The organism is Paenibacillus sp. FSL R7-277, from assembly GCF_000517965.1.
In the GTDB taxonomy this organism is placed as follows: domain Bacteria; phylum Bacillota; class Bacilli; order Paenibacillales; family Paenibacillaceae; genus Paenibacillus_AQ; species Paenibacillus_AQ silagei.
Window position 1 is genome coordinate 1 of sequence record NZ_ASPX01000035.1, and the last position, 45,750, is coordinate 45,750.

General features: G+C 53.7%; 39 protein-coding genes, 2 tRNA genes and 1 riboswitch. Of the genes, 6 read left to right on the top strand and 35 right to left on the bottom strand.

Annotated elements, in window-relative coordinates:
• Nucleotides 1-95: 95 nt before the first annotated feature.
• The 3 genes from C173_RS13395 to nrdR form a co-directional block, all read right to left on the bottom strand.
• Nucleotides 96-168 (bottom strand) — tRNA-Lys (locus C173_RS13395).
• A gap of 9 nt (nt 169-177) precedes the next feature.
• Nucleotides 178-253: transfer RNA gene (locus C173_RS13400), tRNA-Ala, on the bottom strand.
• 251 nt (nt 254-504) lie between these two features.
• Nucleotides 505-978, bottom strand: coding sequence for a transcriptional regulator NrdR (gene nrdR, locus C173_RS13405; RefSeq protein ID WP_036725557.1), 474 nt, complete (start codon nt 976-978; stop codon nt 505-507).
• Between the two features lie 165 nt (nt 979-1,143).
• Here nrdR and C173_RS13410 point away from each other — a divergent pair, with 165 nt between their 5' ends.
• Nucleotides 1,144-1,362, top strand: a complete 219-nt coding sequence (locus C173_RS13410; RefSeq protein WP_036695868.1) for an alpha/beta-type small acid-soluble spore protein — start codon at nt 1,144-1,146, stop codon at nt 1,360-1,362.
• A gap of 99 nt (nt 1,363-1,461) precedes the next feature.
• Here the strand turns inward: C173_RS13410 and C173_RS13415 are convergent, their stop codons facing one another.
• The 11 genes from C173_RS13415 to C173_RS13465 form a co-directional block, all read right to left on the bottom strand.
• Nucleotides 1,462-2,025, bottom strand: a complete 564-nt coding sequence (locus tag C173_RS13415) for a lytic transglycosylase domain-containing protein (protein WP_036725612.1) — start codon at nt 2,023-2,025, stop codon at nt 1,462-1,464.
• A complete protein-coding gene (gene coaE, locus C173_RS13420; RefSeq protein ID WP_036725559.1) occupies nt 2,025-2,621 on the bottom strand; it encodes a dephospho-CoA kinase in 597 nt (198 codons plus the stop codon). Before coaE ends, C173_RS13415 begins: the two co-directional genes overlap by 1 nt.
• 9 nt (nt 2,622-2,630) lie before the next feature.
• Entirely contained in the window at nt 2,631-3,380 is a 750-nt protein-coding gene (ytaF, locus tag C173_RS13425; protein ID WP_051478039.1) for a sporulation membrane protein YtaF, read from the bottom strand.
• A gap of 130 nt (nt 3,381-3,510) precedes the next feature.
• On the bottom strand, nt 3,511-4,353 hold the full coding sequence (gene mutM, locus C173_RS13430; protein WP_036725615.1) for a DNA-formamidopyrimidine glycosylase: 843 nt from the start codon (nt 4,351-4,353) through the stop codon (nt 3,511-3,513).
• A gap of 51 nt (nt 4,354-4,404) precedes the next feature.
• On the bottom strand, nt 4,405-7,077 hold the full coding sequence (gene polA, locus C173_RS13435) for a DNA polymerase I (RefSeq protein WP_036725562.1): 2,673 nt from the start codon (nt 7,075-7,077) through the stop codon (nt 4,405-4,407).
• A gap of 149 nt (nt 7,078-7,226) precedes the next feature.
• Nucleotides 7,227-7,886, bottom strand: a complete 660-nt coding sequence (gene phoU / locus C173_RS13440; RefSeq protein ID WP_036725564.1) for a phosphate signaling complex protein PhoU — start codon at nt 7,884-7,886, stop codon at nt 7,227-7,229.
• A 79-nt stretch (nt 7,887-7,965) separates the two neighbouring features.
• Complete coding sequence (gene pstB / locus C173_RS13445) at nt 7,966-8,721, bottom strand: phosphate ABC transporter ATP-binding protein PstB (protein ID WP_036725565.1); 756 nt, start codon at nt 8,719-8,721, stop codon at nt 7,966-7,968.
• Between the two features lie 160 nt (nt 8,722-8,881).
• Nucleotides 8,882-9,610, bottom strand: a complete 729-nt coding sequence (locus C173_RS13450) for a response regulator transcription factor (protein WP_036725566.1) — start codon at nt 9,608-9,610, stop codon at nt 8,882-8,884.
• A gap of 128 nt (nt 9,611-9,738) precedes the next feature.
• Complete coding sequence (gene pnpS, locus C173_RS13455; RefSeq protein ID WP_036725568.1) at nt 9,739-11,532, bottom strand: two-component system histidine kinase PnpS; 1,794 nt, start codon at nt 11,530-11,532, stop codon at nt 9,739-9,741.
• 786 nt (nt 11,533-12,318) lie between these two features.
• Nucleotides 12,319-16,089: a carbohydrate binding domain-containing protein gene (locus C173_RS13460; RefSeq protein WP_036725570.1), complete on the bottom strand. Its 3,771-nt coding sequence runs from the start codon at nt 16,087-16,089 to the stop codon at nt 12,319-12,321.
• An 82-nt stretch (nt 16,090-16,171) separates the two neighbouring features.
• Complete coding sequence (locus C173_RS13465) at nt 16,172-19,171, bottom strand: carbohydrate binding domain-containing protein (protein ID WP_036725572.1); 3,000 nt, start codon at nt 19,169-19,171, stop codon at nt 16,172-16,174.
• A gap of 321 nt (nt 19,172-19,492) precedes the next feature.
• Between C173_RS13465 and C173_RS13470 the strand changes: the two genes are divergently transcribed.
• A complete protein-coding gene (locus C173_RS13470; RefSeq protein WP_036725573.1) occupies nt 19,493-20,443 on the top strand; it encodes a hypothetical protein in 951 nt (316 codons plus the stop codon).
• Between the two features lie 66 nt (nt 20,444-20,509).
• On the opposite strand, the gene C173_RS13475 is transcribed toward C173_RS13470, so the two are convergent.
• Entirely contained in the window at nt 20,510-22,213 is a 1,704-nt protein-coding gene (locus C173_RS13475; RefSeq protein ID WP_036725617.1) for a fumarate hydratase, read from the bottom strand.
• A 104-nt stretch (nt 22,214-22,317) separates the two neighbouring features.
• Here C173_RS13475 and yfbR point away from each other — a divergent pair, with 104 nt between their 5' ends.
• Nucleotides 22,318-22,962 (top strand): 5'-deoxynucleotidase, encoded by a 645-nt coding sequence (yfbR, locus tag C173_RS13480; RefSeq protein ID WP_155991445.1) that lies wholly within the window; start codon nt 22,318-22,320, stop codon nt 22,960-22,962.
• Nucleotides 22,963-23,291: 329 nt separating this feature from the next.
• On the opposite strand, the gene thiH is transcribed toward yfbR, so the two are convergent.
• The 6 genes from thiH to C173_RS13510 form a co-directional block, all read right to left on the bottom strand.
• A complete protein-coding gene (thiH, locus tag C173_RS13485; protein ID WP_081751165.1) occupies nt 23,292-24,464 on the bottom strand; it encodes a 2-iminoacetate synthase ThiH in 1,173 nt (390 codons plus the stop codon).
• 28 nt (nt 24,465-24,492) lie between these two features.
• The gene (locus C173_RS13490; RefSeq protein WP_036725576.1) at nt 24,493-25,257 is read right to left on the bottom strand and encodes a thiazole synthase; all 765 of its coding nucleotides are present in this window, start codon (nt 25,255-25,257) and stop codon (nt 24,493-24,495) included.
• A 30-nt stretch (nt 25,258-25,287) separates the two neighbouring features.
• The gene (gene thiS, locus C173_RS13495) at nt 25,288-25,491 is read right to left on the bottom strand and encodes a sulfur carrier protein ThiS (protein WP_036725578.1); all 204 of its coding nucleotides are present in this window, start codon (nt 25,489-25,491) and stop codon (nt 25,288-25,290) included.
• The gene (locus C173_RS13500) at nt 25,488-26,153 is read right to left on the bottom strand and encodes a thiamine phosphate synthase (protein WP_063830911.1); all 666 of its coding nucleotides are present in this window, start codon (nt 26,151-26,153) and stop codon (nt 25,488-25,490) included. The genes thiS and C173_RS13500 overlap by 4 nt, the downstream gene beginning before the upstream one ends.
• Nucleotides 26,154-26,282: 129 nt before the next feature.
• A riboswitch (TPP riboswitch) is annotated at nt 26,283-26,385 on the bottom strand.
• Between the two features lie 55 nt (nt 26,386-26,440).
• On the bottom strand, nt 26,441-26,977 hold the full coding sequence (locus C173_RS34220; protein WP_155991448.1) for a hypothetical protein: 537 nt from the start codon (nt 26,975-26,977) through the stop codon (nt 26,441-26,443).
• A gap of 170 nt (nt 26,978-27,147) precedes the next feature.
• Nucleotides 27,148-28,020 carry an SDR family oxidoreductase gene (locus C173_RS13510; protein WP_036725582.1) on the bottom strand — a complete coding sequence of 291 codons (873 nt, stop codon included), beginning with the start codon at nt 28,018-28,020 and terminating at the stop codon, nt 27,148-27,150.
• 302 nt (nt 28,021-28,322) lie between these two features.
• Between C173_RS13510 and C173_RS13515 the strand changes: the two genes are divergently transcribed.
• A complete protein-coding gene (locus C173_RS13515) occupies nt 28,323-28,850 on the top strand; it encodes a GNAT family N-acetyltransferase (protein WP_036725584.1) in 528 nt (175 codons plus the stop codon).
• 592 nt (nt 28,851-29,442) lie between these two features.
• On the opposite strand, the gene C173_RS13520 is transcribed toward C173_RS13515, so the two are convergent.
• The 5 genes from C173_RS13520 to citZ form a co-directional block, all read right to left on the bottom strand.
• Nucleotides 29,443-30,693 (bottom strand): S-layer homology domain-containing protein, encoded by a 1,251-nt coding sequence (locus C173_RS13520; protein WP_036725586.1) that lies wholly within the window; start codon nt 30,691-30,693, stop codon nt 29,443-29,445.
• Nucleotides 30,694-30,874: 181 nt separating this feature from the next.
• Nucleotides 30,875-31,300: a hypothetical protein gene (locus C173_RS13525; RefSeq protein WP_036695834.1), complete on the bottom strand. Its 426-nt coding sequence runs from the start codon at nt 31,298-31,300 to the stop codon at nt 30,875-30,877.
• Between the two features lie 49 nt (nt 31,301-31,349).
• Complete coding sequence (gene mdh, locus C173_RS13530) at nt 31,350-32,291, bottom strand: malate dehydrogenase (protein ID WP_036725589.1); 942 nt, start codon at nt 32,289-32,291, stop codon at nt 31,350-31,352.
• Between the two features lie 100 nt (nt 32,292-32,391).
• Complete coding sequence (gene icd / locus C173_RS13535; protein WP_036725590.1) at nt 32,392-33,687, bottom strand: NADP-dependent isocitrate dehydrogenase; 1,296 nt, start codon at nt 33,685-33,687, stop codon at nt 32,392-32,394.
• Nucleotides 33,688-33,789: 102 nt separating this feature from the next.
• Nucleotides 33,790-34,902: a citrate synthase gene (citZ, locus tag C173_RS13540; RefSeq protein ID WP_036725592.1), complete on the bottom strand. Its 1,113-nt coding sequence runs from the start codon at nt 34,900-34,902 to the stop codon at nt 33,790-33,792.
• Nucleotides 34,903-35,293: 391 nt separating this feature from the next.
• Here citZ and ytvI point away from each other — a divergent pair, with 391 nt between their 5' ends.
• Nucleotides 35,294-36,409, top strand: coding sequence for a sporulation integral membrane protein YtvI (ytvI, locus tag C173_RS13545; protein WP_036725593.1), 1,116 nt, complete (start codon nt 35,294-35,296; stop codon nt 36,407-36,409).
• 107 nt (nt 36,410-36,516) lie between these two features.
• Here ytvI and C173_RS13550 read toward each other — a convergent pair whose 3' ends face one another.
• The 3 genes from C173_RS13550 to C173_RS13560 are packed head-to-tail and all read right to left on the bottom strand — an operon-like array spanning nt 36,517 to nt 38,655.
• Nucleotides 36,517-36,915 (bottom strand): FxsA family protein, encoded by a 399-nt coding sequence (locus C173_RS13550; RefSeq protein ID WP_036695825.1) that lies wholly within the window; start codon nt 36,913-36,915, stop codon nt 36,517-36,519.
• A 29-nt stretch (nt 36,916-36,944) separates the two neighbouring features.
• Nucleotides 36,945-37,424, bottom strand: coding sequence for an acyl-CoA thioesterase (locus C173_RS13555; protein WP_036725595.1), 480 nt, complete (start codon nt 37,422-37,424; stop codon nt 36,945-36,947).
• 49 nt (nt 37,425-37,473) lie between these two features.
• Nucleotides 37,474-38,655 (bottom strand): MFS transporter, encoded by a 1,182-nt coding sequence (locus C173_RS13560; RefSeq protein ID WP_036725624.1) that lies wholly within the window; start codon nt 38,653-38,655, stop codon nt 37,474-37,476.
• Nucleotides 38,656-38,757: 102 nt separating this feature from the next.
• Between C173_RS13560 and C173_RS13565 the strand changes: the two genes are divergently transcribed.
• Nucleotides 38,758-39,501 carry a G1 family glutamic endopeptidase gene (locus tag C173_RS13565; RefSeq protein WP_036725596.1) on the top strand — a complete coding sequence of 248 codons (744 nt, stop codon included), beginning with the start codon at nt 38,758-38,760 and terminating at the stop codon, nt 39,499-39,501.
• A gap of 141 nt (nt 39,502-39,642) precedes the next feature.
• Here C173_RS13565 and pyk read toward each other — a convergent pair whose 3' ends face one another.
• The 6 genes from pyk to C173_RS34665 form a co-directional block, all read right to left on the bottom strand.
• A complete protein-coding gene (pyk, locus tag C173_RS13570) occupies nt 39,643-41,067 on the bottom strand; it encodes a pyruvate kinase (RefSeq protein WP_036725599.1) in 1,425 nt (474 codons plus the stop codon).
• 374 nt (nt 41,068-41,441) lie between these two features.
• Nucleotides 41,442-42,443 (bottom strand): acetyl-CoA carboxylase carboxyltransferase subunit alpha, encoded by a 1,002-nt coding sequence (locus tag C173_RS13575; RefSeq protein WP_036725601.1) that lies wholly within the window; start codon nt 42,441-42,443, stop codon nt 41,442-41,444.
• 1 nt (nt 42,444) lies between these two features.
• On the bottom strand, nt 42,445-43,338 hold the full coding sequence (gene accD, locus C173_RS13580) for an acetyl-CoA carboxylase, carboxyltransferase subunit beta (RefSeq protein ID WP_036725603.1): 894 nt from the start codon (nt 43,336-43,338) through the stop codon (nt 42,445-42,447).
• 84 nt (nt 43,339-43,422) lie between these two features.
• Nucleotides 43,423-43,611 carry a hypothetical protein gene (locus tag C173_RS13585; RefSeq protein WP_036725605.1) on the bottom strand — a complete coding sequence of 63 codons (189 nt, stop codon included), beginning with the start codon at nt 43,609-43,611 and terminating at the stop codon, nt 43,423-43,425.
• A gap of 147 nt (nt 43,612-43,758) precedes the next feature.
• Nucleotides 43,759-44,259 (bottom strand): phosphatidylglycerophosphatase A family protein, encoded by a 501-nt coding sequence (locus C173_RS13590; protein WP_036725608.1) that lies wholly within the window; start codon nt 44,257-44,259, stop codon nt 43,759-43,761.
• Between the two features lie 1,127 nt (nt 44,260-45,386).
• Nucleotides 45,387-45,750, bottom strand: a 364-nt coding sequence (locus tag C173_RS34665) for a hypothetical protein (protein WP_036725609.1), incomplete at its 5' end; no start/stop codon positions are given.

Consider the following 45,750-nt stretch of genomic DNA (forward strand, 5'->3'; position numbering starts at 1 on the left):
CGGGAATGGACCTCAAGCCCTTGCTGTTCCCCTACTTAATCACCCATATTCCATGAAACAGCAAAAGAACGGCATCTCTGCCGTTCTTCATGTGATGGACTCTCAGGGGCTCGAACCCTGGACAAATAGATTAAGAGTCTACTGCTCTACCAACTGAGCTAAGAGTCCGTATGAAATTGGTGGAGCCAAGGGGGATCGAACCCCTGACCTCATCGCTGCCAGCGATGCGCTCTCCCAGCTGAGCTATGGCCCCATATTTTTACAATTTTGCCAATTTAGAATTACATTATGTATTCTAAAATCTGATCTGAGCGAGAAGCTCAAGTCGCTTATTCATCAATGTGTTTCGTAGGCGACTTCTATATAATACAGAAATCTGCTTTCAGTGTCAACACTTTTCCGAAATTAATTTTGATACAAGACGCTCCACCCGGGAACTGACCTCTCAACCTCAAGGCCAGCCCCACTACCCCAATCGAATCCTTCACTTCTAAACGGCGAAGCTTACAGCCCGTCCAGCTCCTCAGTCTTGGACAGCAGTCCCTTCAGTTCCTTCATGAACATGTTAATGTCCTTGAACTGGCGGTACACGGACGCGAAGCGGACGTAGGCTACCTCGTCGACAGGGTAGAGCTGCTCCATGACCAGCTCGCCGATCTGGCGGCTCTCGATCTCGGCGAGAGCGATGCCGCGTAGGCTTTTCTCCACCTCAGATACGATGACCTCCAGGCGCTCTACAGGGACCGGACGCTTCTCGCAGGCGCGGATCAGGCCGCGGAGGATTTTGTCACGGCTGAACTCTTCACGGCTGCCGCCTTTTTTGATCACAATCAGGGGGGTCTCTTCAATCATCTCGAAGGTGGTGAAACGGCGGCTGCACAGTTCGCATTCCCGCCTGCGGCGAATGGACTTATTCTCGTTGGCAGGGCGCGAGTCCAGGACCTTGGTATTGGTGTGGTCGCAGTAAGGACATTTCATAAGCTTCTTCACTTCCTCATCATTAGAATGGTTAGGCCCCGTCCCTTGATACACAAGGGCTATGCGGGCATCATTTAATTTCCAGAAAACACCGTTTATTTGTTGTTATGAATCTGACATGTCCGGCACATAATACAGTTACCAACCGATAGGAGGTGAACAGCAATGAGCCAAAATAACAACTCCAATAACCTGGTAGCTCCAAACTCACGCGGTGCCTTGGAACAACTGAAATATGAAGTTGCCCAGGAACTAGGTATCACCCTCTCCCCAGACGGATACCAAGGCAATAAAACTTCTTACGAAAACGGTTCGATCGGTGGTTACATCACTAAACGTCTTGTAACCCTGGCTGAACAGCAACTGGCAGGTCAGTACAAATAATACCTGCCCACACGACATAAGCTTGCCTAAGAAGTATCGAACGGCCTCCGGCCGTTTGATGCTTCTTTTTACATAACAGCAGCAGAAGTAATAAGCACTCTAGAACTCACTGTAGAGCTCGGTATATTGATCATAATAATAAATTACACGCTGTACGTAGTGACGGGTCTCACCGAACGGAATGTCCTTCACAGAGGCTTCTGTTCCGTCCCATTGCCCTTCATCCAACCAGCTCTGCACCTTACCAGGTCCGGCATTATAGGCGGCTATGACCGCTATACGGTTGCCGTCGAACTGCTTGGACAGCGTAGACAAATACCAGGTGCCCAGTTCAATGTTGGAGGAGGGCTCTTCCTTCAGCCGCTCCAGCGACACGTCGGGGAGCTTGGCCTTTTCGAGCGCCCACTTGGCGGTATCCGGCATGAGCTGCATGAGCCCCAGTGCGCCTTTTTTGGATTCGCGGCCGGTCTTATAATTGGTCTCCACACGGATGATGGACGCCACCAGGAATGGGTCCATCTCATACGTCTGGCTGTGCTGGCGGATCTCTGCTTTATAATAAATGGGATAAAACCATGACATCCAGTTGGAGCCGAGAAACAAGATCGCGGTGAAGCCGATGAACAACAGCAGCAGGACTCTTTTTTTGCGCAGCCACTTCATCATATCAGACCCAGCCTGTCCCACAGACGGGCAACCTGAAGCTCGGCAGACTCAGGATCACCGCTATTGTCGATCACAAATGTCGCTTTCCTGCGCTTCAGTTCAATATCCATCTGGGACCTCAGCCGGTCCTCAGCCTGTTCCAGCTTCATTCCGCTGCGCTCCATGAGGCGGGCTAGCTGCACCCTCCTCGGAACATAGACCACAATAATCTGATCGAACAAGGAATCCAGCTCTGATTCGTAGAGCAGCGGAATGTCCACAATGACGAGCCGCTGCGGATTCTCTTGTTCAAGCGCATACATTCTGTCCTTAATCTCCCTGCGGATTGCCGGATGGGTCAGGTTATTCAGTGTCTTGAGCGCCTCCGGGTCCCGGAAGACAATCTCGCCAAGACCTGCCCGGTCCAGCGAACCGTCAGGCAGCAGAATGCGGTCTCCAAAAGCCTCCACCGCCGCCGCCAGCACCGGGTGCCCGGGGAGCATCACCTCTCTGGCGATGACATCGGCATCCACCAGTGCAGCTCCCTTGCGGACAAACAGTGCAGACACGGTGCTTTTTCCCGAAGCGATGCCTCCGGTTAAGCCTATAATCATGTACTCACCTCATAATAACTTCATTATACCCATTACAATTAATAATATCGCGGGCAGCGCAGCGGCATGCTTCATCCAGTAGCTGCCTGATAATCTCAGTCCTGTCTTCATTCCCATCAGCAAAAAGGTCCCGCTGAATACAGCGATCATCAGCGAGGTGGACCACGGGCTGAATCCGAGTAGTGCCGCACCGAGACCGGCACCGAAGGCATCCAGCGACAACGCGATCCCCAGGATCATAGCTTCCATGGAGGAGATGCTCCCCGAGGCATCCATATCAGCGGAAGACGGCGTGCGGAGAATCTGTATAACCACGCCCAGATGGCGAAGCTCCAGCGAGAATACAGCCGGCTTCAGCTCTGCCTCAGCACTCTGTGCGGCAGCAGCCGTCTCCCTCCTGATCTCCTGCCCGGGCGCAGCCTCTTCCTGCTCCTTCTCCTTCTGTGTCAGCATCTGGAACAGGGACCAGCAGCCCATTAAGACGAGAATAACCGCTCCGACACTAGAAGCGGCATTCGGGGAGACTACCTTTGCCAGCAGCACGCCGACCTGCATAGAACCATAAATGACGACCCCTGAACAGAGCGAGATAATGATAATGGAGAGCAGGGGAATTTTCATTTTACGCAGTCCATATGTAATGCCTACACCAAATCCATCCAGACTAAGCGCAAACGCAAGCAACAGCAGTGACAACAATGGGCTAAGCACCCGCAATCCCTCCCGTGAAGAACCGGAGCCGGAGCTCCGTTTCGCCATAATCAGCAATCTTCACACATTATATGGGCGGGACGGGCAGGAAGTGCCTGCCTTTATACATAACGGTTATAACTCAGATGTAACTAGCCTGGAAACGGGCTGTAAATGCGGCGCTGACTCTAAATAAATATTACAGAATCAGTACAGGTACCGGCTGGCAGCTGGGACAATAATGCGTTCCCCGTCCGCCGACCACACTCTTCTCAATCAGCGTGCCGCAGGTGGCACACGGCTGATCCTTGCGTCCGTAGATCTTGTGCTGATCCTGGTAGCTCCCGCTCTCCCCCTGGCCGTTGACATATGACTTCACGGAGGAGCCTCCGGCATTCACTGCTTCCGTCAGTGTTGCGACAATAGCATGATGCAGTCTGGCCAGCTGATCCTCCGAGAGGGACTTCGCGGTCTCCTCCGGGTGGATGCCTGCACGGTGCAGGGACTCATCTACATAAATATTGCCGATACCTACTATATATTCCTGATTGAGCAGCAGCGGCTTGATCTTGGTGCTCCGCTTAACGACAATCTCCTTGAACCGTTCCAGCGTTAAATCGGCATCCAGCGGCTCCTGCCCCAGCTTGTTCAGCGGCTTCAGCTGCAGATCCTCTCCCGGCTGGAATAGATGCATCGTCCCGAATTGGCGCACATCCGTATAACGCAGCTCCGTCCCATCTGTGAAATGGAAAATAACATGCGTATGCTTGTCCAGCAGCTCGCCCTCACGGTACACCCCGTAACGGCCCTCCATCCGCAGATGGGAGACCATCACCAGCCCGTCAAATACGAAACGCAGGAACTTGCCTCTGCGCTCAACCGTTACCACTGTATGGCCTGCCAGCATATGGGCAAAGGCCTGAATATCATCCGGGCGCTGAATGATCCGCGGCAGCCGGACGGTGACATGCTCTATCTGCTTGCCTGTAATTAACTCATTAAGTGTTCTTCTGACTGTTTCGACTTCCGGCAATTCCGGCATCATGGCTCACCTCCACTCCATTATACCGGATATCTGCCATGTGCGGGGAGCCTATTTCGCTTCGTACCAGTTGCTGCCATAACTTACCTCTGCCTTCAGCGGAACAGACAGCTGCAGCGCTCCGGCCATCACCTCGGGCAGCAGCTGCTTCATTTGCTCCAGCTCCTCCTCCGGCACCTCGAATACTAACTCATCGTGTACCTGGAGCAGCATCCGGCTCTTCAGGCCGCGCTCATGCAGCGCCTTGTCCATATGAACCATGGCCAGCTTGATAATATCCGCAGCGGTTCCCTGAATCGGCGTATTCATCGCCGTACGTTCTGCGAAGGACCGAAGATTGAAGTTCTTCGCATTGATCTCCGGCAGATAACGGCGCCGCTCCAGCAGCGTAGTCACATACCCCTGCTTACGGGCCTCGACTACGATATCATCCATGTAACGGCGCACACCTTGGAACACCTCGAAATACTGCTCAATGAACCGGGCCGCTTCCTTACGCGGAATGTTCAGGTTCTGAGACAGCCCGTAATCGCTGATGCCGTACACAATCCCGAAGTTAACTGCTTTGGCGGAGCGGCGCATGTTACTGTCCACACTCTCCGCAGGGACGCCGAATACGTCCATCGCAGTCTTGGTATGAATATCCATATCCTCGACAAAAGCTTCCTTCATCCGCTCATCACCTGAGATATGCGCCAGCACACGCAGCTCGATCTGCGAGTAATCCGCCGCCAGAATCGACCAGCCCGGCTCGGAGGGCACGAACACCTTACGGATCTTGCGGCCCTCTTCGAGCCGGATTGGAATGTTCTGCAGGTTCGGGAACTGGCTGCTGAGCCGGCCCGTGGCCGCAATCGTCTGCCGGTAAAAGGTGTGTACCTTGCCGGTCTCCGGCGAGATTTCCTTCATCAGGCCTTCCACATACGTGGATTGCAGCTTGGCAATGGTACGGTATTGCAGAATCAGGCGCACAGCGTCATGATAAAGCGCAAGCTTTTCCAGCACCTCGGCATCCGTCGAATACCCGGTCTTCGTCTTCTTCACGACCGGCAGACCGAGCTTCACGAACAGAACCTCGCCCAGCTGCTTCGGAGAATTAAGATTGAATTCGGTTCCGCAAGCGGAGTAGATCTCAGTGACCAGCCGGGAGATCTGGGCTTCAAATTCCCTGCCGAGCTGGACGAGATCATCCTTGTTAACAGCAATGCCCTGCTTCTCCATATCGGCGAGAATCCGCGACAGCGGCATCTCCAGGTCCTGGAACAGGCGGGTCATGTCCGTCTTGTCCAGCTCCTCCTGCTGCTTCTGCACAATGCCAAGCACGGTTGCACTCTTGCGGGCGACATGCTCACCGAGAATCTTAAGCTCAGGAATTCTATATTTGGCCCCTTTGCCGAAGACATCCTCATCCGGCGACAAGCGGGGCAGGCCGTATTTCGTGGTCAGGTCATTCAGATTCTGGCTGGCTTCGGTCGGGTCCAGCAGGTAGGCGGCAAGCTGAACATCGTTAGCGGCTCCGGCAAAAGCAATCCCCTGCCAATGCAGCGCCAGATCGGCACGGTGCAGATCATACCCGCTCTTCGGCGCCTGCTCGTCACCGAGCCAGTCCCGCAGGGGTGCTGCCGCCTTACTCTTCAGCAGGGCAAAAGGCACAAAATAATGCTGCTCCGGCGAAGACAGCCCCAGACCGATCACTTCGGCACGGTGCGGGTTCTCCCCGTTAGATTCCACATGTAGGGCGGAGATGCCCGGCAGTGCCTGAACCAGCTCGCTTATTCCGTCTTCGTCAACAATTGTAATATTAAGCTCTGCGGCTTCCACCACGGGGGAACCCGTCAGGCTACCGTCCGCCGCATGTGAATAGGCGCTCAGCGACAGGCGCTCCAGCAGCGAGCGGAATTCCAGCTTGGCGAGCGCAGGCCCAGCCGTGTCCGTGTTAATCCCGCTGAAGACCATATCCTCCCACGTATGCTCAAGCGGAACCTCGCGGTAGATCGTCGCCAACTTTTTGCTCATGACGGCGCTGTCCGCGTGCTCTTCCAGCTTCTCTTTCATCTTGCCCTTCAGCTCACCGGTTCCGGCCAGCACGCCCTCCACCGATCCGAACTGCTGGAGCAGCTTAAGCGCTGTCTTCTCCCCGACTCCCGGCACCCCGGGAATATTGTCGCTGGCATCGCCCATCAGCCCCTTCAGATCAATGATCTGCTCTGGGGTGAGATCATATTTGTCACGGATCTGCTTAGGTCCGTAAAGTTCCACTTCCGTAACTCCCTTGCGCACCAGCGCTATGGTGGTATGCTCGGAAGCCAGCTGCAGCATATCCTTATCCCCGGACACAATCATCACCTGACGGCCGGCGGCATCCGCTTCCCTGGAGATGGTGCCGATAATATCGTCAGCCTCGTAGCCTGCAATCTCGAATTGCGGAACCCCCAGACCCTTCAGCAGCTCCTTGAGCAGCGGGAACTGCTCGGACAGCTCCGGCGGGGTCTTCTGGCGCCCGCCTTTATACTCCTCATAGCCTTCATGCCGGAAGGTAATCTTCCCCGCGTCGAAGGCCACAATCATATGTGTCGGTTTATGCTCCTCCAGCAGACGCAGTAGCATCGTCGTGAAACCGTATACCGCATTCGTCTGCTGTCCCGCTGTATTCGTCAGCGGCGGCATGGCGAAGAACGCCCGGTAAATGATATTATTTCCATCAATGAGTATCAGCTTGTCCACACTAGCACCTCGCCTTTTTCTTGCTTTCTCCTTACATAGTAACATATGCTCCGCACCAAGACGAAATGGCTCTGCCACGAATCGCCGCTTTATGCCAAAATAAAAAACAAGCCCCCGGAATGAAGGCTTGCCTCTGGCAGTCTATACTGTTATTGGTTCAAATCCGGACGTTTACCTGTAACCAGATACACTACACTCTCGCCAATATTCGTGGCATGATCGGCAATCCGCTCAATGTAACGGCCAACCAGTGTGAGCAGCATCGCCTGATTCACTGTCTCAGGCTTCTGAACCATATAAGTGTACAGTTCGTTAATCATCGCGCTGTACAGACCATCGACCTGATCGTCATCCTGCGCCATTTTGTAGGCCAGATCCGTATTCTCGTCCAGATAAGACTGAATAGCCTCCGTGGTCATGATCGTAACAAGCTCAGCCATGCGCGGAATATCCACAAGCGGCTTAATCAGCTGCTGTCCCTGGATGCGCATCGTTACCTTGGCTACATCCAGTGCCAGATCGCCCATACGCTCCAGATCGCTGGAGATTTTGAAGGCTACAATAATGCGGCGCAGGTCCTTCGCCACCGGCTGCTGGGTGATGATCAGCCGTGAGCCGATCTCCATAATCCGGTCTTCCATGGCGTTCAGCCGCAGGTCCGCTTTGACAATCTCCTGCGCCCGTACCGTATCAAGGGTCTGCAGGGCCAATATCGCACCATCCAGGGCATCCGTTACATGCTCGCCCATCTGCTGCAGCAGGGTGCGCAGTTCTTCCAGATCTTTATCGAATTCTTTTCTGCGAATCATATCGAAAGTGCTCCTCCTCAAAAACATATGGTCATATCGGGTGAACGGAGTGAACCTGAGACTTACGAGTCAGCTATCCTTAGCCGAAGCGGCCAGAAATATAGTCTTCTGTGCGGGAATCCTTAGGGTTTGAGAACAGCAGCTCCGTGTCCGCAGCCTCCACAATAACACCGTTCAGGAAAAATACAGTGCGTCCCGATACCCGGGCGGCCTGATGCATATTATGCGTGACCATTACAATCGTATACTTATCCCGCAGCTCCTGGACCAGCTCCTCAATCTTGAGTGTGGACACCGGGTCCAGCGCTGAAGTCGCCTCATCCATCAGCAGAATATCCGGCTGTACGGCAAGGGCTCTGGCAATACAGAGACGCTGCTGCTGGCCTCCGGACAGACTTAAGGCCGACTTTTTGAGGAAATCCTTCACTTCCTCCCAGAGTGCAGACTGGCGCAGACTTTGCTCTACCAGGACATCCAGCTCGGCTTTGCTCTTCACACCGTGCAGACGCGGGCCATAAGCCACGTTATCATAGATCGACTTGGGAAAAGGATTGGGCTGCTGGAACACCATCCCCACCTGCTTGCGCAGACTCTCCACTTCAATCTCGTCGCTGTAGATGTTTTTGCCGCCGATATTCACTTTACCTTCAATACGTGTTCCAGGAATCATGTCGTTCATACGGTTAAGGGTACGCAGCAGTGTGGATTTCCCGCAGCCGGAGGGTCCGATAAACGCAGTCACCTGCTTCTCCGGAATCTGCAAATCCACCTTCTTCAGGGCATGGAATGACTCATAGTAGAGATCTAGCTTCTCTATGTCAATGATGGATTTCATTAGTTTCTGTTGTCTCCTTCTCATCATCTTCGTTCCCCATGATAAGCTTTCAGTGTAAATAGAGCTCCAGAGAATTGTTAACGCAGTGTAAAAATCCTTGTACAGTTAGACAATGCCGGAGGAGAAGATGCTTATCTTGTGAGAAAAGAACACCGTCATGTTAAATGACCGGTGTTCTCTTCTTGTTGACAACCAGCTTATAGCCCACGCCGCGGATGGAATCAATATGCACGGATTCAGGGTCAAGCTCCAGCTTCTTGCGCAGGGAGCTGACATGCACATCGACGGTACGCTGGCCTCCGATATAGTCGAAGCCCCAGACCGCATTCATCAGATCATCCCGTGTCAGGACAACGCCCGGCTTGCGGGCCAGATACAGCAGTACTTCAAATTCCTTCGGCCGCAGATTGATGCTCTGTCCGCCCAGCGAGACTTCATAACGCTCGGGGTAGATCTCCAGCTGTCCGAGAATAATCGTCGATGCAGACACCGCCGTCTCGGGCGGAGCTTCTTCGGCAATACCAGAGATCCGCCGCAGTACAGCGCTGACCCGCGCCAGCAGCTCGGATACGCCGAAGGGCTTCGTAATATAGTCATCCGCCCCGGACTTCAGCCCGCGGACGACATCCTCTTCCGCATTCTTGGCCGTCAGCACAATAACCGGTGTGCGGATGCCTTGCCCACGTAATTTATCCAGAATGTCAATGCCGTTCATGCCGGGCAGCATCAGATCCAGTACGATCAATTCAAAAGGTTCTCTAGTCGCACGGTCATATCCTGCCGTTCCATGATCCTCCACCGTCACCTCGTAGCCTTCCTGTGTCAAGTTGTACGACAGCAGCCGGGCCAGTGTCGGTTCGTCTTCAATGACAAGCAATCGTTGTGCCATAGGTTCCCCCGTCTTTTCATAGGTTATTAATTTTACAAAACTGCACACATGCACATCATAGCACCACAATGTTAACTTGGTGTAAAATCATAAATTTATTCTCTATTGATCCGTTATGATCCGCAGGGTTATAGATTCTCTTCCTGCAGCAGCGGCAGTTCAAGGATGAACGAGCTGCCGATGCCCAGATCGCTCTCAACGTTAATTGACCCGCGGTGCAGCTCGACCAGATGCTTCACGATGGATAGACCGAGGCCGGTTCCGCCGGAGCTTCTGGAGCGGGCTTTGTCCACCCGGTAAAAGCGTTCAAAGATCCGGGGCAGATCCTTGCGCGGAATCCCCATCCCCGTATCACTGACTGTAAAGCGTACGCTCTCGGTGCCATCCTTCTTCTGGATGCTCACTGCGGTGACTCTGACATTCCCCCCGTCCTGGGTGTAGTTGATCGCATTGGAGAGCAGATTCATGAAGATCTGGCGCAGCTTGTCTTCATCTCCCTCAATGAATAGCTCCGCAGGCACATCCGAGCTAAGTGTAATCTTCTTCTTCTCCGCTACCTTACTGAGCGTTTCCAGCACGGAGCCGAAGAATTCGATCAGATGAACCGGGGAGCATTCCAGCTGAACGCGTTTGGATTCGATTTTGGACAGCTCCAGGATGTCGCCGATCAGGCGGTTCAGCCTTTCATTCTCATCGTAAATAATCTGCAGGAACGAACGCGCCGTCTTCTCATCCGTAACGCCACCGCCGAGGAGGGTCTCGGCGAAGCCTTTTACCGCAGCGACAGGGGTCTTCAGCTCGTGGGAGACATTGGCGACGAATTCGCTGCGCATCTTCTCAAGCCGGCGGATCTCTGTAACCTCCTGAAGCAGGAACAGCATGCCCCGGGAACAGCCGTCCTGAATCATCGGCACCCCATCCAGACGCACAATCCGCTCCACGGGATTATAGATGCTGCGCTCCTCGTGAATAGGTTCACCTGCGGACACTCCATCATCAATCAGCCGGGTAAGCTCATAATGATGCTTAATCTCCTTATAGGAATGTCCGGTCATCTCGCTGTGCTTCACATCGAGCAGCCGTTCGGCGGCCCGGTTGAGCAGGGCAATCTCCCCTTCAGCGTTGATCATCACGATGCCGCCGGTCATATTGTCGAGTACACTTTGCAGCAGGTCCTCATTGTCGCGGATGGTCTTCAGCTGGGCCTGGAGACTGTCGGCCATCGCGTTGATGGCTGTAGCCAGCTGGCCGATCTCATCCTTGCGCTTCATGGGCACCCGGGCATCGTAATCAAGATCAGTAATCCGCCGCGCCACTCTGGTGATCTGCTCCAGCGGTGAGGTCATACTGGAAGCCACCTTGTAGCTCACCAAGGTTGCGGCAATGAACAGCAGCACCAGCCCCCCTGCCATGATCATCCACGCCCGGTTCAGTCCTTCGGATACGGTATCGAGCCCCATCGACAGCCGGATATACCCGTCAAAGCCCTGATCGGAGGACACGGAACCCGCCACATACATCATTTCACGGTCTAATGTATCGCTGTAACGGATCGCCCGGCCAATCCCTTCCTTCGCGGCCAGCAGCTCCTCTTCGCGGGTAGAGTGGTTGTCCATCTCACGCGGATTCTTCTCCGAGTCCCCAATGACCCGGCCTTGCTTCGTAATGAAGGTGACACGTGATCCGGTCAAGATGGATATCCTCTCTGCCTGTTCTGTATAGTAGTTCAGGGCATCCGGGCTGCTGGTATCCATGAATGAGAAGGTGCCGGAGAGCAGCTTTATTTCCCGGGACATGTTCTCTTCCAGCACGGAAATATGCGAATCCTTGAACAGCTGAGCCATGGTGATCCCGGCCCCGGTCATTGATATTCCTATCAGTGCCATAAGTATGATGGTAAGTCGAATGCGGAATGGTTTCATCTGCGGCGGTCCTCTTCCCTCGTGTTTATGTCCATGAGAACACTCTACCTGCATTTTCGGCAAAATACCAGTTCCGGCGGCGATTATCAACGTGGTGTAAATTTTACCTGATCGGTGAAAATCCGGACACAAAGGCGAACGCTACCGCTTCTCCGCGGGTCAGTCCGCCCGCTGCGCTGTTTAAGTGGTGGGAGATACAGGAAAACCCTGTAAACCTTAGACCCTTACACACATCCGTTACGCTCACCCTTGCTCCTATACAATGTATTCGGTTTTCCGCATACATTCGGCTCGCAGACCCCGCACGTGCACATTGTGTTCGGTTTTTCGAATACAATCGGCACGCATACCTCGCCGCTAAACATTGTGTTCGGTTTACCGCATACATTCGGCTCGCACACCTCACCACTGCGCATTGTATTCGGTTTTCCGCACACATTTAGCCCGCATACCCCGCACGTGCACATTGTGTTCGGTTTTTCGATTACATTTGGCACGTACACCCCCGACCGGCTCATTGTGATCGGTTTTTCGATTACATTTGGCACGTACACTCCCAACCTTCGCATTGTGATCGGTTTTCCGATTACATTTGGCACGTGCACTCCCAACCTGCACATTGTGATCGGTTTTTCGATTACATTTGGCACGTGCACTCCCAACCTGCGCATTGTGATCGGTTTTTCGATTACATTTAGCACGCACACCTCCAATCAGAAAACGCCCTTCCTAATTGGCATACTACACCACTTAGAAAGGGCGGCCCCGTTTTGTTACTTACATGCGCTACTGATCCTTCCAGCGCTGCACGGTCAGTGTGACCGTCTGCGACCCGCCTGACGTAGTGAGCGTCCGGTTCGCAATATCTGCACCGCTGGATGCGGTCTCTACTGTGCCCCAGCTTCCGCGCGTCAGCTTATACATCACGGCGCTGCCTGCCGGAAGATTCAAGGTGATGGAATAGACGCCATCACTGCCACAGGTCAGCAGATAGGCCGGATCTGCCGCATTCCAGCTGTTGAACGAACCGCTCAGATAAACAGGAGCATTCGCCGGAGTCGAACCTGGTACGTTAACCCGGAAGGTTACGCTATCCGCCTGCGGTTCCCCGGAGGTCAGGCTTCCCCCAACCAGACTGGAGCTACCGGTGCCAAAATGATAGTTATTCCCGCCATTGTTATCCCAGGTCCCGCTGCCGTTATTGAAGGCTGCAGTTAGGCCTGTGGCGCTGCCGTGCGGAATGGTAATCGACTTGTAGCCGCTGAAAGTAGAAGCCTGCATCTGTACACCCGGTGAAGTCGTCCAGGTGGTTGCCCCATCCAGCTTGTAATGGATATACGAATTACTGAAGGCTGTATTCTTGTAATAGATCGTCGCGGTGTTGCCCGCCGAAGTGGCAGTTGGCACAGGTGTCGCCGTTGGCGCTACGGTTGGTGTTGCACTCGGAGCTACCGTCGGTGTTGCGGTCGGCGCTACAGTTGGTGTAGCAGTCGGTGCTACGGTTGGTGCCACCGTAGGAGCCACGGTCGGTGTAACCGTCGGAGCTACACTCGGCGATGCAGTTGGCGCAGCAGGACCGCCCGGCTGGATTTTGCCAGAGCCGGTGTAGGTCCAGGTGCCGGTGCCGAACAGATAATTGCTGCCGCCGTTGCTGTCCCAGGTGCCGCTGCCGTTGTTGAAGCAGGCTTCGAGCTGGGTAACTGCGCCGATGTTAATGGTGATTTTGTTATAACCCGCTACCTCGGCGGCCGGAATCGCTACGCCTGGGGCTGTCGTCCAGGTCCCCCCAACCGGACGGTAATGAATGTAAGGAGTGGAATACCCCTGCTTGTAATAGATCGTTACATTATTGCCCGCCGGTGTGGTGGCAGTAGCTGCTGCACTGAAGCCGGAGAGGTTACCGGAGGCATCATAGGCTTTTACTCTGTATTCATATGTTGTACTGGCCGACAAGCCACTATCTGTATATGAGGTGGAAGCTGTTGTTCCGATTTTGACGCCATTGCGGTAGATCTCATAGCCGGTAACACGAATATTATCTGAAGCGGCATTCCAGGTCAGCCCGATAGAAGAAGCATTAACCACTGTGGCCTGAACATTGACTGGAACAGCCGGAGCTTCAGTATCCGGGACAGCGGGCACATCTGTGATGAACGGATGCGTCCCTTCAATAGTACCTTGCATGCTCTCCGTATATTTGCCGTTCGCCAGCGTATATTTGCCGGCACCGACATAGACCTGCTGGATATCACTTTTGGTCACATTGCCCTTAGCATCCTTGGCTTCAATGTAGTAGTCTAACAGCTGATCGCGGTAATCGGAGATGTAGGAGAAATACAGATTCCCGATATCCGTGGCCGGAACCTTCTGCATAACCGTCTTACTGCTTGGCTGCCAGTCAACACCGTTAATATCGGCGCTCAGGTCGCGGACATTCATCGGGTATTCCGTCCACGCGCCAACCTTGGCAGGTTCAATACCAGGTACTCCGGCTGCGGCCAGACCTGCGGGATCATAGACTTTAAAAGTATTATCCGCTACGTCAGCCGTCTTATCGCGGTGTGCCCGGACCTTCACCTTGATCTCGCTGATTCCGCTGGTGTCGAACGCATACGTATAGATGGCAAAAGCATTATTGTAATGCTGCAGGGTCCAGCCCTCTGCCTTGCTGACATTGGCGCTGCCCGGATTGTACGGGTAACGCTGGGGCCACCAGACGGAGGGGCCGGTTTTGTCTTTAGCCAGCTTTTGCGATACATAGGGCTTGGAGAAGTATAACGATTGATTGAAGGACAAGGCCGGCTTCACGCTGTCATCCACATTCTCATCGTAATAGCCGAATCCCGAATCCATCGCAGGCAGGAGGAAATACCAGGCCAACTCAGCGGGATTGGCACCTCCAGCATAGTCATTCGCCGTGTTGCCCTTCACAGGATAGGAGAGCATCCACGGATTCAATTGGTTGCCTTCGTAAGTCACCTCACGGTCCAGCGGGTTCGCAGGCTTCCAATAATTCGGATGCTCCTCCAGCCAGATCTGCTCAGCAGTCTTGGCATAGTTCAGGGAAGCCTGTAACAGTGCGAAATTACGCTCCAGATAATGATAGCCCTTCTCGAAGGATACCGTCATGCCTTCCTCGACACCCGCCAGATTCTTCTTCGGGGCGTAAGCAGTCCCGTTCACCTGATTGAAGGCCGCGAACTGGCCTTTCCAGATCCCAAACGGCAGATGCCAATGGTACCAGGTCGGATCAGAGGACGAATCCCGGGTATCGATCCAGGAGCCGTCCTGCACATGAACCACATCGGATGCGGCCGGTGTATTGCTGCGCAGATACTCATCGATCCCCATACTGGTCACACCGCTGCTGGCATAGGTAACATTCCCGGCATTGCGCCAGGTCTCCTCGGAGCCGGCCCGGCCCGAAGAATTATCCCCGTCATGGGCCACGACAAAAATCTGCTTCTGCGCGACCAGATTCTCATACGGCTTAAGCGCGTCTGCTTTTACCTGGCCCAGATACCCTTCTTCCCAGGACTGCGCCTGGGCGACAGGCACGCCGACCACTCTCGATTCTGCCCCTGTTGCCGGGTCCACATAACGGACCCAATGGGCCGTTGAGGCAAAAGGATATTTATTATAGACCACCTGCTGCTCATTGAACATCGGCTCACTCACCCAGGCTCCGGCTGTACTGACATTCTGCAGATCGCTGCGGTTGGGCGGTGAGATCATCGTATCTGTGCCTGGACTGTCCAGCAGCGGATAATCCTTAAGTGTGCGGGAGAAGTGGTTGTTGCCGATCACGGACCACTGGATGCCAAGCTTGTTCAGCACCGGGATCATCCGCTCTGAAAACCCCAGCTCTGTCGGAAAAAATCCCTTAGACGACTTGTAGCTGCTGCCCAGGAAATAAGGCTGAGCCATCGTGGCTCCATGATAGATCATATCCTTGAGCAAATAGTCATTGCCGACCAGCGGTCCCATCGAATGGTGTCCGGAGAAATGGATCAGGTCGAGCATGTTGTCGCCGCCTGTGGTCCGAAGCTGATTCACGGCATTCTTCCACGGGGTTCCCCAGGCCGGATTATTGTATCCGCTTACATTTCCTTGTTGAATAATACTGTTCACATTGTTCACCACGGACCCCGACATAGTAACATGCATCTGCGCCTGGGGATGATTGCTGTGCAGTGTGTTCGCCACACTCCAGGGCCAGGTTAAATACGCGCCCGTCTTGGCGTGATGGGAATAGTAAGAGACCAGATCATCGTGGGGCATGGGAGTTCCATTCGGCAGATAATAGGGATAACCTGCGGGCGGATTCTGCTTCAGTTGGATCACTTCACCATCGTAGGTATAGCGGATCGGACTGCCTACAGGAGTGGAATTGTAAGTGTTCAAGTCATAGTAAGCCCAGAAATTCGGCATATGATTATGGTAGACATGCGTAGCGGCAATCTCTGCCGAGACAGGGGACACTAATGCCGGAACGCTCAGAAGCCCGCCCAGGAGCAGGGCTGTAATCTTGCGCAGGGACCTGGAGGTCTTGGTCATGGTTCAACTCCTTCTTATCGGGTTCATTCTTCGTCAAAAAAACGGGGGCGGCGGACATCCATCCCCCGCCCCCTCAAGCGGCTTACTGATCCTTCCAGCGCTGCACGCTTAGTGTCACTGTCTGTGCTCCGCCTGCCGGTGTGAGCGTCCGGTTCGCAATATCTGCACCGCTGGATACGGTCTCTACTGTGCCCCAGCTTCCGCGCGTCAGCTTATATGTCACGGCGCTGCCTGCTGGAAGGTTCAAGGTGATGGAATAGACGCCGTCACTGCCACGGGTCAGCAGATAGGCTGCATCTGCCGCATTCCAGCTGTTGAACGAACCCGTCAGATAGACCGGAGCATTCGCCGGAGTGGATCCCGGTACGCTAACCCGGAAGGTTACGCTGTCTGCCTGCGGTTCCCCGGAGGTCAAGCTTCCCCCAACCAGACTGGAACTGCCGGTGCCAAAATGATAGTTATTCCCGCCATTGTTATCCCAGGTCCCGCTGCCGTTATTAAAGGCTGCGGTTAGACCTGTGGCGCTGCCAAGCGGAATGGTAATGGCTTTGTAGCCACTGAAAGTAGAGGCCTGCATCTGCACACCCGGTGAAGTCGTCCAGGTTGTCGCCCCATCCAGCTTGTAATGGATATACGAATTACTGAAGGCTGTATTCTTGTAATAGATCGTCGCAGTGTTGCCCGCCGGAGTGGCGGTTGGCACAGGGGTCGCCGTTGGCGCTACGGTCGGTGATGCTGTTGGTGTTGCACTCGGTGCTACGGTTGGTGTAGCAGTCGGTGCTACGGTTGGTGCCACCGTAGGCGTCACAGTCGGTGTCGCTGTTGGTGCTACGGTTGGTGTAGCCGTTGGCGTCACCGGACCGCCTGCCTGGATATTGCCTGTAGGCGTATAGGTCCAGGTACCGGTGCCGAACAGATAATTACTGCCGCCATTGCTGTCCCAGGTGCCGCTGCCGTTATTGAAGCAGGCTTCGAGCTGGGTGGCTGCGCCGATGTTGATGGTGATTTTGTTATAGCCCGCTACCTCAGCGGCTGGAATAGCCACACCCGGAGATGTCGTCCAAGTCCCGCCCACTGGGCGGTAATGAATGTACGGATTGGTGTAACCCTGCTTGTAGTAGATTGTCACACTGTTACCGGCAGGGGTAACGATCAGAGCGGCTGCGCTGAAGGCCGACAGATTCATGGCGGCATCATACGCTTTTACCGTATAGGAATAATTAGTGCTGCCTACAAGTCCGTTATCTGTAAAAGAGGTCGTAGCCGAAGTCCCGATCTTCACGCCGTTGCGGTAGATTTCATACCCTGTCACCCCGACATTATCGGTGGAAGCTGACCAGGACACCAGCGCGCTGGAGGCATTCTGTACGGTTGCTGTTACATTTCCCGGAACACTTGGTGCCTGCGTATCGGTTACCGGCTGTGTTTTGGCATAGATTTTGGCGGAGTTGGCGCCCAGGGTAATTGTAATTTGCTTACCAGTGACACCGCCCGCCTGCACGGTCACAGTATCGGAGGGGTTCAACTGGTTCACCAGAACCGTACCTGCGGTTAGTGTGCTCTCGGCGCGCAGCGGCAGCGTTACCGTCTGTGATCCGCCGGATGCATTACTGAATGCGGAGATGACCTCCTGGCCGACATTCGTTCCGCTGTCAATCCGACGGGAGAAGGCGTACAGGTTCTGTGCCGACCACATTTCGCGCTGGGTGCCGGTGCGCAGGGCCGGGTTGTTTTTGCGGATCTCATTGAGCTTGGCTACATGCTTGAAGGTACTGGCATTCTCATTGAAATAATTCTCCAGCACATTGCCGCTTGCATCCCGCTTCACCATCGACCAGCGGTTCCACGTATCCGCGATGCCGCCCGTCATGATCTGCCCGTTGCCATTGCCCTTGTTCTGCTCCGTTCCCTGGAAGACCACAGGCGTTCCACGCACGGTGAAGATAAAGGACAAAGCATTCTGCAGCTTCTCAACACTGCCCCCGGCCTCGGTCAGGAAGCGGTTGCGGTCATGATTGTCGATGAAGGTAACCATATGGTTGGCGTTGCCGCCGTAGTAGGAGTCTTGAGCCAGGGTGCCTTTGATATTCGCGTCAAAAGACTGCCCGTACGCGAAGCTGTTCAGCACGGAGAAGAACAACGGGAAGTCCAGCATCCCCCACTCCTTATTCTGGCCGACCCAGCGGGAGACGAATTCGGCATTGCCGTCGAAATTCTCCCCAAAAGTGTTCACGCCCAGCAAATTTTGCAGCTCGCCGATATCGGTCGGCTTCATCAGCTTGGCCGCATCGACCCGGGCGCCGTCTGCTTCCGTATAGTCAAACCAGCCCTTGATCGAGCTGAAGATGGCCTGCTTGGCGACAGGAACATCAAAGTCGATATCATCCAGACCGCCCAGATCATGATTCTCCAGATAATCCTGGGCCCACTGATCGTACCGTCCGTCGGCAAGAGACCAGTTAATGTCACCATTATGGTGATACCACGCCGGATTATTGAACGGAGCCGCAGGCTGCAATGACGGGATATCATAATACGCCTGTGTGCCCAGCATATAATCGCCGATGTGATTAGGCACGACGTCAATAATGACCTTGATCCCGAGCGCATGTGCGGAATCTACAAGTTCTTTCAGCTTTTCTTTGGTGCCGAAGTAAGGGTTGGCCTTGTTCGGATCTTTGACATTGTAGCCGTGGTAGGCAGTGTTCTTGCCTGTACCGTTGTTCTCACGGTTAGTCATCTGGGGCTCGGCTACCGGTGAGATCCAGATCGCGGTATAGCCCATATTGTGAATATACGGGAGCTTGTCAATGACCCCCTGCCAGTCCCCGCCCTTCATATACCGGAAATCCTCCTCCGAGTTCTCCCCGTAGCGGATAGCCGCGCCTGTTGCATTATTGGAAGAATCCCCGTCATGGAAGCGGTCAACCATAATCTGATAAATCGTGTCATTCTCGGTTACTGTACCAATACTGGCTGCTTCCACCTTGGCTGGAGGCAGGACAAACAGATTCATCATGATCGACAATACAATGGATGCGATTAGAACGGGAACAAGCAAGCGGTTACGTTTTCTTTTCATTCCTCATCTCCCTCTCATGTAAACCGAATGCAACACACTTTCAGTAACGAGTAAGCTGCCGTCAATAAATTCAATCTTTTTAACATAGGGAAACCGGTTTCCCCACTAAAAATTAACATGTCCATGTATGCGCTGTCAAGACATATAATTTATAACTTCCACAAGCCGCATCCTATAGGGGCTGCCGACTCTGCAAAACATGAAAAAAATATTATTCCGCACAGCCGAATAGCTGTAGGTGCTTTTCAGGAACCGGTTGCCTCCAGAAAATATAGTGTTAGACTGATAAATAAAAATGCTGCAATATAAGGGGGCGATATTATAATGAGCCCATCCATTCTGCGGGACGGATTAAGAATCATCTCTTCATGTAAAAAAGACACAGGGGATATCTGGCAGGCTCACTTTGGTGCTGCCGCTATTGGCAGTTATTTTTTTATTAAAACGAATAATCCGGCACCAGAGCTTGCCCGACTTGTAGCTTTGCAGACCGAAGCGATGATCCAAAGGATAATTGGGGAGAACGGTATACAACATCGTACCGGCTGTGACGAGCGGCTAGCTGTAACTGCCATACTTGAGGCCCTCGATACAACGATTGATGAGTTAAACTGGGTCGGTCATAATGTGATTTACAGCGCATCGTGTCTGCTCTCCATTCACGAACTTAAGGGCTGGGGAAGTACGGAGGATCTTGCAGGAATAACCGATCTTATCCGCTCGTTTGAGCGGACAATTCCGGGGCGGTCATGGATTGGCTTCTCTGCTTCCGAGGTGAAGAGGGTAGAGGTTACAGACGAGGACGGCTTTCCGGTCATCTCGACGCCCGGCGAGCTTTCTTCGCTTGTGCTGGAAGAATTAGCTCATTTCCCTGTCATTTACCGGGCAGAAGCACATCATGATCTGATCGGTCATATGCTGACTTTCTCCCACGCGTTAAACATCCTGTATGACCTTGGCCATGTCTCCTTTTTCCAAAGAGGGTTGCCGCCTTTAATGAAATTGATTAAAGTTCTGCGCCACAGCCGTAACCTTGTACCTGGAGAACCCATCAAGCTGGTTTCACCTGTCGATCATTTGCCCCTGAAGCCGGCTGAGCGTGCGGACGTATTGCCGACCGACATTAAGTTTTGGCAAAAGGACTATAGCGGGCAGGATTGGGATTATGGTCACGTGTTTAAATTCACCCATAGCTTCTATGACCATTTGCAGCGTGTAGAGCACAAGAAAGAGTCGTATATTGAAAAATTCCGGTATACGCTAATTCAATAAAACAGCGTCAGTCTATGGACATTACGCTCGTCCATGGCTGACGCTGTTTCTTTGTTTGAGGTCCTGTTACTTAAACACCGGCTCGCGGAACTGGGCCAGCTTGGCGGCGGAATCCTTTTCGACATCGGCATGGAGGCTGTTGCCGTGCGCATCCATGGTCACGATCGCTGCGAAGCCGTCCACCTGCAGATGCCACATCGCTTCAGGAATGCCGAATTCCATGAAGTCTACGGCGTTGACCTTCTTGATACATTCTGCGTAATACTGCGCCGCACCGCCGATTGCATTGAGGTAGACCGCGCCGTGCTCCCCTAACGCCTTGAGGGTCTTGGGTCCCATACCGCCTTTGCCGATTACAGCGCGGATGCCGAACTTCTTAATAATATCGCCCTGATACGGCTCCTCGCGGATACTGGTCGTCGGGCCAGCCGCCTTCACATGCCAGCCTTCATCATCCTTCAGCATGACCGGGCCACAGTGATAAATGACGGCACCGTTCAGATCGACAGGGGTGTCGTGATCCATGAGGTATTTGTGCAGGGCATCGCGGCCGGTGTGCATCTCGCCGGAGAGGATCACCACATCGCCGACGCGCAGGCTGCGGATATCCTCCTCGCTGATCGGTGTGGTCAGACGGATCTCGCGCGAGCCGCCTGAGCCAGCGGAAGCTGCCGCAGCCGGTTCAGATCCTGCCCCATTCCCTGAAACGGCTGCATCCGAAGCTGCTTCACCCGTCCCGGATACAATAGCCGGTGCCGCAGGAATCGTAGCATCCTCTGGCACCACGCCGGAAGCTGTACGTTCTGCCGCAGCTACACCCACAGGTTCAGCAACCGGCTGCGGTGCAGCTTCCCCCTCAACAGATATCCCGGTGCCGCTCTCATACAGCCAATCCTGAATGTCACCAGTAGCCGGATGAACCAGAATGCCCTGGCGGCGGAAGGCCCAGCAGTTATAGGCTACAGAGACAAAGAAGCTGGCAGGCAGCCGGTTCATTACCCCGATTTTGCAGCCCAGCAGCGTCACTTCACCGCCGAAGCCCATCGTGCCGATTCCGAGCTTATTGGCATTCTCCATAATGTAATTCTCCAGCTTGCCCAAATCTTCATTAGGATTCACATCCTCAACCTTGCGGAACAGCTGCTTCTTCGCCAGCTCATAGCCCGTGGTACGGTCACCGCCGATGCCTACACCAATGAATCCTGCGCTACAGCCTTGGCCCTGCGCCTGATACACGGAATGCAGGATGCACTTGCGGATACCGTCGAGATCGCGTCCGGCTTTGCCGAGTCCCTCCAGCTCTGCCGGAAGGCTGTACTGGATGTTCTTATTCTCGCAGCCGCCGCCCTTCAGGATCAGCCGGACGTCAATGCTCTCTTCCTCCCACTGCTCGAAGTGAATCACCGGAGTCCCTGCCCCCAGATTATCCCCGCTGTTCTCGCCGGTTAGCGAATCCACGGAATTGGGACGCAGCTTGCCGTTCTTCGTAGCGCGGATAATTGCGCTGTGAATATCCTTCTTCATCTCTATCTGATTCACGCCCACCGGCGTATGAATGATAAAAGTCGGCATCCCCGTATCCTGGCAGATCGGCGATATTTGCTGCTCCGCCATCCCGATATTCTGCGCTATCGTGGTTAGTGCCAGTCCGGAGCGTGTCGCCCGGTCTTCCAGCGCCCGCCCTCTGGCCACTGCCCGGCGCACATCTCCCGGCAGGTTCGTGGAGGTCTCTACAATCAAATTATAAATGCTCTCTTCAAAATGCTGCATCTTCATTCAGTCTCCTCTCCATCTGGTTCAAGCGGCCCTAACTCTGGTACAATTAGTTACTATAATAGCACATTAAGCTGCTCATGAAAGGGGTTACTTCAAAATTGAACTACCATTTCTCCGCCTATCTCTACCGGCTGCAATATATCCAGCGCTGGAGCCTCATGCGCAGCACCGCTCCGGAGAACGTGGCGCAGCATTCGTTCCAGGTCGCCCTGCTGGCGCACATGCTGTGCACCATCGGCAATGCCCATTTCGGCCGCTCGCTGAACGCCGACCGCGCATCCACAATGGCGCTGTTCCACGACGCCACCGAGGTCTTCACCGGCGACATCGCTACGCCGGTGAAGCATGACAACTCGCGTCTGCTGTCCAGCTTCCGCGAGATGGAGCAGGTGGCCGCCGACCGGCTGGCGGCCATGATCCCGCCGGAGCTGAGCGCAGTCTATGCGCCGCTCCTGCAGCCGCACACCAGCCCGCCCGGCTCCGAGGATGCCGGACTGCTCCGCTACGTCAAGGCAGCGGATGTGCTGGACGCTTACCTGAAATGCGTCTGGGAGGTCGCCGCAGGCAACCGCGAATTCGCCGCAGCCAGGGAGCAGACCGCCGCGAAGCTGCATGTGCTGGAGATGCCTGAGATGGAGTATTTCCTTAAACACATGGCTCCGGGCTTCGAGATGTCGCTGGACGAGCTGTCTTCCAGTGCGAGTCAGGGACAGTCTGCCGGAGAGCCTGAATCTATAGAGTAGATAGAGTACACATTCCCATGTGTTGGCTCCTAGCGTTGGCTGATATACTTACGTGTTAACAATGCTATGCGAATGCCTCTCTTAAACGGCCCGCATTTTCTCCATCCGCACCAATTGTGTTCGGTTTTTCGCCTACATTGGGCCCACATGCAACTTATAACCCTTATACAATGCAAATAACCCGCCAAGAAGCGGGTTATTTGCATATAGTCACGTTAAGTTAGGCACGATTAGTCTGGTCAAGTTAAGTTAGGCACGGTTAGTCTGGTCAGTTTAAGTTGATTCGCTTAGTCTAGTCAAGTTAAGTTCATTCGTTTATCCTGATCAGTTTAAATTACATCCGGTTTGGTCACATCAGGCTCAACCAGATTCAGCCTGCCTATCTCAAACCCAAGCGGCTCGGACAGGATATCCCAGTCCTTGAATACCGGCTGGAGTCCTTGCGAACGCAGCATCTCGGCCATCTCGTTCACGCTGCGGTTGTCCGAGATTTCAAACTGCGGCGTTCCCCCTTCCAGGGAATGTCCGCCCACTTCGGTGGATACCCCTGCGGACATCTTCGTGATGCCGAGCTGAACCAGATGATCGCGCAGAGCGGCCGGCTCGCGTGTGGACAGTGAGATCCCGGAGCGCGGCAGAAATAGGCGGTACGCCAGGATGATCTGCACCAGCGCACGGTCGGTAACATCGCTTGCGGGGTTGAATTCGCCTAAGTAAGGCCGGAATCTGGGAGTCGACAGCCCGATTTCGCATTCCGGGTACTTGTCCTGCAGATATCTCGCATGCAGCGCAGTGGCCAGCGCCTCCTGGCGCCATTCGTACATGCCAAGCAGGGCTCCGATATTCACCGAACGGAACCCGGCTTGACAGCCCCGTTCGGGAGCGTCCAGACGGTTGCGGTAGACGCGTTTGGGTCCTTTTACATGCAGCGCACGATAAGTTTCCTGATGGTAGACCTCCTGATAGAGCGTCAGACCGTCCACGCCAGCTTCTCTGAGCTCAGCATATTCTGCTGTCGAGAGCGGATTCACTTCAATGCTGACGGAGGCAAAATAGCGGCGCAGCACATTCACGCAGTCCCTCACATAACCGGCCGGACTGTCCCTGCGGGATTCTCCGGTCAGAATCAGAATGTGGCGCAGGCCTGTGGCTGCGATGGTCTCCGCTTCCCGGGCGACCTGCTCCAGCGTCAGTTTTTTGCGCGGAAAATCATAAATAGAACTGAAGCTGCAATACGTGCAGTGATTCACGCAATAATCAGCCAGGTACATCGGTGTAAACAGTTGCATCACATGGCCGAAATGCGTACGCGTTAAGCGGTGCGCCTTCTGCGCCATCTCCTCCAGATAAGGCTCCGCTGCCGGTGACAACAGTGCCATCAGCCCCTCTTCATCGACCTGCTCTGCACGAAGCGCACGCTTCACATCCACTGCCGTATACCGGCTCCATAACGTCCCGTAAGGAAGCTGCTCCAGCCGGGTCATCGTCTCATAAAAGCTCATAACCGTTCTCTCCTTCCTATTCCATCTGTCAGGCCAAGAACCCGGTCAACGGTGAAGAGGCTGCCGCCGTCTCTTCCACAGGCCCCAGTCCGGCGAGATGAGCCTTGCGCCCTGCGGCTACCGCGTCACGGAAGGCTTCTGCCATCAGCAGCGGATCCGAGGCGGTGGCAATCGCTGTATTAAGCAACACCGCTGCGGCCCCCATCTCCATCGCCTCAGCCGCCTCGGACGGTCTGCCGATTCCGGCATCCACGATCACCGGCAGATTCGTCTCGGAGATCAGAATCCGGATCAGTTCCTTGGTCTGCAGTCCGCGGTTGGACCCGATCGGCGCTCCCAGCGGCATCACGGCCGCAGCCCCCGCTGCCTTCAACCGCAGGGCGGCGGACAGGTCAGGACTCATATACGGAAGCACCACGAAGCCCTCTGCTGCAAGGATCTCGGTCGCCCGGATGGTCTCCATATTATCCGGCAGCAGATATTTCTGGTCGTTGATGACCTCAATCTTCACCCAGTTCCCCAGCCCCGCCGATCTCGCCAGCCGGGCAATCCGTACTGCTTCCTCTGCGGTGCGCGCACCGGAGGTATTAGGCAGTAAGGTCATATGGGAAGGAATATGGCTGACAATATTGTCACTGCTCTCCGGGTCCACCCGGCGCAGAGCAACGGTAATGACCTGTGAGCCTGATCGCGTAATCACCTCGGGAATGAGGGTGTTGCGGCTGTATTTTCCGGTACCAATGAACAGTCTGCTGGTTAGAGTCACTCCGCCAATCATCAATGGATCTTGCATGTTAACGCCTCCTGGGATAAGTCTTCGTGTTCAGCCTCCGCCTACAAAATGAACCAGCTCCACCCGGTCCCCCTCACTGAGCAGTGTCTCTCCATAAACCTCTCTGCCAGCAAGCTCACCATTCAGCTCGACAATCACCAGCTTACCGGCCCACTCGGGCCGGGAGAGCAGATCCTCCAGTGTCCGGCAGCTCTCTTCGATTCTTTGCCTCTTCCCGTTAACGGTCACATTCATGCCTGTTCACCTCCTGCTGTGCCTTGTGATTGTGCCATTTCCAGCGCTTCAGCCAGCTCTGCTGCCCTGTGGACCGCTTCCCTGTAAGCCCGGGCCGCTGCCACCGGGTCCGGGGCTCCGCAGATCCCCGACATGACAGCAATGCCAGCCGCCCCTTGGGTCAGCACCGCTCCGGCATTACCCGGGGTAATCCCTCCAAGCGCAATCAGCGGGATGCGGCTCCAGCGGACAGCCTCGGCCAGTTGCGCAAGTCCCCGTGCCTGCTGCCCCGGCTTGCAAGCTGTCGGGAAAACATGCCCGTAGAGGCAGAAGTCTGCTCCCCGCCTTCCAGCCTCCGCCGCCTCTTCCCGCGAGTGTACCGATCTGCCGATCCGCAGGTCCGGTGCAAGCCTGCGTGCTGCGGCTGGCGGAAGGCTATGCCAGCCTAACTGTACACCACCTACCCCGGCGGCCAGGGCAACATCGATCCGGTCATTTATGACCAGCTTCGAAGGCGGAACCCCGGCCTGAAGCATCTGCTGCGCCGCCGCCAGCAGTTCGCGGGCGGACATGGCTTTTTCCCGGAGATGGATATAATCCACCATGGGATGTACCGCCGCAGCCAGCTCCGCAAGCTTCTCAGGGTGGAGCCGCCCGTCTGAGATGACATGAATTTCGTACAACGCCTTTCCCCCTCCTGTCTGTCCCAGCTCACACTACACCTCTCCACAACACAAAAAAGACCGCCCCCGTAAAGGAAGCAGTCTGGAATAGAAACAGGAATACCGGTACTGACCGTATACCCCCGCTGCAATATTCGTTCTCCACTTCCCTACGCTGGTATAACCCAGATCAGGTTCAAAGGGTCCGAGCAGATACGCCCGTCTCAGCCTTGCGGCTCCCCTAGTGATCGTTCTATGCTATTGTTTGGCCTTGCTTTTTGTATATTAGCATATAATTCCTGTTAGAGCTATTCTTTCGTAGATTTTACTTCAATTACAAAAGCCACGGATGAACTCCCTTCTGAAAATTTACCATCCTCGGATGTCCAGAATGCTGATATGCCGTAGTAATAAACGCCTTGTTCTTTTGGAGCATTAAAAGAGCCGTTCTTCAATGGAATTTGCACTTCTTTATCATCGACAAATTGCTGAACGGTTAACCCGCCGGGTGCCGGTTTATAAGTAAAAGCAACATTGATCCCCCCCTCAGGGGCTATAACAGTGGGAGTAACCCCCTGTACCATGGATTGTCCTCCTACATAATCCGCACATCCTAATTTTCCCCAGCAATAGCTGCCTTGGGTAACCGGAATTTGGGTTTTCCCGGAAGTAACAAGGGGTAGCGGCGGCGATTCCTGTGTAATTCTAATCCCAATGCTTTTTGCATTTCCTTCCAATCTTGTATTTGCCACAAGTCTCCCTGCAAAAGGAGTCAAATAAATGAAGACTACCAGAAAAACTAAAATCCCCGCTGCAGATAGAATGAATCCTTTTTTTCTAAGCATCCCAATCCCCTATTCATATCAAATTATCTAAATAGACGGAATTATATTGTAATAGTTACAAGCGCTGAAAAAAAGCCTGCCGGCAAGCGGTTAGGCTTTTTTAAAATAAAATTTATATGTTGCACACGTGCCGATTAAAGAATCTGCATCCAGATCTTATTCTGCACCCATTATCCGTTGACAACCTCGCCGCCATTCACATGTATCACCTGTCCGCTCACATAGGAGGAATCGTCCGAGGCCAGGTATACATACGCCGGTGCCAGCTCTTCAGGCTGCCCCGGGCGCTTCATCGGCTGGGTGCCGCCGAACTCACTGACCTTCTTCGCGTCAAAGGTGGACGGAATCAGCGGGGTCCAGATCGGTCCGGGCGCTACCGCGTTCACGCGGATGCCCTTATCGGCCAGATTCATTGACAGCGAACGGGTGAAGCTGAGAATGGCTCCTTTGGTGGACGAATAGTCCAGCAGCTGCGGGCTGCCGCGATACGCCGTGATGGAAGTCGTGTTAATGATCGTAGCGCCTTTTTTAAGATGAGGCATAGCTGCCTTCGTCAGGTAGAACATGGAGAAAATATTCGTCCGGAACGTACGCTCCAGCTGCTCCGCTGTAATGTCCTCAATATGGTCCTGCGGATGCTGCTCCGCCGCATTGTTGATCAGGATGTCAAGCTTGCCGAGTCCTTCAACCGTTTGACGAATCAAGCTCTGACAGAAGCATTCGTCCCCGATATCCCCGGCGATCAGAATACACGTTCTGCCCTCCTGCTCCACCTGGCGTTTGGTCTCTTCCGCATCCTCATGCTCGTTCAAGTAGGAGATCACCACATCCGCGCCCTCCTTGGCAAAATGAACGGCAACCGCACGCCCGATCCCGCTGTCGCCTCCCGTAATGAGTGCAGCCTTGCCCAGCAGCTTGCCTGCTGCCTTGTACGCCGGTGTCTCAAACTCCGGGAGCGGGTTCATCTCACTCTCAATTCCCGGGCGCTGATCCTGTACCTGCGGGGGCAGAGTTTTGACAGGTTGTTTGTTAGTGTCTGGCATAATCCATTCTCCTTTCGCTGTCCACAGTATTGTTGATTAATCATGTTAGCATGGCTTAAGGTCTGGTGTTTATGCATCAGGCAGTGTGCCTGCTTGACTGTACGTTATGTTACTTACCACACTTGGCAGCCGCCCAAACAGCCAATCTTCATTCAACGGTGCCTATATCGGAACGGTAGTACGGTAAGCAACGAACGTTTCCAAAAAGAATATTATCTATATCCGCTAAGGGGAATGTCCTATACTTTGTGGGGAACCACGGCAAGATCGTATCGAAATCATACTAGCAGGAGGTTTACAAAATGAACGCAAGAATCACACTATCTCCGGTCACCCCGGACGATATCGATTTCATCACAGAACTGGAGACCAACACCGCCCTCTGGCCCTTCGAGGATATGATTCCAACTGACAAGGAGGGCGTCCGGAAGACTGTGGCGGAACGAATCGATAGCGATTGGCATAGACAATTCCTGATAAGGCTGGCTTCCCCGGAGGCAACCCCTGTAGGGGAAGTGCATATACACTGGTACGTAAAAGAGCGCGAGAGCTGGGAGTTGGGCTACAGCCTGTTCCCTGAATACCGGGGGCAAGGCTACGGCACCGAGGCGGCACAGCTGGTCTTGAAGCTTGCTTTTGAAGAATGGAAGGCCCACAGGGTCGTGGCTATGTGCAATGAATATAATACCGCATCCATCAAGGTGCTGGAACGCTTGGGCCTGACCCGCGAAGGCGTATTCCGGGAAGAAATACACTGGAATGACCAGTGGGTGAACCAATACTTTTATGCGATACTGGACCGGGAGTACCGGGCGATTATCGGGATATAGCGGAAGGATGCTGTATACGGTTTTTAGCATACATAAGACCAACATGGCTTCATGGTGCAATTGTATTCGGTTATCTGTAAAAACACGTCTTCTGCGATAAACGCAGGCCTACCTGGCGCGTCCAGTCTAATTGTGTTCGGTTTTTCGATTACATTCAACCTACGCGGCACGTCCAGTCCAATTGTATTCGGTTTTTCGATTACATTCGGCCTACCTGGCACGTCCAGTCCATTTGTGTTCGGTTTTTCGATTACATTCGGCCTACCTGGCGCGTCCAGTCTAATTGTGTTCGGTTTTTCGATTACATTCGGCCTACCTGGCATACCCAGTCCAATTGTGTTCGGTTTTTCGATTACATTCGGCCTACGCGGCGCGTTCATTCCATTTGTGTTAAGTTTCCCGGGTTACATATGTTAAATAAATGAAAAGACGACATTCTGTTTTTAGCCACGTTGCTCATTTTCATGCTGGAGCTGTGCCTTGAAAGACATGTTTGTTTTCGCATACATCGGGTCGATATCTCTTCATAGCAGTACATCGCCCCTCATGACAAGACCTCACTCCTTGGGATAACGGCCTTATTTCCAGAACTCTATTCATCTTCCTTCACAATTGCATCCTGAACCTTACCCGCACCCCTAACCTTTGTTGAAGTATTTAGAATCGCCTGCGTCACCGTTGTCCCTTCATCCAGCTCTATCTTAACCCCTGTTGCAGTGGCAGCGGTCTTAAGCGTGCGTATGGAGCCTTTTTGCAGGTGGAGGAAGGGTCCTTTGGCTTCAATGTTCACATCTCCGAAATTGCCGTTAAGCGTCACTACGATCCCGGCTGCAAGGCCGGATGGCAGATCAATATCTGTGAACCCGTCTCCGGTACCCTCCCCCTCTTCCAGATTTACACCGGACTGTACCGACAATGCCTTCACCCAGGTTGTACCTTCGGTGAGCAGGCGGGCAGTTCCACTATTCTTCTGCACAATCACTTGGTTCATGGTTGTGTTTTTGAGCTGCACTGAGGGATCTCCGCTTCCCTGTATGATGACCTTGCCTAGTACTTCAACACTGTCCAAGTTCACCTCTCCGTTGCCGATTCCTTCCTCCAGGACCAGGTCTCCAAAAATCTTCAGATTCTGCAGCAGCACATCATAGCCGGATACAGTGACATTATTATAGTATTTGATAGCTCCTGGTTTAAAGCTTCCGAGCCCCTCAGAACGGCCGATAGTTACACTCTGCAAGCCGCCGCTTGTGACATTGTAATAATCCAGCAGTGCAATTGCTTCGGCCCGGGTCATCGCCTGTTCTGGAGCAAACCGCCCGTCCGGGTACCCCTTCATTCCTCCGTCATTGATCAGTGCAGCGACATCGGCTTCACTCCAGCCTGCAATCTGATCCTTATCGCTGAACATGGATAATACCTCCGTGCTTCCCGTCTCAAAATACATCATTCTGCTCACCATAATCGCCGCCTCCTGGCGCATAACGGGATCGCCCGGACGAATCGTGCCTCCGTAACCCTTGATGATGCCCACTTCCAGCGCTTTCGAGATTTCTTCGTATGCCCAGCTCGTCTTAGGCAGATCGCTGAAATCAGCCTTCACCTTGCTCTCAGTCGTCAGCCCGGCCAACTGGTTGATTAACGCGATAAATTCCGCTCTAGTGATCGCCTGATCCGGCCGGACTGACCCGTCCGCGAATCCCTTCAGCCATCCCTTTTCCAGCCAGCGGCTCATCTGCTTCTGCGCCCAGTGTCCTTCATAATCGGCTGCCGCAGACATATGCCCGGCTGAACCCAGCAGCAAGCCCAGACTCAGCCCGACCGTTACTAATTTTCTTCCTATCATTACTGCGCTCACTCCTAAGTATGTATGTGATGCCAAATGAACCAAGCACCTAATCACAGTGTACCGGAATACATAGCCGTTGGGAACAATATCCAACCATGTGCATCCAGACATGCGAAACAGCCCTGGAGGCCGAGGCTTCCAGAGCTGTTATCACACTGCCCATCCGGCAGCAGGTTATTTAGATAATTGTGTTGTATACCATGAAAAAGATCATGACGACCAGCGAGACCATCAGCAGCAGACTCATGGTACGGATCTTGGCAGTCTCCGCAGAGACATCGCGGTTCTCTCTCATGCCAGCCGCAGCAAGGCGCAGGGGCTTGGTCATAATCCCGCCGAACGCGAACATAGCCAGCAGAAGCACCGTAACAATGATCATCCAGGGTACAGAATACTCGCCCTTAGTCATCATGTAGCCGCCGGTCAGCAGCTGAATCACCAGCCCGTATTGGGCAAAGCGGTTGAAGCCGCCGATTGCACTGAGCGTGCCTTCCTTCGCCGGGGAGGACAGCTTAGCCGTCCCGCTTAAGATAAACGGCAACACCAGATAGAAACCGAGTGCCAGTGTCCCGATCATATGCAGAAAAAAGAAAACATGACCCATCATAATCTCCTCCAATTTCAATTTGAGGGGCTCCGGCAGATTGCCGGGGTTACATAGTTACCGAAGAAGTCACCGCGCGGACCGAATCAGCGGACTGGTCGAGTGCCGCCTGTTCCTCCGCCGTAAGCTCCAGTTCAAAAATCCGCTCAATGCCCTCTGCTCCCAAAAGCGCAGGAACTCCCATGAACAGGTTCTCATAGCCGTATTCACCCTCAAGCAGAGCGATTACCGGTATGATCCGTTTCTTGTCCTTGAGAATAGCCTCCGCCATCTGAACCAGGGATGCTGCCGGAGCATAGTACGCGCTGCCGTTCCCAAGCAGGCTGACAATTTCACCGCCGCCCACACGGGTACGCTGCACAATCTCTGCAATGCGATCTGCCGGGATAAGCGTCTCGATGGGAATACCGCCTACGCTGGAATAACGCACTAACGGCACCATATCGTCGCCATGGCCGCCCAGCACGAAGCCGCGTACATCCTCTACCGATACATTAAGCTCCTGAGCGATGAAGGTGCAGTAGCGGGCCGTATCCAGCACCCCGGATTGCCCGATGACACGGTTCTTGGGGAAGCCGAGCGCATGATAGGCCACGTATGTCATCGCATCCACCGGATTGGTCAGTATGATCACAATGGACTCTGGGGCCACGCGCTTCACATTCCCGCAGACCGATCTGACGATATTCGCATTGGTATTGACCAGATCCTCACGGCTCATGCCGGGCCCCCGGGCAATCCCTGCGGTAATAATAACGATGTCAGAATCCGCTGCGTCCTCATAGCTCGAAGTTCCGGTAATTTGAGCATCGAAGTTCTGCACGGGTCCCGCTTGGAGCATATCCAGCACCTTGCCCTTGGTAGGATTCTCAAGCTGAGGAATGTCAAGCAGCACTACATTGCCAAGCTCCTTCTGGGCAAGCATAAGCGCCGTGGTCGCGCCGGTGAATCCGGCACCTACGACAGTGATTTTTGAACGTTTGATCGCCACGGTAGCCCTCCTAACCTGATGATAGTCTGAAGGCGGCCTACATAGATATAAGCTACACGGATGTGCAGCTTATATCTGTAGTATTTACCGGCCCGGCCTCTTACAGATGGTTGATGATCTCGTCAGCAAAAGCAGAGCATTTCAGCTCAGTCGCGCCTTCCATCTGGCGGGCAAAGTCGTAAGTAACCGTCTTGTTGTTAATCGCCGTACTCATTCCCTGGTAGATCAGGTCAGCCGCTTCCTGCCAGCCCAGATGCTCAAGCAGCATAACGCCGGAGAGAATAACAGAGCCCGGATTCACTACATCCTTGTCAGCATACTTAGGTGCCGTACCATGTGTAGCTTCGAAAATAGCATGTCCCGTAATATAGTTAATATTCGCTCCCGGAGCGATACCGATGCCGCCAATCTGGGCAGCCAGTGCGTCGGAGAGATAGTCACCGTTCAGGTTCAGCGTTGCAATGACATCGAAGTCTGTCGGGCGTGTCAATACCTGCTGAAGCGCAATGTCCGCAATGGCATCCTTCACGATGATCTTGCCTGCAGCTTCGGCTTCCTTCTGGGCAGCATTCGCAGCCGCTTCACCGTCGCGTTCCTTGATGACATCGTACTGGTTCCAGGTGAAGACCTTATCGCCGAACTCTTGTTCAGCCACTTCATAGCCCCAGTTCTTAAAGGCGCCTTCAGTGAACTTCATGATGTTGCCTTTGTGTACCAGGGTTACGCTCTTGCGTCCGTGCTTGATCGCATACTCTACTGCTGAACGAACAAGGCGTTTCGAGCCTTCCTCGGATACAGGCTTAATACCGATACCGGATGTTTCCGGGAAGCGGATTTTGTTCACACCCATTTCCTTCTGCAGGAATTCGATTACCTTTTTCACTTCGGCAGAGCCTTCCTGATATTCGATACCAGCATAGATATCCTCTGTATTCTCACGGAAAATAACCATATCCACCAGCTCAGGATGCTTCACCGGAGAAGGAACGCCGTCGAAGTAGCGCACCGGGCGCAGACATACGTACAGGTCAAGCTCCTGGCGCAGCGCTACGTTCAGGGAGCGGATACCTCCTCCAATCGGAGTGGTCAGCGGGCCCTTGATGGCCACAATATACTCACGGATCGCTTCCAGCGTGTCGTTCGGCAGCCATTCACCATATGTATTGAAGGCCTTCTCGCCGGCAAACACTTCGTACCACGCAATTTTCTTCTTGCCGCCGTAGGCTTTCTCTACAGCTGCATCCAGCACCCGCTTGGAGGCTTTCCAAATGTCACGGCCTGTCCCGTCACCCTCGATGAATGGAATGATCGGCTGATCCGGAACCAGCAGCTTGCCGTCTTCGATTGTAATTTGTTCGCCTTCTGTGGGCAGATCGTATTGTTCCAGTTTCAACATTGGTAGATATTCCTCCTAAAAGTATGATGTATAAGCATTCATATCATTCATTGTACTAAAGGGGTAGAGCAGCCCGCAAGGGCCGCCCTCCCTGCCAGCCTGTTATCGCTCGTCTACAGGGACGTACTTCATGTCGGACATGCCTGTATATTCCGCACGCGGACGGATGATACGGTTGTCTTCGTATTGCTCCAGAATGTGCGCCGTCCAGCCCGAAGTACGGCTGATTGCGAAGATAGGGGTGAACAGCTCCCGTTCAATCCCCAGCTGTGTGTAGACCGATGCCGAATAGAAGTCGACGTTTGGTTTCAGCCCCTTTTGGCTGGTGATCAGCTCTTCCACCTTGACGGACATGTCATAAAGACTGGTGTCATTCTTCATCGTGCCCAGCTCGCTGGACATCTTCATCAGGTGCTTGGCGCGCGGGTCGCCGTTCTTGTAGACACGGTGTCCGAAGCCCATAATCTTCTCGCGGCGCTCCAGCTTGCCCTGGATATACGGCTCTACCGCATCCAGGCTGCCGATCTCCTCAAGCATCTTCATCACAGCTTCATTCGCCCCGCCATGCAGCGGCCCTTTAAGCGCCCCGATCGCTGAGGTCACACCGGAATAGATGTCGGACAAGGTCGCAACCGTTACCCGTCCGGCAAAAGTCGAAGCATTCAGCTCATGGTCGGCATGCAGCACAAGCGCCGTATCCAGCGCCTTGACGGATACCGCATCCGGCTCTTTTCCCCACAGCATGTAGAGGAAGTTCTCGGCGATGGTCAAGCCTTCCTTGGGAGCTACCGGCTCCAGGCCTTTGCGGATGCGTGCCAATGCGGCAACTACGGTCGGAATCTGCGCCTGCAGCTTCAGCGCCTTGGTCTGGTTCGCTTCCTTGCTCATATCATCGGCGGCTTCATCGTACAGCGCCAGACTCGATACGGCAGAGCGCAAAGCGGCCATGGTGTTGGCTTCCTTGGGATACAGCTTCATTTGAGTGAGCACCTGCTCCGGGATCGGAGCGTGAGCGCTGAGGTCGCGCCGCAGAGCTTCAAGCTCCGGCACCGTCGGCAGACTGCCGAACCACAGCAAATAAGCGGTCTCCTCAAATGTGGCATGGTCCGCAAGATCGTCAATATCATAGCCGCGGTAAGTGAGCACTCCATCTACGATAGAGCTGATTGAGGAGGTCGTTGCAACAATGCCTTCAAGTCCTTTAGTAGCTGTCATAGTATCTCTCTCCTTTGCCAACAAGAGTGTATAGTGCCGCTTTAAATCTCATGTAAACATTTACATTTCCAAGTATTTCAACTCTCTCAGAAAAAAAGCTTCAGGACCGGCTCAGAAGATTGCAACTAAATTTCTGCTCTTTAACCTTTAATTATCATACCGGATTTTGACGGTTATGTGAACAACGTGGAAGCTTTACAGGACATCAAATGATTTTATCGGAGGGATAGAAAAAAACGAACGCAAATCCTGTTTCATGAACCCGCTTCCAGGTTATGGATATGCCCGCTGTCTGCCCTTTTCTAGCGTTGCTAGTCTTTTCACACCCCCTATGAATATATATAAGACGAGCCGTTGTTTCTGGAATCCGCCAGAGTAGGAGGGACCTAAGATCGATACACTTGTGCTGAAAAGAATGCTGCGCGGCCTCTGGGTCGTGCTTGCCGCCGCCCTGATTCTGCTGGCTGTATATGTACTGCTGCCGCTCCTGTACCCCTTGCTGATCGCCTGGATGCTGGCTTATCTTATGCATCCGCTGGTCCTGATCCTGAAGGGGATGAAGCTCCCCGGCTGGCTCGCTGTATCCCTCTCGCTGCTGTTCTACATCGGAGGCATTGCTCTTGTTCTGACCGCTCTCATCACACGGCTGGTGAAGGAGCTGATCGGGCTGCTCCAGACCTTCGATCTTCATACCGATCAGTGGCGGGAACTGCTGCTGTCCCTGAGCCGTAATGCCAGCATTCAGAATATTATTAACCAAATCAACCAGTTTTACCACGACAACCCGGGTTATCATGCCACCATTGACAGCAATATCAACCGGACCACTGAAACGGTCGGCCAAGCCGTGACGCAGATGATCACCGGCTTCTTCAATATCATCCTGAAGCTGATCTCCTCGCTGCCGAGCCTTGGCACCATTCTGATTGTCATCGTATTGGCCGCCTTTTTCCTGAGCACCGGCTGGGAACGGCATAATGCCAAGCTGACTGCGTGGCTCCCAGCCCCGCTGCTAAGACCGGTGTCGGAGATCTGGAAGGATCTGCGCAAAGCGCTGTTCGGCTACATCCGCGCCCAGCTGGTGCTGATCTCCGTAACGGCGGTAATTGTGATCATTGGCCTGCTGCTGCTGGGGGTCAAATCAGCCTTCGCCATCGGCCTGACCATCGGCATCGTCGATCTGATTCCTTATCTGGGTGTCGGTATCGTCATTCTGCCCTGGGCCTTGTATTCATACATGACCGGGAACATGGCGCTGGCCATCGGGCTGCTGGTGCTCTACGGCATCATCCTGATTACCCGCCAGGTACTGGAGCCCAAGGTACTCGCCAGCAGCATCGGCGTCGATCCGCTCGCCATGCTGATCGGCATGTTCGCCGGCCTTCAGCTGATGGGCATGCTCGGCCTGATTCTCGGCCCGGTGCTGCTCGTTATTCTCGACGCATTCGCCCGCGCCGGCGTATTCCGCGCCCTGCGCACTTATATCCTCAGCGGCAGGCTGCATTAGGGGAAGTGTACAATACTCACCACTCCGTGACACCAAAAAGGCATCCAGCCGCAGCACCCTGCAACTGAACACCTTTTGGCAAGCCTGATTACTTCCTTATTACCCGCTTACCTGCGGTAGAAGGTGAACGTGCCGTTCTTCATCTTCTTCTCGATCCATTTCAGCAGAAAAACCCGGTAAAGCGGCCGGGTCAGCGGAAATACCAGAGTAAAGCCGATCAGATCCGTGACAAACCCCGGCAGAATCAGCAGCAGACCGCCGAAGAAAATACATAAGCCGTCCAGCATGGTCCGTCCGGGCACCCGGCCCTCCTGCATATGTGTTCTGCTGTCCTGCAGCACTTTCTTGCCCTCGAACCGCATCATTAGCAATCCGATGACTGAAGTAGCCAGCATGATCAGCAGCGTCTTGGGCGCTCCAAGAAAGCTTGAGACATAGATGAAACCGAATAATTCCACGGCCGGGACTGCAAATAGGGCGGCCCACAGCCATTTGTTCCTGATCATACTGCTCCTCCTTCTTCTTTACGTTAACGCTATTCTTCTTCCTTCAGCGCAGCCAGGATGGCATGGAACAGCTCAGGCTGTGCCCTGTCGATCCGCACCGGCCTCCATTCCCCGTTCAGCCAGACATGGCTCGTCGAGCCGCTGACCAGAAGCTCGCCTGCGGTCCGCTCCTGCCCTTCCTGACCCGCCGCCATCCGGCGGATTTCATATTCATACACAACCCTAAGAGCCGAGAAGGTGGTTAACCGCGCATACACGGTAATAAGATCATCATATCGCGCGGGGCTTTTAAATTGCAAATCTGCAGAGGTTACCGGCAGCAGCAGACCGAGTCCCTCCAGCCTCTTGTAGTCGAAGCCCAGCTCACGGAACATCTCCGTCCGGCCGCACTCAAACCAGATCAAATAGTTGGCATGATAGACGACGCCCATCTGGTCGGTCTCCTGATAACGTACACGGATGGAGGTACTGTGCCAGCGGCTGGCCCATCCCGGTTGATACGGATTCATATTCATGCTCCTTTCTAAAATACAGTCTACCCGGCAGCCAGCAGAACGCTTAAGCGCCGACACCGCCGGATGCAGACTTCAGCGGCAGCTTGCGGCGAGAGCTTCGGGCGACATAGAACAGAAGTGCTGCGCCCGCAGCCGCACTAAGCATGCAGGAGAGGTTCATCAGCCCGACCCCGCCCTGATTCAGCAGCATCCCGTTCAGCAGATTGCCCAGAATGCCGGCTAACCCGGAGAATACGATGTTAAATACACTTTGCCCGGTCGCCTGCATCTCCGGTGAGGTAATCTTCGATACATATTCAACCGCCGCGATATAAAAGAACCCGAACGAGAGGCCGTGAAGCACCTGTACGCCGATCATGACGGAAGGGTACGGGAAGGCCACCTGAATGCCCCAGCGCAGCACATAGATTAGCGCACCAAGCAGCAGCGTCCGCTCCATGCCGAGCCTGCGGATGACCCGGGAGGCGAAGAACATGGACGGAACATTGGTAATCGACGCCAAGAACAGAGCGATTCCCGCAGAGCTGGTGGACCCGCCGACCGACTGGAAAGCAATCACGAAATAGGTCCCGAAGGCCGTCATGGTCTGATTGACCAGAAAGCTCCCGCCCAGGAAGGCCAGGAAGATGCGGTTGCCGAGCAGCTTTTTGATCCCCTGGGAGAAGGACTGGCTCATCATGTGATTCTCCTCCGCCTGCTTGGGAAGGGTGAAGGCAATGACTACGGCGATGCTATTCAGCAGCAAAAACGGCAGCCAGATGGTCGATACAGAGAACTTGGATACATACTGTCCCCCCGCAATGGCCCCTACGGCGGCGCCTATGCTCATCATCATGCGGATGCTGCCGTAAGTGGCCCCAGCCTTGTTCGCTGCCGCTATGGCGTATGAGTCGGCTATAGGCGCCTGTGTAGAGGAGAAGATCGTGGACACGGTATACACCAGCATCAGCACGATAAAATATTCCGAACGGTACAGGACCGCAAGCACCGCCGGAACCGCCACGCTCAGAATCAGCACCAGCCGTGCCTGGTTATACCGGTCGGAGACCATTCCCCATAAGGGCTGGACACATATGGCGATCAGCGTACCTATAGCCATCAGCACGCCGATCTGGCTGACTTCAAGTCCGTTCGATTTCAGCAGCAGCGAGAGGTAGGAGCCGAAAGAGCCCCCGGCCAGTCCCAGAAACAGATAGAACCCGCGCAGCTTAGTTATTTTTTCCATGGGGATTACAAGTCCTCTCTCATTCTTTTTAACAGAATACCCAACCTTCATAGCCGCCTGCTGCATTAAATAGAGCACAACCTATTATGAGGCGGTGGACAAGTGGGCCAAGTCAATAGATTAGCACGAAGCAAGCCCTGTCTGAAGGATAAACTTAATACGGGCAGAGCCGCCAGTTCAGGCTTAGGCTGGACATCAAGCAACTGGAGCGGTTATGCCATTTCCGGCAAAAAAGGCAGCTACCGGCAGATATCCGCCGACTGGATCGTCCCTTATGTAAAGCCTACGGTAAAAGCTACGTTCTCCTCGGCATGGATCGGCATCGACGGCTTCAAGAACAGCAGCCTGATTCAGACGGGCACCGGCCATGAGTCGGTGAACGGAAAAGTCCGGTATTATGCCTGGTGGGAGATTCTCCCCGCCTCCGAAACCGTCATTCCTCTTCCCGTCTCTCCCGGCAACCATATGCGTGCTTCCATCGTCAAGCTGAGTTCCGGCAAATGGTGCATCACCCTGCGCAATCTCAGCAAATGCTGGGTCTTCCGTACCGTACAGCGCTATAACGGACCGCAAAGCTCTGCCGAATGGATTGTCGAAGCGCCGCAGGTGGGGTTCGATATCGCTCCGCTGTCCAAGTTATCCACAGTCTGCTTCACCTGTTGCCAAGTCAATGGACGCAGCCCCAGACTAAAGGTCTCAGATGGCGGCATTATGCTCCAGAATAAGAAGCTGCTGGCTGTGCCTTCTCCCCCACGTTCCTGCGGAAGCGCCTTTTCAGTCAGACGAATCTATCATAAAAGTCCCTCTGCCGTGTATTCCAGGAACCCTATTTATACGACTCCCTGACAGGCTGACATGCCGTCTGCTCCAGACACTCAGGTCCAATATATCCATTTGCATGATCGATATCAAAAAAGAGCAGCGGCAATCAAGCGCCACTGCTCTTATCATTATATCTTATTCGTGCTGCAGAAGCTCTTCCAAATCCTAGTCGGCTGGAATCGTATCTACCTTCACCAGGTTAGTGGAACCGGAACGTCCAAGCGGGATACCTGCAGTGATGACTACAAGATCGCCAGCTTTAACCAGACCGGAAGCTTTACCGCCGTTAAGAGCTGTTTCCAGCAATTCGTCAGTAGAATGAGCTTCAGGGCCGAATACAGGAGTTACGCCCCATACCAGCGCCAGCTGACGCATGGTTCTTTCCTGGGTGGTAACAGCAATGATCTGTGATTTAGGACGATATTTGGAAACCACGCGTGCAGTGTGGCCAGTTACCGTTGAAGAAATGATCGCTTTAGCATTCAGATCCAGAGCGGAGATCGCTACGGATTGGCTGATCGCTTCAGTTACAGTAGTTTCTTGAGCAATCTGCTGCTTCATGAAGATCTCACGGTGGTTCAGAGCAGACTCTGCTTTCTCAGCAATACGGGACATAGTCAGTACGGATTCAACCGGATATTTCCCGGCAGCAGTCTCACCGGACAGCATGATTGCATCAGTTCCGTCGAAAATTGCGTTCGCTACGTCACTTGCTTCAGCGCGGGTTGGGCGCGGGTTGCGCTGCATGGAATCCAGCATTTGGGTAGCTGTGATTACCGGTTTGCCGGCGATGTTACATTTCTGAATCATCAGCTTCTGTGCCAAAGGTACATCTTCAGCAGGGATTTCTACACCAAGGTCGCCACGGGCAACCATCAGGCCGTCGGATACTGCCAGGATTTCATCCAGGTTATCGACACCTTCCTGGTTCTCGATCTTGGAGATGATCTGGATGTGGGAAGCATCATGCTTCGCAAGCAGTTCACGGATTTCCAGAACGTCGCTGGCTTTGCGTACGAAAGAAGCGGCAATAAAATCAATGTCCTGTCCGATCCCAAAAATGATATCATTGGTATCTTTTTCCGTAATACCCGGCAGGGAGATGGATACTCCTGGTACGTTAACACCCTTCTTGCTCTTGATCGTACCGCCGTTAACAATACGGGTCTTGATTTCGGTGCCTTGAATGTCGACAACTGTAAGGCCGATCAGGCCGTCGTCGATCAGGATCGTCGATCCTACTTGAACATCGTTAGGCAGGTTGTTGTAAGTGATGGAGATACGGTTGTGGTCGCCAAGGATCTCTTCCGTAGTCAATGTCAGATACTCATCCTGAACCAGTTCAATCGGTTCTACTTCCAGCTTGCCTGTACGAATCTCCGGTCCTTTGGTGTCGAGCAGGATGGCAACAGTCTTGCCAAGTTCCTTGGATGCTTGACGGATCGTGTTGATCCGGGCTCCATGCTCATCAAAATCGCCGTGGGAGAAGTTCAGACGGGCCACATTCATACCAGCCAAAATCAATTTTTTGATATTCTCCAACGATTCACTTGCAGGTCCGATCGTACATACAATTTTACTTTTCCGCATTAGGTTTTCCTCCGTTTTTTCGTTCTCTCTGTCTCATCTTTTCCAACTACAAAATCTACTATAAGGCTTGCTCTTTGTATAGGAACTTTATCACATGTAAAGACATGCACGTTTTATTGCGCCCTTATGAATATTACTGCATGTTGAACACAAAATCAATGTTAGTGCCTGTTTTTGCTGTAAATTAAAGTCGAATAATATAGGATGGCCGATAAAAGAAAAATCATCCCGCAAGAAGCGCAGGATGATTAGAATGGGAATAAATGTATAACCGGTCTTGTCCTATTCACGGCCTGGAATAAGCTGGAATGTGTTAAAAAGTGCAAACCGGCGGTACCGGCATTGCCGCTAATTCCCCCGAGAGCATCTCCTGCTTACTCTACAATTTGCGCTTCATCCTGATCGGCATCCTGCTCCAGCACCGCCTCGGAAAACTCGCCGATTTTGCGGAATTTCAGGTAACGGTCTTCCTTCAGCGCCGCCGCATCCATACCGGACAGCTCCTGCAGGTGACGCCAGACTGTGTCCTTAACCGCCTCCGCCGCAGCTTCGTAATCCCGGTGTGCACCGCCTCTGGGCTCCGGAATAATCTCCTCGATCACTTCCATCTCCAGCAGATCGGTGGCCGTAATCTTCATGGCCTCTGCGGCCTGCTCCGCCTTGGTGGCATCCTTCCACAGAATCGACGCTGCACCGTTAGGGGAGATCGCCGAATAGATCGCATTCTCCAGCATCAGCACACGGTTGCCGACAGCCATCGCTAAGGCTCCGCCGCTGCCGCCCTCGCCGATAATCACGCAGATGACCGGCACGGCCAGCTGGGACATCTCGAACAAATTGCGGGCAATCGCTTCCGATTGTCCGCGTTCCTCTGCGGTATTGCCCGGGTAAGCCCCCTTGGTGTCCACAAAGGTGATGATGGGACGGCCGAACTTCTCCGCCTGCTTCATCAGGCGCAGTGACTTGCGGAAGCCTTCCGGATGGGCGCTGCCGAAGAAGCGCAGAATATTCTCCTTCGTATCCTTGCCGCGCTGTTGACCGATGACAGTTACAGGCCGGCCGTTCAGCTTGGCGATTCCGCCGACTACAGCAAGATCGTCACCGTACAGGCGGTCACCATGCAGCTCGATAAAGTCCGTGAAGATAAGCCCGATCAGATCCAGCGAGGTCGGGCGTACGTGATGCCGGGCCAGATGCATCTTCTGGGCCGGGGATATATTGAAATAGATCTCATTCTCCAGCTCGCTGTAGCGCTCCTCAAGCCGGGCTACCTCATCGCTGAAATCAATGCCCTTCTCTTCGCCGAACTGCTTGAGCTCGGCGATTTTTTTGCGCATTTCTACCAGAGGCATTTCAAAAGGCATCTCTCCTGCCAAGCTAAAATCCCCCTTTCACATCATGCAGCTCCAGCAGCTTCGTGAGTGTGGAGCGCATTTCCTTACGGTGCACGACCAGATCCAGCTGTCCGTGCTGCAGATTGAACTCGGCCGTCTGGAAATCCTCCGGCAGCTTCTGGCGGATCGTCTGCTCGATGACAATCCGTCCGGCAAAGCCGAAGACCGCTCCGGGCTCGGCAATAATAATATCGCCCAGGCTGGCAAAGCTCGCCGATACCCCGCCGGTGGTCGGATCAGTAATCACGGAGATATACAGGCCGCCCGCTTCACTGAACCGGGCCAGCGCGGCACTTGTCTTCGCCATCTGCATAAGACTGAGAATGCTCTCCTGCATCCTGGCTCCGCCGGAGGTGGAGAAGATCAGCATCGGCAGTCCCCGCTCTGTCGCTTCTTCTACCGCTCTAGTAATTTTCTCTCCAACCACAGATCCCATGCTGCCTGTGAAGAACTCAAAGTTCATCACGGCTACAATAACCGCATGGCCGCCAATGCTGCCCTGGCCGGTGATTACAGCCTCAACTTGTCCGGTTTTGGACTGCTGCTGCTCAAGCTTGGAAGCATAGCCGGGGAACTTCAGCGGATCAATGGACGCCATCTCGCTGTCGAACTCAATGAACCCTTCCGGATCAAGTATCATCGCAATCCGTTCGGTCGCATTCAGGCGCATATGATAGCCGCAGGACGGGCATACTTTCAAATTCTTCTCCAGTTCCTTGCTGTACTGGATTGTTCCGCATTTGGCACACTTGCTCATTAGACCTTCGGGAATCTCCCGCTTAGGGCGCTCGCCTTCTGCCGGTCCGCCGCTTCGCTCCAGACGCTCTGAAGGAATAGTCGCGTACTTCCGTTTTTTCTGAAATAAATCTTTGAACAAGGGTCGCACCTCTTCAGCCGTTTATTTGCGTAAATAGCAGCTTGCCGCTGTCATGAATGTTCTTGAATCTCTACGCCATACTCTTCAGGGATGCAGGATCAGATTGAGGACCTCCTGCACTTCTTCAAGCTCTCCCGAAGGAACCAGAATCTCAAACTGCTGCTTGGACATATTGATGGGACGGCATTTAATCAGAAATCCTTCTTCCGTAAGCTTCCTCTCAATCATCTCCGCCACTTTGGCGGTCGGCGCTATATAGATTACCGTCCACATGCCCTGCAAGGCCTCCCTAATCTCGAATCCAGCCGTATCCTGAATATAATGAAATTATGATAACACAGTTTTCTTTTTTCCCGCAAGCAAGCCCGGCAGGAAGGACTCAGGCCCGGGAGGCCGGTCGCAGCGCATCAGGAGCAGCCGTTATTCGGTCCCGGTCACATGGGGATAGACCTTCGCACCCTCATGCCCGTGGGCGATCCGGGCTGAAGCTGCAGCCGCAATTCCGGCCACAAGATCATCCAGAAATACATGAATGCTCCCCTTATCATCATTCAATTTGCCGATAATTCCAAGCTTTATTTTATCGAGGTAGCCGAAGCTGGTCAGACCGATCATTCCATACACGCTCGTGATGCCCAGCGCCAGAGTCTCGTCCGCCCCATAGAGCGACTCATCCGCTTCCATTACCGCCTGAAACGGCTGGGGCAGCAGCTTCTTCTCGGCCAGCTCATCCAGCGCAATCCCCGTCATGAGCGTATACTGGACCTCTCTTTTGTTCAAGACCGACTTGACACTGCTCAGGCACTCCTCCTGCGTTAAGCTGGGATAATAGACCGATTGCAGGATATAGACGATCTCTGCGATCGAATCCAGTGATACTCCCCGGCGCTCCAGCAGATCCTCCGCCATTTGATAGGACATGATGTCATTCCCCTTCCGCACGGGACAATGCCCCGCTATGATTTAGCTGAACTTGAGAGTGAAGCCTGACAGATTCATAAGTTCACTCTATTGGTTCCCTAATGTATGCGGAAGAGGGCGCAAATGTGCTAAAAAGATCAGTGTATCTATGGCCGGGTTATGGTGCAGCGCGTATGCTCAAGTGCATTCTGTACAACTAAATCGTCTGATTTACTGCCGACTATCCATTTAGCTGTAATCGATACAACTAAACTGCCTCTATATGCGGGTTCTCACCTATTCGGGCAGATTTAGTTGTACAGACTACAGTTAGGAGAGGAAAGCCGTCCTTTTTACGGTTTTTAATTGCACATAATACACCTATGTGAATGTTCGCTTTGAACATGCTCCTAGTAGCGCATCAGATTAAAAAAGCGGGTCTGCATGATGAGGCCTGAACCACTAAAAAAGTAAAGTGTTTGGGACAAATGTATGCGAAAACAATCATGTCTTTCAAGGCACAACTCCAGCATGAAAATGAGCAGCGTGGCTAAAAACCAGAACATCGTCTGTTTGTATATAATTAACAAATTTCAACATAAAACCGAACACAATTGGACCGGGTGACTAGCGTAGGCCAAATGTAACCGAAAAACCAAATACAATTGGACTGGGAGCGCTACGTAAGCCAAATGTAATCGAAAAACCGAACACAATTGGACTGGGAGCGCTACGTAAGCCAAATGTAATCGAAAAACCGAACACAATTGGACTGGGAGCGCCACGTAGGACAAATGTAATCGAAAAACCGAACACAATTGGACTGGGAGCGCCGCGCAGGCCAAATGTAATCGAAAAACCGAACACAATTGGACTGGGTACGCCGCGTAGGCCGAATGTAACCGAAAAACCGAACACAATCGGACTGGGAGCGCTACGTAAGCCAAATGTAATCGAAAAACCGAACACAATTGGACTGGGAGCGCTACGTAGGCCAAATGTAATCGAAAAACCGAACACAATCGGACTGGGAGCGCTACGTAAGCCAAATGTAATCGAAAAACCGAACACAATTGTAGGTGGTATCGTTGTACTGATTCAATCCATAAATTTAATTCTGACGCTACACAAGGATAGCTTGGCTGCTCCTATCTGAGGCGGACGGTTCCGGCACCCAGCATCTCCTCAATGGCTGCGAACAGCTCCTCCGAGGGCTCGATCCGGTAGCTGTCGCTCAGCGCAAGCACCTTCTGGTTGCGCTCATAGAACAGCAGCGTCGCTGCGGGTCCCGGATGGGTCTGCAGCAGCGCCTGAAGCCGCGGCAGCAGACCCTTCAGCTCAGCGCCCGGCGTGATCTTGATGAAGACACGCTGGGCGCCTGGCTCCTGCCCCGTGCGCAGCGGGGCAGAGCTGTCCGGCCGCGCGTCTGACGCGGCCGGGACCTTAGGCGCGGCCTGCGCAGCGGCCGCAGAAGCGCGCGCACCGGGCGGCTGTGCCGCCGGTGTGCGCGTG

Excerpts from the sequence above, each read along its gene's own strand:
- nrdR (WP_036725557.1), bottom strand. The coding sequence starts at position 978 with ATGAAATGTCCTTACTGCGACCACACCAATACCAAGGTCCTGGACTCG.
- C173_RS13410 (WP_036695868.1), top strand. The coding sequence starts at position 1,144 with ATGAGCCAAAATAACAACTCCAATAACCTGGTAGCTCCAAACTCACGC.
- C173_RS13415 (WP_036725612.1), bottom strand. The coding sequence starts at position 2,025 with ATGAAGTGGCTGCGCAAAAAAAGAGTCCTGCTGCTGTTGTTCATCGGC.
- coaE (WP_036725559.1), bottom strand. The coding sequence starts at position 2,621 with ATGATTATAGGCTTAACCGGAGGCATCGCTTCGGGAAAAAGCACCGTG.
- ytaF (WP_051478039.1), bottom strand. The coding sequence starts at position 3,380 with ATGGCGAAACGGAGCTCCGGCTCCGGTTCTTCACGGGAGGGATTGCGG.
- mutM (WP_036725615.1), bottom strand. The coding sequence starts at position 4,353 with ATGCCGGAATTGCCGGAAGTCGAAACAGTCAGAAGAACACTTAATGAG.
- phoU (WP_036725564.1), bottom strand. The coding sequence starts at position 7,886 with ATGATTCGCAGAAAAGAATTCGATAAAGATCTGGAAGAACTGCGCACC.
- pstB (WP_036725565.1), bottom strand. The coding sequence starts at position 8,721 with ATGAAATCCATCATTGACATAGAGAAGCTAGATCTCTACTATGAGTCA.
- C173_RS13450 (WP_036725566.1), bottom strand. The coding sequence starts at position 9,610 with ATGGCACAACGATTGCTTGTCATTGAAGACGAACCGACACTGGCCCGG.
- pnpS (WP_036725568.1), bottom strand. The coding sequence starts at position 11,532 with ATGAAACCATTCCGCATTCGACTTACCATCATACTTATGGCACTGATA.
- C173_RS13460 (WP_036725570.1), bottom strand. The coding sequence starts at position 16,089 with ATGACCAAGACCTCCAGGTCCCTGCGCAAGATTACAGCCCTGCTCCTG.
- C173_RS13465 (WP_036725572.1), bottom strand. The coding sequence starts at position 19,171 with ATGAAAAGAAAACGTAACCGCTTGCTTGTTCCCGTTCTAATCGCATCC.
- C173_RS13475 (WP_036725617.1), bottom strand. The coding sequence starts at position 22,213 with ATGCAGCATTTTGAAGAGAGCATTTATAATTTGATTGTAGAGACCTCC.
- thiH (WP_081751165.1), bottom strand. The coding sequence starts at position 24,464 with ATGAGCTTTTATGAGACGATGACCCGGCTGGAGCAGCTTCCTTACGGG.
- C173_RS13490 (WP_036725576.1), bottom strand. The coding sequence starts at position 25,257 with ATGCAAGATCCATTGATGATTGGCGGAGTGACTCTAACCAGCAGACTG.
- thiS (WP_036725578.1), bottom strand. The coding sequence starts at position 25,491 with ATGAATGTGACCGTTAACGGGAAGAGGCAAAGAATCGAAGAGAGCTGC.
- C173_RS34220 (WP_155991448.1), bottom strand. The coding sequence starts at position 26,977 with ATGCTTAGAAAAAAAGGATTCATTCTATCTGCAGCGGGGATTTTAGTT.
- C173_RS13510 (WP_036725582.1), bottom strand. The coding sequence starts at position 28,020 with ATGCCAGACACTAACAAACAACCTGTCAAAACTCTGCCCCCGCAGGTA.
- C173_RS13515 (WP_036725584.1), top strand. The coding sequence starts at position 28,323 with ATGAACGCAAGAATCACACTATCTCCGGTCACCCCGGACGATATCGAT.
- C173_RS13520 (WP_036725586.1), bottom strand. The coding sequence starts at position 30,693 with ATGATAGGAAGAAAATTAGTAACGGTCGGGCTGAGTCTGGGCTTGCTG.
- C173_RS13525 (WP_036695834.1), bottom strand. The coding sequence starts at position 31,300 with ATGGGTCATGTTTTCTTTTTTCTGCATATGATCGGGACACTGGCACTC.
- icd (WP_036725590.1), bottom strand. The coding sequence starts at position 33,687 with ATGTTGAAACTGGAACAATACGATCTGCCCACAGAAGGCGAACAAATT.
- citZ (WP_036725592.1), bottom strand. The coding sequence starts at position 34,902 with ATGACAGCTACTAAAGGACTTGAAGGCATTGTTGCAACGACCTCCTCA.
- C173_RS13550 (WP_036695825.1), bottom strand. The coding sequence starts at position 36,915 with ATGATCAGGAACAAATGGCTGTGGGCCGCCCTATTTGCAGTCCCGGCC.
- C173_RS13555 (WP_036725595.1), bottom strand. The coding sequence starts at position 37,424 with ATGAATCCGTATCAACCGGGATGGGCCAGCCGCTGGCACAGTACCTCC.
- C173_RS13560 (WP_036725624.1), bottom strand. The coding sequence starts at position 38,655 with ATGGAAAAAATAACTAAGCTGCGCGGGTTCTATCTGTTTCTGGGACTG.
- pyk (WP_036725599.1), bottom strand. The coding sequence starts at position 41,067 with ATGCGGAAAAGTAAAATTGTATGTACGATCGGACCTGCAAGTGAATCG.
- C173_RS13585 (WP_036725605.1), bottom strand. The coding sequence starts at position 43,611 with ATGTGGACGGTAATCTATATAGCGCCGACCGCCAAAGTGGCGGAGATG.
- C173_RS13590 (WP_036725608.1), bottom strand. The coding sequence starts at position 44,259 with ATGTCCTATCAAATGGCGGAGGATCTGCTGGAGCGCCGGGGAGTATCA.